The 46026-nt window shown below is 67.3% G+C and carries 32 protein-coding genes and 1 riboswitch; of the genes, 19 read left to right on the top strand and 13 right to left on the bottom strand.

Translation table 11 applies throughout. The features are described from left to right. Positions 1-14 precede the first annotated feature (14 nt). Positions 15-1859 carry a phosphomethylpyrimidine synthase ThiC gene (gene thiC, locus N5C25_RS10505; protein WP_279936909.1) on the bottom strand — a complete coding sequence of 615 codons (1845 nt, stop codon included), beginning with the start codon at positions 1857-1859 and terminating at the stop codon, positions 15-17. Positions 1860-1941: 82 nt separating this feature from the next. After that, a riboswitch (TPP riboswitch) is annotated at positions 1942-2042 on the bottom strand. A gap of 220 nt (positions 2043-2262) precedes the next feature. Here thiC and N5C25_RS10500 point away from each other — a divergent pair. Further along, a complete protein-coding gene (locus N5C25_RS10500; protein ID WP_279936908.1) occupies positions 2263-3840 on the top strand; it encodes a BCCT family transporter in 1578 nt (525 codons plus the stop codon). A gap of 613 nt (positions 3841-4453) precedes the next feature. Here N5C25_RS10500 and ggt read toward each other — a convergent pair. Further along, entirely contained in the window at positions 4454-6172 is a 1719-nt protein-coding gene (ggt, locus tag N5C25_RS10495) for a gamma-glutamyltransferase (protein ID WP_251102316.1), read from the bottom strand. Positions 6173-6831: 659 nt separating this feature from the next. Here ggt and ilvC point away from each other — a divergent pair. The 9 genes from ilvC to leuB all read left to right on the top strand — a co-directional run bounded on the left by ilvC (position 6832) and on the right by leuB (position 16486). Continuing rightward, positions 6832-7806, top strand: a complete 975-nt coding sequence (gene ilvC / locus N5C25_RS10490; protein WP_021202138.1) for a ketol-acid reductoisomerase — start codon at positions 6832-6834, stop codon at positions 7804-7806. A 39-nt stretch (positions 7807-7845) separates the two neighbouring features. After that, complete coding sequence (gene ilvG / locus N5C25_RS10485) at positions 7846-9582, top strand: acetolactate synthase 2 catalytic subunit (protein WP_058983527.1); 1737 nt, start codon at positions 7846-7848, stop codon at positions 9580-9582. Further along, positions 9566-9817, top strand: a complete 252-nt coding sequence (locus tag N5C25_RS10480) for an ACT domain-containing protein (RefSeq protein ID WP_058983529.1) — start codon at positions 9566-9568, stop codon at positions 9815-9817. Before ilvG ends, N5C25_RS10480 begins: the two co-directional genes overlap by 17 nt. A gap of 96 nt (positions 9818-9913) precedes the next feature. After that, positions 9914-11005: a threonine dehydratase gene (locus N5C25_RS10475; RefSeq protein WP_058983532.1), complete on the top strand. Its 1092-nt coding sequence runs from the start codon at positions 9914-9916 to the stop codon at positions 11003-11005. Continuing rightward, positions 11002-12588 carry a 2-isopropylmalate synthase gene (locus tag N5C25_RS10470; RefSeq protein ID WP_021202141.1) on the top strand — a complete coding sequence of 529 codons (1587 nt, stop codon included), beginning with the start codon at positions 11002-11004 and terminating at the stop codon, positions 12586-12588. Before N5C25_RS10475 ends, N5C25_RS10470 begins: the two co-directional genes overlap by 4 nt. Before the next feature lie 10 nt (positions 12589-12598). Further along, entirely contained in the window at positions 12599-13378 is a 780-nt protein-coding gene (locus N5C25_RS10465; RefSeq protein WP_251102317.1) for a class I SAM-dependent methyltransferase, read from the top strand. Between the two features lie 60 nt (positions 13379-13438). Beyond that, entirely contained in the window at positions 13439-14857 is a 1419-nt protein-coding gene (gene leuC, locus N5C25_RS10460; RefSeq protein WP_021202143.1) for a 3-isopropylmalate dehydratase large subunit, read from the top strand. Further along, positions 14857-15435 (top strand): 3-isopropylmalate dehydratase small subunit, encoded by a 579-nt coding sequence (leuD, locus tag N5C25_RS10455; protein WP_251102318.1) that lies wholly within the window; start codon positions 14857-14859, stop codon positions 15433-15435. The genes leuC and leuD overlap by 1 nt, the downstream gene beginning before the upstream one ends. After that, on the top strand, positions 15425-16486 hold the full coding sequence (leuB, locus tag N5C25_RS10450) for a 3-isopropylmalate dehydrogenase (protein ID WP_279936907.1): 1062 nt from the start codon (positions 15425-15427) through the stop codon (positions 16484-16486). Before leuD ends, leuB begins: the two co-directional genes overlap by 11 nt. Before the next feature lie 141 nt (positions 16487-16627). Here the strand turns inward: leuB and N5C25_RS10445 are convergent, their stop codons facing one another. Continuing rightward, a complete protein-coding gene (locus N5C25_RS10445) occupies positions 16628-17401 on the bottom strand; it encodes an SDR family oxidoreductase (protein WP_251102320.1) in 774 nt (257 codons plus the stop codon). Between the two features lie 117 nt (positions 17402-17518). On the opposite strand from N5C25_RS10445, the gene N5C25_RS10440 reads away from it, so the two are divergent. Then, on the top strand, positions 17519-18424 hold the full coding sequence (locus N5C25_RS10440; protein ID WP_251102321.1) for a LysR family transcriptional regulator: 906 nt from the start codon (positions 17519-17521) through the stop codon (positions 18422-18424). Positions 18425-18552: 128 nt separating this feature from the next. On the opposite strand, the gene N5C25_RS10435 is transcribed toward N5C25_RS10440, so the two are convergent. Both N5C25_RS10435 and N5C25_RS10430 read right to left on the bottom strand, forming a co-directional pair. Next, positions 18553-21714, bottom strand: a complete 3162-nt coding sequence (locus tag N5C25_RS10435; protein WP_058983539.1) for an efflux RND transporter permease subunit — start codon at positions 21712-21714, stop codon at positions 18553-18555. 4 nt (positions 21715-21718) lie between these two features. Continuing rightward, entirely contained in the window at positions 21719-22849 is a 1131-nt protein-coding gene (locus tag N5C25_RS10430; protein ID WP_058983542.1) for an efflux RND transporter periplasmic adaptor subunit, read from the bottom strand. Between the two features lie 117 nt (positions 22850-22966). Here N5C25_RS10430 and N5C25_RS10425 point away from each other — a divergent pair, with 117 nt between their 5' ends. The 3 genes from N5C25_RS10425 (at position 22967) to N5C25_RS10415 (ending at position 25805) form a co-directional block, all read left to right on the top strand. Continuing rightward, positions 22967-23647 carry a TetR/AcrR family transcriptional regulator gene (locus N5C25_RS10425; protein WP_019662051.1) on the top strand — a complete coding sequence of 227 codons (681 nt, stop codon included), beginning with the start codon at positions 22967-22969 and terminating at the stop codon, positions 23645-23647. A 135-nt stretch (positions 23648-23782) separates the two neighbouring features. Beyond that, entirely contained in the window at positions 23783-24430 is a 648-nt protein-coding gene (locus tag N5C25_RS10420) for a protein-L-isoaspartate O-methyltransferase (RefSeq protein ID WP_019662052.1), read from the top strand. Positions 24431-24446: 16 nt separating this feature from the next. Next, complete coding sequence (locus tag N5C25_RS10415) at positions 24447-25805, top strand: TolC family outer membrane protein (RefSeq protein ID WP_005419128.1); 1359 nt, start codon at positions 24447-24449, stop codon at positions 25803-25805. A 66-nt stretch (positions 25806-25871) separates the two neighbouring features. Here the strand turns inward: N5C25_RS10415 and N5C25_RS10410 are convergent, their stop codons facing one another. Together N5C25_RS10410 and waaA are read right to left on the bottom strand one after the other, a co-directional pair. Beyond that, positions 25872-27098 carry a hypothetical protein gene (locus N5C25_RS10410; protein ID WP_058983544.1) on the bottom strand — a complete coding sequence of 409 codons (1227 nt, stop codon included), beginning with the start codon at positions 27096-27098 and terminating at the stop codon, positions 25872-25874. Between the two features lie 225 nt (positions 27099-27323). Beyond that, positions 27324-28622 carry a lipid IV(A) 3-deoxy-D-manno-octulosonic acid transferase gene (gene waaA, locus N5C25_RS10405; protein ID WP_155030089.1) on the bottom strand — a complete coding sequence of 433 codons (1299 nt, stop codon included), beginning with the start codon at positions 28620-28622 and terminating at the stop codon, positions 27324-27326. A gap of 60 nt (positions 28623-28682) precedes the next feature. Between waaA and N5C25_RS10400 the strand changes: the two genes are divergently transcribed. Continuing rightward, positions 28683-29600: an LpxL/LpxP family Kdo(2)-lipid IV(A) lauroyl/palmitoleoyl acyltransferase gene (locus N5C25_RS10400; protein ID WP_058983548.1), complete on the top strand. Its 918-nt coding sequence runs from the start codon at positions 28683-28685 to the stop codon at positions 29598-29600. A 42-nt stretch (positions 29601-29642) separates the two neighbouring features. Here the strand turns inward: N5C25_RS10400 and N5C25_RS10395 are convergent, their stop codons facing one another. The 4 genes from N5C25_RS10395 to N5C25_RS10380 all read right to left on the bottom strand — a co-directional run bounded on the left by N5C25_RS10395 (position 29643) and on the right by N5C25_RS10380 (position 32935). Further along, positions 29643-30092, bottom strand: coding sequence for a transposase (locus N5C25_RS10395; protein WP_058983550.1), 450 nt, complete (start codon positions 30090-30092; stop codon positions 29643-29645). Positions 30093-30294: 202 nt separating this feature from the next. Then, positions 30295-31626, bottom strand: coding sequence for an O-antigen ligase family protein (locus tag N5C25_RS10390; RefSeq protein WP_058983552.1), 1332 nt, complete (start codon positions 31624-31626; stop codon positions 30295-30297). Next, positions 31607-32722, bottom strand: a complete 1116-nt coding sequence (locus N5C25_RS10385) for a glycosyltransferase (RefSeq protein ID WP_251102322.1) — start codon at positions 32720-32722, stop codon at positions 31607-31609. The genes N5C25_RS10390 and N5C25_RS10385 overlap by 20 nt, the downstream gene beginning before the upstream one ends. A 15-nt stretch (positions 32723-32737) precedes the next feature. Further along, positions 32738-32935, bottom strand: coding sequence for a zinc-finger domain-containing protein (locus tag N5C25_RS10380; RefSeq protein WP_005410967.1), 198 nt, complete (start codon positions 32933-32935; stop codon positions 32738-32740). A gap of 422 nt (positions 32936-33357) precedes the next feature. Here N5C25_RS10380 and N5C25_RS10375 point away from each other — a divergent pair, with 422 nt between their 5' ends. Both N5C25_RS10375 and N5C25_RS10370 read left to right on the top strand, forming a co-directional pair. Then, positions 33358-36702, top strand: coding sequence for a GH92 family glycosyl hydrolase (locus N5C25_RS10375; protein WP_251102323.1), 3345 nt, complete (start codon positions 33358-33360; stop codon positions 36700-36702). Beyond that, positions 36699-37442, top strand: coding sequence for a basic secretory family protein (locus N5C25_RS10370; protein WP_251102324.1), 744 nt, complete (start codon positions 36699-36701; stop codon positions 37440-37442). The genes N5C25_RS10375 and N5C25_RS10370 overlap by 4 nt, the downstream gene beginning before the upstream one ends. 425 nt (positions 37443-37867) lie before the next feature. Here N5C25_RS10370 and N5C25_RS10365 read toward each other — a convergent pair whose 3' ends face one another. Continuing rightward, positions 37868-40159, bottom strand: coding sequence for an NADP-dependent malic enzyme (locus N5C25_RS10365; RefSeq protein WP_058983560.1), 2292 nt, complete (start codon positions 40157-40159; stop codon positions 37868-37870). A 229-nt stretch (positions 40160-40388) separates the two neighbouring features. Further along, positions 40389-41732, bottom strand: coding sequence for a dicarboxylate/amino acid:cation symporter (locus N5C25_RS10360; RefSeq protein WP_021204354.1), 1344 nt, complete (start codon positions 41730-41732; stop codon positions 40389-40391). 328 nt (positions 41733-42060) lie between these two features. Here N5C25_RS10360 and N5C25_RS10355 point away from each other — a divergent pair, with 328 nt between their 5' ends. After that, positions 42061-43230 carry a porin gene (locus N5C25_RS10355; RefSeq protein WP_111098062.1) on the top strand — a complete coding sequence of 390 codons (1170 nt, stop codon included), beginning with the start codon at positions 42061-42063 and terminating at the stop codon, positions 43228-43230. A 66-nt stretch (positions 43231-43296) separates the two neighbouring features. After that, the gene (locus N5C25_RS10350; protein ID WP_251102326.1) at positions 43297-45939 is read left to right on the top strand and encodes a PAS-domain containing protein; all 2643 of its coding nucleotides are present in this window, start codon (positions 43297-43299) and stop codon (positions 45937-45939) included. The last annotated feature ends 87 nt before the right edge of the window (positions 45940-46026 follow it).

The following is a 46026-nucleotide window of genomic DNA, read 5'->3' as shown; positions in this document are numbered from 1 at the left end:
CTACCCGTTACGCATCACCCCTGGTGATAGACCTCGGCACCGGCCGCGCGGAACTCTTCCGACTTCTCCTTCATGCCGGCCTCGGCGTAGTCGCGCACGTCCTGGGTGATCTTCATCGAACAGAAGTGCGGGCCGCACATCGAGCAGAAGTGTGCCAGCTTGTGCGCATCCTTCGGCAGCGTCTCGTCATGGAACTCCTTGGCCTTCTCCGGATCCAGGCCGAGATGGAACTGGTCTTCCCAGCGGAACTCGAAGCGCGCCTTGCTCAGCGCGTTGTCACGCACCTGCGCGCCCGGATGGCCTTTGGCCAGGTCGGCTGCATGCGCGGCGATGCGATAGGCCATGATGCCGTCGCGCACGTCCTGGCGGTTGGGCAGGCCGAGGTGTTCCTTCGGCGTCACGTAGCAGAGCATGGCGGTACCAAACCAGCCGATCATCGCCGCACCGATCGCGCTGGTGATGTGGTCGTAGCCCGGCGCGATGTCGGTGGTCAGCGGGCCCAGCGTATAGAACGGCGCCTCGCCGCACTCGCGCAGCTGCTTGTCCATGTTCTCCTTGATCAGCTGCATCGGCACATGGCCGGGACCTTCGATCATGGTCTGCACATCATGCTTCCAGGCGATCTTCGTCAGCTCACCCAGCGTTTCCAGCTCACCGAACTGCGCGGCGTCGTTGGCATCGGCGATGCAGCCCGGGCGCAGGCCGTCACCCAGCGAGAAGGTCACGTCGTACGCCTTCATGATCTCGCAGATGTCTTCGAAGTGCGTGTAGAGAAAATTCTCCTTGTGGTGCGCCAGGCACCACTTGGCCATGATCGAGCCACCGCGGCTGACGATGCCGGTAACACGCCTGGCAGTGAGCGGCACGTAGCGCAACAGGACGCCTGCGTGGATGGTGAAGTAGTCCACGCCCTGCTCGGCCTGCTCGATCAGCGTGTCGCGGAAGATCTCCCAGGTAAGCGCCTCGGCACGGCCGTCAACCTTCTCCAGCGCCTGGTAGATCGGCACGGTACCGATCGCCACCGGCGAATTGCGGATGATCCACTCGCGGGTTTCGTGGATGTGCTTGCCGGTGGACAGGTCCATCACCGTGTCACCGCCCCAGCGGATCGCCCACACCAGCTTCTCCACTTCCTCGGCGATGCCGGAAGACACCGCGCTGTTGCCGATGTTGGCGTTGATCTTGGTCAGGAAATTGCGGCCGATGATCATCGGCTCGCTTTCCGGATGGTTGATGTTGTTGGGCAGCACCGCGCGGCCGCGTGCGATCTCGTCGCGCACGAATTCGGGTGTGATCACCTTCTGGATTGAAGCACCGAACGACTCGCCCGGGTGCTGCTGCAGCAGGCCGGCATCGCGGACCGCGTCGAGCCGCTGGTTCTCGCGGATGGCGACGAACTCCATTTCCGGCGTGATGATGCCGCGGCGCGCGTAATGCATCTGGGTGACGTTGGCACCGGCACGTGCACGGCGTGGCAGGCTGCGCGCGGGGAAACGCACCGCGTCAAGCTTCGGGTCATGCTCGCGATCGCGGCCGAACGAAGAACTCAGTGCTTCAAGCTGCTCGGTATCACCGCGCTCTTCCACCCAGCCGCGACGCAGTGCCGGCAAACCGGCGGACAGATCGATGCGCACCTCCGGGTCGGTGTACGGGCCCGACGTGTCGTAAACGGTCACCGGCGCATTCTCTTCGCCGCCGAACAGCGTCGGCGTACGGGTCAGCGCGATCTCGCGCATCGGCACCTGCAGATCCGGGCGTGAACCGGGCACGTGGATCTTGCGCGAGCCGGGAATGGGCCGGGTCACGGATCCGGAGAGTTGCTGGGCCTGTTGCTGCAGGGCGGAGAGCTGTGCGTTCATCGGGCATCGTCCAGGAAGGTCAGGGACGAAGCGGCGGCGCACGGCACCCGCGTACGGACGGTCCTTGGGCGGAGTCCGGGCACGGCTGCATTGCAAAGCTTCCCTACGCCGGTATGAGCCGGATCAGGTTCCAAGGGACTGTCTCAACCGTGGCCACATGGCCCGGTACCCCCGCTTCTTGGTGCGCATTAGAGCATAGACCGCCCGCCTCCGGGACCAGATCGCCATTCGTTAACGGAACCATGACGTCGCGTTCAGTAACGTGCACGCCATCGCGTTGCTGAGATCGATGCGTTCCCCGCCGCCTTCGCGGCCCCTGCCCGGTCCGTGCTGCATGCCGCCGGCCCTTCGCCGCAAGCTCTGCTCGCTCCCCTCAATCCCCCTTGATCGGAGAAGCTCCTTCATGGTGTTTCGCGTTTCCATCGCACTGGTTCTGCTGCTGGTGCTGCTCGCCGGTATCGCCCCCGGCCCCTTCAACACCGTGGTCCAGTCGATGCTGGCGGAAGTCATCCGCAGTGTCGGCTGGCTGTACCTGCTGGTGGTGTTCCTGGCGCTGGTGTTCCTGATGTACCTGGCGTTCGGCCGCTTCGGCAATCTGCGCATCGGCGGCGAGGACGCCGAACCCGAGTTCTCGCGTGCCAGCTGGATGTCGATGCTGTTCGCCGCCGGCATGGGCATCGGCCTGGTGTTCTGGGGTGCGGCCGAGCCCATCTCGCATTTCAGCAAGCCGCCGGAAGGCCTGGCGCCGCAAAGCCTGGATGCGGCGCGCGCATCGATGCGCTATGCGTTCTTCCACTGGGGCCTGCACCCGTGGGCGATCTACGCACTGATCGGCCTGGCGATGGCCTGGTTCCAGTTCAACCGCAACGGACGCGGCCTGGTCAGCGACATGCTGCAGCCGATCATCGGCCGCCACCATCGCGGCTGGATCGGTCGGGTGGTCAACATCGCCGCCGTAGTTGCCACCGCGATCGGTGTCGCCACCACGCTCGGCTTCGGCACCATCCAGATTGCTGCCGGTATCGAACGCGTCTTCAGCGTGCAGGCTACCGTCGCCGTGCAGATGACCATCATTGCCGTCGCCTTCGTGCTGTACATGGCCTCCACCGCCAGTGGCGTGGAGCGAGGTGTGAAGTGGCTCTCCAACTTCAACCTGGCGTTGGCTGCCCTGCTGGCGGCCATCCTGCTGGTGCTGGGGCCGACCGGCTTCATCTTCGATACGTTCACCACCACGCTGGGCTCCTACCTCAACCAGCTGGTGACGATGAGCCTGCGCATGTCACCGTTCTCCGGCAGCACCTGGGTGGCGGACTGGACGATCTTCTACTGGGCCTGGTGGATCTCGTGGGCACCGTTCGTGGGATCGTTCATCGCGCGCATCTCGCGCGGCCGCAGCGTGCGCGAGTTCGTGATCGGCGTCGTGCTCGCACCGACGCTGCTGGGCTTCTTCTGGTTCGCGGTGTTCGGCGGCACTGCGTTGTGGGCACAGATCTTCGGCCATGCCGATCTGGTGCAGGCGCTTGGCAATGGCTACGAGACGGTGTTGTTCACGCTGTTCGACAGCATGCCGCTACCGTTGTTGCTGTCGTGCATCGCGCTGGTGCTGCTGATGATCTTCTTCGTGACCTCGGCCGATTCGGCGGTCCTGGTGCTGGCCAGCATGTCCACCGACGAGGCTGGCGACCCACCGTTGAAGCGCAAGCTGGCCTGGGGCATTGCGGTGGCACTGATCGCAGCGGCGTTGCTGCTGGCCGGAGGCCTGGACGCGCTGCAGGGCATGATCACGATCGCGGCATTGCCATTCGCGCTGCTGATGGTGCTGGTGATGGTGTCGCTGTACCGGGTGCTGGACCAGGAGTACACGCGCGAGCGGCGGCAGGCGCAGCGCCAGCGGCACATGATCGACGCGTGGATTGCACGCGAGATAGCGGCGCAGGAGGAAACCCAGGCGGAGGCGGCGCGCGCGCACGATCAGGATTGAGGGAGGTTTTGCAGCTTGCGGCTGTACCGCTTTTCTCAAGCAACGGCAACAGCAACTTCAAAAGCGGCTCCGGATTTCTGCTGGTTTGGCGGGGAGGGGGCAGATGGCGGGACACGCCGCAAGTACGTCCTTGTAGGCTCGTCCACGGCATCCATGCCGTGGACGGTCCCGCCATCTGCCCCCTCCCCGCCTCCGACAATTTCCCGGTGACGGCAGTAGATCCACGCCATGCGTGGATCAGGTGTGTCGGAAAACAAGAAGGGGTCGGACCCGCAGCGCGCGGCTGTTGCTGTTGCTGTTGCTGTTGCCTTTGCTCTTGATCTTCTTCTTTCTCTTCCTGCGGTGGCGGCCACAGGAAACTGTCCGTGGCCGGGCGGGTGGGTTGGCTGGGGGCGTGAGCCGCATGGGCCCGAGGCATGCCTCGGGCGGGTTGGGCAGGACGCCCAACCCCGGTCTTGCCGTGTACGCAGGACTGCGCACACGAGCAAGCGGCGACCGAGCCTACATGGACGTACTTGCAGCGGCCCCCAGACAATCCACCCGCCCGGCCAAACCAAGCATCACTGAAACCCTCACCACCGCCGAGGGGGCTCAGCCCGGTGGCCGGAAAACCTCAATACCCCGCCGCCTGCCCATCCTTGCGGCTCTCCGAAGCACCGTAGTAAACCCCGGTCTCGGGATCACGCATGATCGCCTGGTACCCGCCATACGGGCCATCGGCGAACACGATGCGATGCCCCTTGCGCATCAACGCGCGCACCGTCTCGTACGGGAAGCCGGTTTCCAGATTCACTTCGCCGCCATCGGTCATCGCCGTGGCCTGACCCGTCGGTTCGGTTGAGCCTTCATGCTGGATGCGCGGTGCATCACCGGCTTCCTGCAGGTTCATGCCGAAGTCCACCAGGTTCATCACGATCTGCGCGTGGCCCTGCGGCTGCATCGCGCCGCCCATCACGCCGAAGCTGGCATACGGCTTGCCGCCCTTGGTGATGAACGCCGGGATGATCGTCTGGAAAGGCCGCTTGCCCGGCGCGTAGCCGTTGGGATGGTTCTTCTGCAGCACGAACATCTCGCCGCGGTCCTGCAGGATGAAACCCAGACCGGGCGGTGCCATGCCGCTGCCCATGCCACGGTAGTTGGACTGGATCAGCGAGACCATCATGCCGTCGGCGTCGGCCACGGTCATGTAGATCGTGTCGCCCTCCTCCAGCTGCTTCGGCGTGCCCGGCTGCACTTCCTTCAACGCCTTTTCCATCGAGATCAGCGCGCGGCGCTGCGCGGCGTATTCCTTGGAAATCAGCTTCTGCACCGGTGCCGGCTGGAACGCCATGTCGGCGTAGAAGCGTGCACGGTCGGCGAAGGCCAGCTTCTTCGCTTCAACGAACAGGTGCACATGCTCCGGTGAACCAAACGGGATCTTCGAGAAGTCGTAGCCTTCCAGCACGTTGAGGATCTGCAGCGCGGCAATGCCCTGGCTGTTCGGCGGCAGTTCCCACACGTCGTAGCCACGGTAGTTGCTGCTGACCGGTTCGACCCATTCGCCATGATGGTCAGCCATGTCCTGATAGCTCAGGTAGCCACCGTTGGCCTTGAAATAGTCGCCGATGGTGCGGGCGATGTCACCCTTGTAGAAGGCGTCGCGTCCGCCATCGGCGATCTTCTGCAGCGTGCTGGCCAGATTCGGGTTCTTCCACATCTCGCCCTTGCGCGGGGCGTGGCCGTTGATCGTGAACTGCTCCTTGAAGCCCGGGTACTGCGACAACTTGGGCACCGAGCGGTCCCAGTAGTAGGCGATCACCTCGGCCACCGGGTGACCCTCGCGGGCGTAGCGGATGGCCGGCGCCAGGTTGTCGGCCATCGGCTTGCGACCGAAGCGGTCGTGCAGCGCGAACCAGCCGTCGACTGCACCCGGCACCGACACCGGCAGTGGACCGGTGGCCGGGATGTCCTTCAGGCCACGGCGCTGGAACTCGGCCAGGGTGAGCGATTTCGGCGAGCGCCCCGAGCCGTTGTAGCCGTAGAGCTTCTGCGTCTTCGGGTCCCAGACGATGGCGAACAGGTCGCCGCCGATGCCGTTGCCGGTGGGCTCCATCAGGCCCAGCGCTGCGTTGGCCGCGATGGCGGCATCCACCGCCGAGCCACCGCCCTTCATCACGTCCAGCGCGATCTGGGTGGCCAGCGGCTGCGAGGTGGCGGCCATCGCATGAGGGGCGATCACCTCCGAACGGGTGGCGAAGGTGTGGCCGGTAATGCGGTCGGCGGCAAAGGACAGCGCGGGCACGGCAGCCAGCACGGCGGCGGCGATCAGGGGACGGGCAAGGCGTCGGGACACGGTCGGGTTCCGATGGACGGGTGGTTCCCCGATCTTCGCCGCTGCGGCCTTCACGCGGTATCGGACAGACGTCATGGACGTTGATCCTGGGGTGGAAGAATCCAACGGATTCCGCGCAAAAACCGCCCAGAAAGGAGTGAATTCGGGTTCATCGAAACACTTTCAGCAGCAACCATCCTTGTGCCGCAAGCGATTGCGCTGGATTCACTGGAAACCGATAAAAAAACCGTCGCGAGGGTTGACACCGCCAAAACGGCTGTGTTTCTCTCGATCACATGTTGCATCACAACACGCCACTGCGAACCCACATTGAAGCCGCCGACACCGGCGCCGCCTCGCTGCGTTCGATTCTTGTGCTCGTACTTATTACCCAGCCACCAGGTGCGGGACGAGCCAGCGTGTAAGCAACAAACACACCGGAACTCATCAAAACCCGCACCCGCCCCGGTGCGGGTTTTTTCATTTCAGGACCTGGTTTCAGACGCAACCACCATGACCAACGCTCAGTGCAAAGCCCGGCCCCAGACCACCACCACGCCTCGTGGTGGCTGTGCCTGTGCGATGCGTAGCGCCTCCTCCACCGATTTCCCCTGACCGGCCGGTACGTCACCTCGACGACCGGCCGTTCTTTTTTCTTCCCACCGCAAGGAACCTCCCCCATGAGCACCAACGACCTGCCCCAGACCAAGATCGCCGTCATCGGCTACGGCAGCCAGGGCCGCGCCCACGCACTGAACCTGCGCGAATCCGGCTTCGACGTGGTGGTAGGCCTGCGTCCGGGCGGCCCGACCGAGGTCAAGGCACAGGCCGATGGCTTCACCGTGAAAGCACCGGCGGATGCGGTGAAGGACGCCGACCTGGTTGCCGTGCTGACCCCGGACATGGTGCAGAAGAAGCTGTACGACGACGTGCTGGCACCGAACATGAAGCAGGGTGCGGTGCTGTTGTTCGCGCACGGCCTGAACGTTCATTTCGACATGATCAAGCCGCGCGACGACCTCGACGTGGTGCTGGTCGCACCGAAGGGCCCGGGCGCGCTGGTCCGTCGTGAATATGAAATCGGCCGCGGCGTGCCGTGCATCTGGGCGGTCTACCAGGACAAAAGCGGCAAGGCCGCCGAGTACGCACTCGCCTATGCAGCCGGCCTGGGTGGCGCCCGCGCCAACCTGATCCAGACCACCTTCAAGGAAGAGACCGAAACTGATCTGTTCGGCGAGCAGGCGGTGCTGTGCGGTGGCGCTTCGGCGCTGGTGCAGGCGGGCTTCGAGACCCTGGTGGAAGCCGGTTACCAGCCGGAAATCGCCTATTACGAAGTGCTGCACGAACTGAAGCTGATCGTGGACCTGTTCTACGAAGGTGGCATCTCGCGCATGCTGGAGTTCATCTCCGAGACCGCGCAGTACGGCGATTACGTCAGCGGCCCGCGTGTGATCGATGCCGGCACCAAGGAACGCATGAAGGAAGTACTGAAGGACATCCAGGACGGCACCTTCACCAAGAACTGGGTGGCCGAGTACGAAGCGGGCCTGCCGAACTACAACAGGTTCAAGCAGGCCGACCTGGAGCACCCGATCGAGAAGGTGGGCAAGGAACTGCGCGCCAAGATGGTCTGGTTGCAAGGACAGGCCGCGTAAACGCGCGGCCCTCCCCCACCCGCTTTGCAAGGTTCCCCCATGAACTCTTCGACACATCGCAGCGCGCCGCCCAACGGCGCGCGCTGGCTGACCCAGGCGCTGGAGGCCGAAGGCGTCCGCACGCTGTTCGGCTATCCAGGTGGCACCATCATGCCGTTCTACGACGCGCTGGTGGATTCGTCGCTGAAGCACATCCTGGTACGCCATGAGCAGGGTGCGGCGCTGGCCGCCAACGGCTTCGCCCGCGCCAGCAACCAGGTCGGCGTCTGCGTGGCCACATCCGGCCCGGGCGCCTCGAACCTGGTCACCGGCATTGCCGATGCGATGCTCGATTCGGTACCGATGGTCTGCATCACCGGCCAGGTCGGCACGCCGCTGCTGGGCACCGACGCCTTCCAGGAACTGGATGTGTTCGGCCTGACGATGCCGATCGTCAAGCACAGCTGGCTGGTGCGCAGCGTCGATGACCTGCCGCGCGTGGTCGCCGATGCGTTCCGCATTGCCCGTGAGGGTCGCCCCGGCCCGGTGCTGATCGACCTGCCCAAGGATGTGCAGTTGGCCGATGCCAGCCATCTGCCGGCGCATGTGCCCAGCAGCGTCGAACCGCCGCCGGCGCCGGCCGAGGCCGCCATCGCCGAGGCCATCGCCGCGCTGGCCGCAGCCGAGAAGCCGGTGGTCTACGCCGGTGGCGGCATCGCGCTGGGCGATGCCGTGCAGGACCTGCGCGACTTCGTCGAGGCCAGTGCCATCCCCACCGTGATGACCCTGCGCGGCCTGGGTGCACTGCCGGCCAGCCATCCGCAGTCGCTGGGCATGCTGGGCATGCACGGCACCCGCGCGGCCAACATGGCGGTGCAGGAAAGCGACCTGCTGCTGGTGCTGGGGGCGCGTTTCGATGACCGTGCCACCGGCAAGCTGGCCGAGTTCGCCCCGTTCGCCCGTGTCGTCCACATCGATGCGGACGCCTACGAGATCTCCAAGCTGCGCAGCGCCGATGTCGCCGTGCCTGGCAACGTCGGTCACGCCATCCGCGCCCTGCGAGCGGCCTTCCCCTCCCCCAAGGCCCACCAGGAGGCGTGGCGCAAGCGCTGTGCGCAGCACCGCGATCGCTTCGCTGCCCGCTACGATGCCCCGGGGCAACACATCTACGCGCCGGCGCTGCTGAAGCGCCTGAGCGAGCTGGCCCCGGCCGATGCGGTGATCGCCTGCGACGTTGGCCAGCACCAGATGTGGGTGGCCCAGCACTGCCGCTTCAACCACCCGCGCAACCACCTGACCAGTGGCGCGCTGGGCACCATGGGCTTCGGCCTGCCGGCGGCGATGGGCGCGCAGTTCGCCTGCCCCGACCGCACCGTGGTGCTGGTGTCCGGCGACGGCAGCTTCATGATGAACGTGCAGGAGCTGGCGACCATCGCCCGCTGCCGCCTGCCGGTGAAGATCGTGCTGCTCGACAACAGTTCGCTGGGCATGGTGCGGCAGTGGCAGGAGCTGTTCTTCGCCGAGCGTTACAGCGAGATCGACCTGTCCGACAACCCGGACTTCGTGGCACTGGCGCAGGTGTTCGGCATCGCCGCCACCCGCATCGACAACCGCGACGACGTGGAAGGCGGCCTGGCCGCGCTGCTGGCCGAACCGGGCCCGGCACTGTTGCACGTGGCCATCGATGCACGCGCCAACGTATGGCCGTTGGTGCCGCCGAACACTGCCAACAGCACGATGCTGGAAAGCAACCCCGCCCATGCCCGCCAGGAGACCCCCAATGCAATACCGGCTTGACCTGGTGCTGCACCCGGCCGAAGGCGCGCTGTTGCGCGTGATCGGCATGGCCGAACGCCGCGGCTTCGCGCCGCGTGCGATCAGCGGTGCGCCGGTGGCCGCCGACGATGGCCGCTGGCACCTGCAGCTGGTCGTCGATGGCCAGCGCCCGGCGGAAACGCTGCGCCGGCAGATCGAGAAGATCTACGACTGCGTGTCCGTGCAGGTCACCGCCGTGGAAGGAGTATCGCCATGAACACCCGTACCGTAGCGACCACGGTGCCGGTACGGAGGCGTCTTCTTCGCCGCCCGTGCCCGCATGCGGCGGTCGCCCGCACCGCGCTGGTGGCCCATGCCGGCCGCTGATGCCAGCCAGGAAAGCGATGTCGACGACGTAAGCGTCGCCGATGTACTGGCGGCGCAGGCCCGGCTGCGGCGCTTCCTGCCGCCTACCCCGCTGCACCATGCCGAGCGCTTCGGCACCTGGCTGAAGCTGGAGAACCTGCAGCGCACCGGGTCCTACAAGGTACGCGGCGCGTTGAACGCGCTGCTGGCCGGCCGCGAGCGCGGTGACACCCGGCCGGTGATCTGCGCCTCGGCCGGCAACCACGCCCAGGGCGTGGCATGGGCCGCCTACCGCCTGGACGTGCCGGCCATCACCGTGATGCCGCATGGCGCACCGGCCACCAAGATCGCCGGCGTCGCCCACTGGGGCGCCACCGTGCGCCAGCATGGCACCAGCTACGACGAGGCCTACGCCTTCGCCGTCGAACTGGCGCAACGCCACGGTTACCGCTTCCTGTCCGCGTTCGACGACGCCGACGTGATCGCCGGCCAGGGCACCGTCGGCATCGAGCTGGCCGCGCACGCGCCGGACGTGGTGATCGTGCCGATCGGTGGCGGCGGGCTGGCTTCCGGCGTTGCACTGGCGCTGAAATCGCAGGGCGTGCGCGTGGTCGGCGCGCAGGTGGAAGGCGTTGATTCGATGGCACGCGCGATCCGCGGCGACGTGCGCGAGATCGCTCCCGTTGCCTCGCTGGCCGACGGCGTGCGGGTCAAGATTCCCGGCTTCCTCACCCGCCGCCTGTGCACCTCGCTGCTGGATGACGTGGTGATCGTGCGCGAGGCCGAGCTGCGCGAAACCCTGGTCCGGCTGGCACTGGAAGAACACATCATCGCCGAGGGCGCCGGCGCGCTGGCGCTGGCCGCCGGCCGCCGCGTGGCCGGCCGCCGCAAGTGCGCGGTGGTATCCGGCGGCAACATCGATGCCGGTGTCCTGGCCGGCCTGCTCACCGACATCCGTCCGCGCCCGCCGCGCAAGCCTCGGCGACGGCGCAGCGAAACACCGCGCTCGCCCAGCAAGGCCAGCGCCCTCGCCTCCCCCGCCTCTTCCCCTTCCCCCCTGCAAGCCGTCGCACCCGCTGTCGAGGAGATTTCCCTGTGACCACCATCGAACGAATTACCACCCCGCGCATCCGCATCTTCGACACCACCCTGCGTGACGGCGAGCAGTCCCCCGGCTGCAGCATGAGCCCGCCGCAGAAGCTGGTGATGGCGCGTGCGCTGGACGAACTGGGCGTGGACATCATCGAGACCGGCTTTCCGGCCAGCTCGCAGTCCGACCGCGAAGCGATGGCCCTGATCGGCCGCGAACTGCGCCGCCCGAGCCTGAGCCTGGCGGTGCTGTCGCGCTGCCTGCAGGCCGATATCGAAACCTCGGCGCGTGCCCTGGAAGCTGCGGCCAACCCGCGCCTGCACGTGTTCCTGTCCACCAGCCCGCTGCACCGCGAGCACAAGCTGCGCATGACCCGCGAGCAGGTGCTGGAATCGGTACGCAAGCATGTATCGCTGGCACGCTCGTACATCGACGATGTCGAATTCTCGGCCGAGGATGCCACCCGCACCGAGCTGGACTACCTGATCGAAGTCTCGCGCGTGGCCATTGCCGCCGGCGCCACCACCATCAACCTGCCCGACACCGTCGGCTTCACCACGCCGGAAGAAATCCGCGCGATGTTCCAGCAGGTCATCGCCGGCGTCGCCGACGTTCCGAACGCCGCCAATGTGATCTTCAGCGCGCACTGCCACAACGACCTGGGCCTGGCCGTGGCCAACTCTCTGGCTGCCATCGAAGGTGGCGCGCGCCAGGTCGAGTGCACCATCAACGGCATCGGCGAGCGCGCCGGCAACTGCTCGCTGGAAGAGATCGCGATGGTGCTGAAGGTGCGCCAGGCCTTCTACGAGCAGGACAGTTCGATCAACACCCCGCGCATCGTCGGCACCTCGCAGCTGCTGCAGCGCCTGGTCGGCATGCCGGTACAGCGCAACAAGGCCATCGTCGGTGCCAATGCCTTTGCCCACGAATCGGGCATCCACCAGCACGGCATGCTGCGCCATCGCGGCACCTACGAAATCATGCGTCCGGAAGACGTGGGCTGGGAGGATTCGCAGATGGTGCTGGGCCGCCACAGCGGTCGCGCCGCCGTCGAAGCGCGCCTGCGCGCGCTGGGTTTCTGGCTGGACGAAGACGAACTGAAGCTGGTATTCGAGCAGTTCAAGGGCCTGTGCGAACAGCAGCGCGTGGTCACCGATGCCGACCTGCAGACGCTGATGCAGGGCGGCTCCAATGCACAGGGCTACCGCTTGGCCTCGATGACCATCAGCGACGTGGGCAGCCGCGCCAACGCGCTGGTCGAACTGTCCGACCCGGACGGCAACCGCGTGGCCGAAACCGCACAGGGCGACGGCCCGGTCGATGCGCTGTTCGGCGCGCTGTCGGCCGCCACCGGCGTGCAGCTGATGCTGGACAGCTACCACGTGCACAGCGTCGGCATCGGCGCGGATGCGCGTGGCGAAGCCAACCTGAGCGTGCGCCACGAGGGCGTGGAGTACGACGGCACCGGCACCAGCAAGGACATCATCGAAGCCTCCGCGCTGGCCTGGCTGGATGTTGCCAATCGCCTGCTGCGCCAGCGCCAGGCCGCCGCCCACAGCAGCACCGACGTTCCCACCCCCGCCACCGCCTGAGGAACCCGCCATGAGCGCCTTCGACACCCCCACCCCGGCCAGCGCCGCTGGCCAGCAGTGGAATGCCCAGGACTATGCGATCGATGCCGGCTTCGTGCCCCTGCTCGGCGGCGCGGTCTCGCGCCTGCTCGACCCGCGCGCCGGTGAGCGCATCCTCGACCTGGGCTGTGGCGATGGCGTGCTCAGCACCGAACTGGCGCTGAGCGGTGCGCGCATCCACGGCGTGGATGCCTCGCCGGAACTGGTGATCGCCGCCCGCGCGCGCGGTGTCGATGCCCAGGTGATGGACGGCCACGCACTGTCGTTCGACAGCGAGTTCGATGCAGTGTTCAGCAACGCGGCACTGCATTGGATGGGCACCCCGGACCGCGTGCTGGAAGGCGTACGCCGCGCGCTGCGCCCCGGTGGCCGCTTCGTCGCCGAGTTCGGCGGCCATGGCAACGTGGCCACGATCATCGCGGCCGTGCAGGCCGCACGCGTGGCGCACGGCCATGGCGCCAGCGCCTTCCAGTGGTACTTCCCGACGGCCGATGCCTACGCCGACCGCCTGCGCCAGCATGGCTTCCAGGTGCAACTGATCGAGTGCACGCCGCGCCCAACGGCATTGCCGACCGGCGTGGCCGGCTGGCTGCGCGTCTTCGCCGCGCCGCTGCTGGACGACCTGCCAGCCGAGGCACGCGCTACGGTGCGCGAGGCCGCGAGCGCGCTGCTGGCCGAGCTGCCGCGCAACGCCGCCGGCCAGCCGCTGGCGGACTATGTGCGGCTGCGCGTGCTCGCCCGCCGTCGCTGACTTGGCCGTTCCGCCTTCTTTACTGATGTTCGCTATTTCGTACTTCTGCCAGGCATACGCATGACTTCCGCTCCCCGCACCCTGTACGACAAACTGTGGGACGCCCACGTGGTGGTTCCCGAATCCGACAGCGCGCCCGCCGTGCTGTACATCGACCTGCACCTGATCCACGAGGTGACCTCGCCGCAGGCGTTCACCGAGCTGCGCGAGCGCGGCCTGTCGCCGCGCCGCCCGGACCGCACCAAGGCGACGATGGACCACTCCACGCCGACCCTGCCGGCCGCCGCCGACGGCACGCTACCCTATGCCAGCGCCGCCTCCGAGGCACAGGTCGCCACGCTGGCACGCAACTGCGCCGAGCACGGCATCGAGCTGTTCGACATGGCTTCTGACAACCGCGGCATCGTCCACGTGATCGCGCCGGAACAGGGCTTCACCCAGCCGGGCATGACCATCGTCTGCGGCGACAGCCACACCTCCACCCACGGGGCCTTCGGTTCGCTGGCCTTCGGCATCGGCACCAGCGAAGTCGGCCATGTGCTGGCCACGCAGTGCCTGCTTCAGCGCAAGGCGAAGACCTTTGCGATCACCGTCGATGGCCCGCTGGCGCCCGGCGTCGGCGCCAAGGACGTGGTGCTGCACATCATCGGCGTGATCGGCGTCAACGGCGGCACCGGCCACGTCATCGAGTTCCGTGGCAGCACCATCGAAGCGATGGACATGGAACAGCGCATGACCCTGTGCAACATGTCGATCGAAGCCGGTGCACGCGCCGGCATGGTCGCGCCCGACCAGGTCACCTTCGACTTCGTCGCCAACACCCCGCGCGGCCCAAAGGGCGCCGATTTCGAGGCTGCGGTGGCGCGCTGGCAGCAGCTGCGCAGTGATGACGGCGCGCGCTTCGACAGCGAAGTACGCATCGACGCCACCGACATCCGCCCGACCCTGACCTGGGGCACGCATCCGGGCACCGCCATCGCGGTGGATGCGCCGATTCCCGCCGCCAACGATGCCGCCGCACAGAAAGGCCTGGACTACATGCACTTCCAGGCCGGCAAGGCACTGGCCGGCACGCCGGTGGACGTGGTGTTCGTCGGTTCGTGCACCAACGGCCGCCTGAGTGACATGCGCGAGGTCGCGCAGGTGCTGCGCGGCCGCCGTGTCGCTGAGCGGGTGCGCATGCTGGTGGTGCCAGGTTCGGAGATCGTCAAGCGCGAGGCCGAGGCCGAGGGCATCCACGAGATCGTGCGCGCTGCCGGGGCCGAGTGGCGCGAGCCGGGCTGTTCGATGTGCATCGCCATGAACGGCGATCTGGTCGCGCCCGGCCAGCTGGCCGTGAGCACCAGCAACCGCAATTTCGAGGGCCGCCAAGGCCCCGGTTCGCGCACCCTGCTGGCTTCGCCGATGAGCGCGGCGTGGGCCGCGGTCAACGGGCACGTGGCCGATACCCGCGAACTGTTCGCACAGGAGGTGGCGTGATGGCCGGTTTCCGTACCCTGACCTCGGCCAGCGTGGTGCTGCGCCAGACCAACATCGACACCGACCAGATCATTCCGGCGCGGTTCCTGTCCACCACCGAGCGTGCCGGCCTGGGCCGCAACGCGTTCAATGACTGGCGCTGGCAGGCCGACGGTTCGCCGGTGGCCGACTTCGCCTTCAACCAGCCGCACAACGCCGGCCGCAGCATCCTGCTGGCGGGCCGCAACTTCGGCTGCGGTTCTTCGCGCGAACATGCGCCGTGGGCGCTGACCGACCTGGGCCTGCGTGCCATCGTCAGCAGCGAGATCGCCGATATCTTCCGCGGCAACGCGCTGAAGAACGGCCTGCTGCCGATCGTGCTGGACGAGGCCGACGTGCAGGCGCTGATGCAGCGCCCGGACGATGAGCTGACCATCGACGTGGCTGCGCGCGAACTGCGCACGCCCGATGGCCGCGTCTATTCCTTCCCGCTGGATGGCTTCTCGCAGACCTGCCTGCTGGAAGGCGTCGACCAGTTGGGGTATCTGTTGAGCCGTGTCCCTGAAATCGAACGTTACGAGAGTGAGCATGCACGCTGAAATTGTTGTCCTGCCCGGTGATGGCATCGGCCCGGAAGTGGCCGCCGCGGCAGTGGCCGTCCTGAAGGCCGTCGCCGAGCGCTTCAACCACACCTTCACCTTCAGCGAGCACGACATCGGTGGCGTTGCCATCGACCGCCACGGTGAACCGCTGCCGGCGTCGACCCTGGAAGCCTGCCAGGCCGCCAAGGCGGTGCTGCTGGGCGCGGTCGGCGGCCCGAAGTGGTCCGACCCGAACGCCAAGGTGCGTCCGGAACAGGGCCTGCTGGCAATCCGCAAGGCACTGGGCCTGTATGCCAACCTGCGCCCGGTGCGTACCCATGAAGCCGCGCTGCACGCCTCGCCGATCAAGGCCGAGCTGCTGCAGGGCGTGGACTTCGTGGTGGTACGCGAACTGACCGGTGGCATCTACTTCGGCGACAAGACCCGCGACGCCGACAGCGCCAGCGACCTGTGCCGCTACACGGTGGCCGAGATCGAACGCGTGCTGCGCAGTGCCTTCCGCCTGGCCCAGCAGCGGCGTGGCAAGGTCACCTCGGTGGACAAGGCCAACGTGCTGGAGACCTCGCGCCTGTGGCGTGACGTGGCCGCGCGCATCGGCCGCGAGGAGTTCCCGGACGTTGCGCTGGAGCACCAGCTGGTCGATTCGATGGCCATGCACCTGCTGGCCAAGCCGCGCGAGTATGACGTGATCGTGACCGAGAACATGTTCGGCGACATCCTCACCGATGAAGCCTCGATGCTGGCCGGTTCGCTGGGCCTGCTGCCGTCGGCCTCGCTGGGCGAGCCGGGTGCGGTGGGCATCTACGAGCCCATCCATGGTTCGGCCCCGGACATCGCTGGCAAGGGCATCGCCAATCCGTACGCAACGATCTTCAGCGCGGCGATGCTGCTGCGCCATTCGCTGGGCCTGGAAGCCGAGGCTGCGGCGGTGGAAGCTGCAGTGCACGCCGTGCTGGACGATGGCGTGTTCACCGCCGATCTGGCCGCCAAGGGCCAGGCGGTGAGTACCGCCGCGGCCACGGATGCGGTGCTGGCCGAACTCAACTGATCCGATGGCGCCACTCCATGCGTGGCGCCTCTCCCTTTGGTCATTGTGCGCAGCCACCCATGGGGTGGCTCTACTGTAGATCCACGCCATGCGTGGATCGTTCGAATGTCGCGCTGCAGATCCACGCCGGGCGTGGCTGCATTATTTGGTGGTGTACCCACCATTGACCAGGATGGTCTGCCCCGTCATCCACCAGCCATCGGTGACCAGGAAGCGGATCCACGGCACGATATCGGCGATGTCGGTCAGCCCGGTGCGGGTGAACGCCGAGAGCGCGGCCGCGGTCTTGTGGTACGCCTGCGCATCGGCACTCTCGGCCGGGTAGAAGAACGGCGTGTCCATCGGGCCGGGCCCGATCGCAGTCACCGAGATGCCGCGCTCACCGAACTCCTTCGACGCCGCGCGGGTGAAGTGCTCGACTGGCGCCTTGGTACCGGCGTAGCTGGAATAGAACGGCGTGTAGGCACCCAGCAATGAGGTGACCAGGGTGCAGATGCGACCACCGTCGTTGACGTGGCGGCCGGCTTCCTTGAGGAAGAAGAACGCCGCCTTGGCGTTGACCGCGCTCATCTCGTCGTACTCCGCTTCGCTGGTGTCCAGCAGCGGTTTCTTCAATACCTTGCCGACCGTATTGATGGCGATGTCGGGACGGCCGACTGCGGCCACGGCATCGGCGAACAAGCGCTCCATCGCTGCCGCCGAGGTCAGGTCGCCCTGCAGGGCCACCGCCTTGCTGCCGGCGGCCTGCACTGCGGCTACAGTCGCTTCTGCATCGGCCTGGGTAGCGGCACTGTTGTAGTGGATGACGATGGCTTTGGCGCCCTGTGCGGCGAAGTCGCGGGCGATCAGGCCGCCCAGGTTCTTGGCGCCACCGGCGATCAGCACGGTCTTGCCCTTGAGGGAATGCTCGGTCATGGCTTCGGTCTCGGGAGGGGGCTACCCGGGGTGGCAACCCTGCCCTGACGACGATATCGTGCAGAAAAAGCGGATAAAGCCCGCCACATTAACTTAACTTTCCAGAGCCAGCGAACAATGGACCGGATCGATCGCTTCCGCATCTTCACCCGGGTCGTGGAGTGCGCCAGCTTCACCCGCGCCGCCGACCAGCTCGGCCTGCCCCGCTCGACCGTTTCGGCGGCGGTGGCCGAGCTCGAACAGCGGCTTGGCACCCGCCTGCTGCAGCGCTCGACCCGCCGGGTGTCCACCACCCATGATGGCGACGTGTTCCATGCCCGCTGCCTGCGCCTGATCGCCGAGGTCGAGGACGCCGAATCGCTGTTCCGTCAAGACGATGCGCAACCGGTCGGTCTGCTGAAGATCGACGTGCCCAGCCGCATCGGCCGCCGCATCATCGCACCGGCGCTGCCCGAATTCTTCGCGCAGTATCCGCAGGTGGAAGTGGACCTGGGCATGACCGACCGCGCGGTAAACCTGATCGAGGACGCTTGCGATGCGGTGCTGCGGGTCGGTCAACTGGGCGATTCCAGCCTGGTGGCGCGCACGCTGGGCCAGCTCGACTTCGTCAACGTCGCCGCGCCCGCTTACCTGCGCGAACACGGCATGCCGCAGCATCCTGCGGACCTGCCGCAGCACCGCGCGGTGAACTACGCGTCGCCGACCACGGCACGGGTGGAACCGTGGGAGTGGCAGGACGGCGGCCAACTGCGCACGCTGCCGATGCCCGGCTGGGTGCGTGTGAACAGCGCCGAGGCATCGATTGCGTGCTGTGTGGCGGGGTTGGGGTTGCTGCAGATTCCGCGCTACGACGTGCAGGCCGAACTGCAATCCGGCGCGTTGGTGGAGGTGATGCCACAGCACGTGGCGCAGCCCTTGCCGGTGACGCTGTTGCAACCGCATCGGCAACACCGGGCGCAGCGTGTTCAGGTGTTCATCGAATGGCTGCTGCCGGTCTTGAGGGCCGGCCTGCAGCTGCAGTAGATCCACGCCATGCGTGGATGGATACATCTGTGCCAACCAAGGTTGGCACCCACCTGGGAAGGGACCAACCGGCATGGGTGGGGTCAGACCCTTTTCCCGGAGGAAAAGGGATCCGACCCCGGTCGGCGTTACGCCCCGGATTCATCGGGCTTCACCCGGAACCACGCCGCGTACAACGCCGGCAGGAACACCAGAGTCAGCACCGTACCGACGATCAGGCCACCCATGATCGAGATCGCCATCGAGCCGTAGAACGCGCTGCGCGACAGCGGAATCATCGCCAGCACCGCCGCCAGCGCGGTCAGCACGATCGGGCGGAAGCGGCGCACCGTGGCATCGATGATCGAATGCCAGCGGTCATGCCCGGCATCGATGTCCTGCTGGATCTGGTCGATCAGGATCACCGAGTTGCGCATGATCATGCCGGCCAGTGCGATCGTGCCCAGCAGCGCGACGAAGCCGAACGGCGCCCGGAACAGCAGCAGGAACAGGGTCGCGCCGATGATGCCCAGCGGCGCGGTCACCAGCACCATCGCTGCACGCGAGAAGCTGCGCAGCTGCAGCATCAGCAGCGTGGCCACCACCACCAGGAACAGCGGCATGCCGGCCTTGATCGAGTTCTGGCCACGTGCCGAATCCTCCACGGTACCGCCGGTTTCCAGCAGGTAACCACTGGGCAGCTCGGCACGGATGCCATCCAGTGTGGGCAGGATCTGATGCACCACGTCCAGCGCCTGCATGCCATCACTGATGTCGGCGCGCACGGTCACCGTCGGCAACCGGTTGCGGTGCCAGATGATGCCGTCCTCGAAGCCGTACTCCATCGTCGCCACCTGCGACAGCGTGATGCTGCCACCGTTGGCGGTGGGCATCGACAGGCTGGACAGCAGCTCCAGCTGGTTGCGCTCATCGGCCGGCCCGCGCAGCAGCATCTCGATCTGACGATTGCCTTCGCGATACACGCTCACCGACTGCCCGGCCAACGAACTGGACAGGAACTGGCTGACCTGGGCGCTGCTAACGCCCAGCGCGCGGGCGCGCTCCTGGTCGACCACCAGGCGCACCACCTTGCTCGGCTCGCTCCAGTCCAGGTTGACGTTCATCACGTGCGGGTTCTCCCGCACCTTGGCCTCGACCTGGCGCGCGATCGCCTGCACCTTCTCGATGTGCTCGCCGGAGATGCGCATCTGCACCGGATAGCCGACCGGCGGTCCGTTCTCCAGGCGGGTCACGCGCATCTGCACGTCCGGGAACTTCGGGATCACCTCGTGCAGCAGCCAGTCGCGGGTGCTCTCGCGCGCCTTGATGTCCTTGGCCAACACCACGAACTGGGCGAAGTTGGTCGCCGGCAGCTGCTGGTCCAGCGGCAGATAGAAGCGCGGCGAACCGGTGCCCACATAGGACACGTAGTTGGCAATGCCCTCGCGGCGGGACAGCAGCTTTTCCAGCTTCTCGGCCTGGGCCTGGGTCGAGCGCAGCGAGGCGCCCTCGGCCAGCTCGATGTCCACCATCAGCTCCGGCCGGGTCGAGTCCGGGAAGAACTGCTGGGGCACGAAGCGGAACATCATCAGCGAGAACACGAACAGGGCGATGGTCGCGGCGATCACCCACCAGCGATGGCGCAGGCAGGTATCGAGGAAACGGCGGAAACTGCGATAGAACGGGCGCTGGTACGGATCATGGTCGTGCCCATGCTGCGGCGGCGCAATCAGGTTGGCCAGCGCCGGGTAGCGGTCGGCCCACTGCTGGCGCTTGGCATGCCAGCGCGCGGGCAGGCTGCCCGGCTTGGGCGGCTGCGGATTGAACAGGTCCGGCAGCATCTTGTCACCCAGGTAGGGAATGAACAGTACCGCCGCGATCCACGACACCACCAGCGCGATGGTCACCACCTGGAACAGCGAACGCGTATATTCACCGGTGCTCGATGCCGCCGTGGCGATCGGCAGGAAGCCAGCCGCGGTGATCAGCGTACCGGTCAGCATCGGGAACGCAGTCGATTCCCAGGCGAAACTGGCCGCGCGCAGGCGGTCGTAGCCCTGCTCCATCTTGGTGGCCATCATCTCCACCGCGATGATCGCATCGTCCACCAGCAGGCCCAGCGCCAGCACCAGCGCGCCCAGCGAGATCTTGTGCAGGCCGATGTCGAAGTAGTGCATGACGAAGAAGGTCATCGCCAGCACCAGCGGAATGGTGACGCCCACCACCAGGCCGGTGCGCAGGCCCAGCGAGAAGAAGCTGACCAGCAGCACGATCACCACCGCCTCGGTCAGCACCTGCACGAACTCGCCGACTGACTCTTCCACCGACTGCGGCTGGTCGGACACCTTGCGCAGCTGCATGCCGGCCGGCAGGGTCTTCTGCAGCCGTTGGAACTCGGCATCGAGGTTGGCGCCGAGCTTGAGGATGTCACCGCCATCCTTCATCGCCACCGCCAGGCCGATCGCCTCTTCGCCCATGAAGCGCATCTTCGGCGACGCCGGATCGGCGAAGCCGCGCTTGACCTCGGCGATGTCGCCCAAGTGCACGGTGCGGTCGCCAGCACGGATCGGGAACTGGCGGATTGCTTCGATGTCGTTGAACTGGCCGGTCACGCGCAGCTGCACGCGATCGGTGGCGGTCTCGAAGAAGCTGGTGCCGGTGACCGCATTCTGGTCGGCCAGCGCCTGCTGTACCTGCTGCATCGACACACCCAGCGTGGCCAGGCGGGTGTTGGACAGCTCGATCCAGACCTTCTCGTCCTGCAGGCCGACCAGGTCGATCTTGCCGACGTCGGGCACGCGCTGCAGTTCCAGCTGGATGCGGTCGGCGTAGTCGCGCATCACCGCGTAGTCGAAGCCCTTGCCGGTCAAGGCGTAGATGTTGCCGTAGGTATCGCCGAACTCATCGTTGAAGAACGGGCCGACGATCTCGCGCGGCAGCGTCGGACGGATGTCACCCACGCGCTTGCGCACCTGGTACCACAGGTCCGGGATCTGCCTGGAACGCAGGCTGTCGCGCGCCATGAAGATGACCTGCGATTCGCCCGGGCGCGAGTACGAGCGGATGAACTCGTACTCACCGGTGTTCATCAGCGCCTTCTCGATCGGCTCGGTCACCTGGCGCGAGACCTGTTCGGCGGTGGCGCCCGGCCACAGCGTGCGCACCACCATGGCCTTGAACGTGAATGGCGGATCCTCGGACTGGCCCAGATGCTTGTACGACCACGCGCCGATCAGCGCGAACGCCAGCATCGCGAACAGCACCAGCGGGCGATTGGACAACGCCCACTCGGAAAGATTGAAGCGGCGCACCGGCTTACTCCCTGGCCTTGGCGGAAGCGGCCGGCGTGGCCGGCTTCAGCACCGGCCGGTTCTGCCGGTCCACGGCGATCACCGGCTGGCCGGCGCGCAGCAGGTGGCCGCCTGCGGCGACCACCCAGTCACCGGCCCCCACGCCGGACAGCACCGGCACCGTCTCGCTGCCGTAGGCACCGGTGGTGACCGCGGCGGCCTTCAACGTGCTGTTGGCCGGATCGACCACCCACACGCTGGCAGCACCATTGGCACCGCGCTGCAGCGCGCCCAGCGGCAGCTGCAGGGTGCCGTGGCGGCCGGCGCTGCTGTAGACGCGCGCGCTCTGGCCCAGCTCGACATCGGCCAGCGCATCGGCGGCCAGGCTGACCCGCGTCGCGTAGGTGCGTGCCTGCGGATCGGCGGCGGCGGCAATCTCGCGGATCGTGCCCGGCAGGCGCTGCCCCGGGCGGTTCCACAGTTCCACCTCGACCGGCTGGCCGACCGCGTAGTCGCGGATGGTGGCTTCGGGCAGGTCGATCAGCACTTCGCGGCCACCGTCGGCGGCCAGGTTGAAGATGGTCTGTCCGGCGGACACCACCTGCCCAGCCTCGGCCTCGCGGCTGGCGATCACGCCGTCAGCCGGTGCGCGCAGCTGCGCGTAGTCGGCCTGGTTGCGCAGCACATCGAGGTTGGCGCGGGCGGCGTTGGCCTGACCCTGCGCCGCTTTGAAGGCGGCGGACTGCTGGTCCAGCTGCGAACGGCTGACCAGCTGCTGGTCGGCCAGCACCTGGTAGCGCTTGAGGTCGTCGCGGGCACGCACCAGGTCGGCTTCAGCTGCGGCCAGCTGCGCCTGCGAAGCGCGGGCCTGCAATGCGAAGTCGGCTGCATCCAGCTCGGCCAGCACGTCGCCCTTCTTTACCCGCTGCCCGGCATCGACATGGCGCTTGACCAGGTTGCCGCCGACGCGGAACGACAGCGGGCTTTCCTGGCGGGCACGCACCGTGCCCGGGAACGCCGCCGGCGCCTGTCCGGCCTGTTCGCCGGGGTGAACCACCAGTACCGGCACGGCCGCCTGCGGCGCCTGTTCCTGCCCCGAACAGGCTGCCAGCGCAGCCACCCACACCATACCGCCCATCCAGCGCACGATCTTCATCGGTCAACGTCCTGAAAACGCAGGGTTGCAACAAGGGGGAGCCGCGACTGCCGGCCCAATTTAATAAACCGGCCGGTATAGTATAAATATCGAACCGCTTGGTCTAGTATTGTTGCGATGAGTTCTTCCACTTCCCGCAAGCCGTCGGCCAAGCCTGCTGCCAAGGCCGCCGGACCCGGGCGCCCCAAGGATCTGGGCAAGCGCGCGGCGATCCTTGAAGCAGCCAAGGTACTGTTCATCGAACAGGGGTATACCGGCGTGAGCATGGACACCATCGCCGCCCAGGCCGGCGTCTCGAAGCTGACCGTGTACAGCCACTTCGGCGACAAGGAGACCCTGTTCTCCGAGGCCGTGCAGTCAAAGTGCATTGAAATGCTGCCCGATGCCCTGTTCGTGGCCGACACGGACGGCCCGCTGCGCGACCAGCTGATCGGCATCGGTCTGGCCTTCTTCGAACTGATCACCTCCGACGCGGCGATCTCGATCCAGCGCATGATGATGGCGCCGGAGACCGACGAACGCCTGCGCGAGCTGTTCTGGAAGGCAGGACCGGAACGTACCTGCGAGGCCCTGGCTGACTTCCTGCGGGCACGCGCCGAGCGCGGCGAGCTGGAAATCACCGACTATTCGCTGGCTGGCGAGCAGTTCCTGACCCTGGTCAAGGGCGAAGTGCACATGCATATGATGTGCGGCATGCCGCTGTCACCGGTGGAGTGCGACCCTCTTGCCCACGTGACCGCCAGCATCGACTTCTTCCTGCGCGCCTACGCGCCGCGAGGGGCCGGAACGGCTGAATAACCAAAACTGAACGAACCGGAGGTCGCGATGACTTCCGGCACTGCGACCCCGGCCCCCGGCAGCTGATGCTCTGGGCGCGCCGCCGGCCTCCGGCACCGGTAAAATGGCCGGCCCACTGCGCTGGATTTGAACCTCATGACGATTGATTACGCCCACGCCCGCGAACTGATGGTGGAACAGCAGATCCGTCCCTGGGACGTGCTGGACATCAAGGTGCTCGACGTCCTGGCCCGCCTGCCGCGCGAGGCTTTTGTCGCCGATGCACACCGGGCACTGGCCTACGCCGATGTCGAACTGCCGATCGGTCACGGCCAGAAGATGATGAAGCCGGTCATCGAGGGCCGTACCCTGCAGGCGCTGGACCTGCAGCCGGGTGACGAAGTGCTGGAAATCGGCACCGGCAGCGGCTTCCTGGCCGCCTGCATCGGCGCGCTGGCGCGCGATGTGCTGAGCCTGGAAATCGACCCGGAGCTGGCCGCCGCCGCGCGTGCCCGCCTGGACGCTTCCGGCCTGGGCAGCAACGTCCGCGTGGAAGTGGCCGATGCCCTGTCCTGGCAGACCGAACGCCGCTTTGACGTGATCTGTGTCACTGGTGCGGTCGACGTGGTGCCGTCACAGTTCGCCTCGTGGCTGCGTCCGGGTGGCCGCCTGTTCGTGATCCACGGCCGCTCGCCGGCGATGGAGGCCCTGCTGGTCAAGGCCGACGGCAGCTCCGAGTCCCTGTTCGAGACCGATATCGATTACCTGCGTGGTGCCGCCCCGGCCCCCCAGTTCCACCTCTGAGTCCAAGGAAGCCGCAATGATCCGCCGATCCCTCGCTGTTGCGCTGGCCACTGCCCTGCTGCCGTTGTCCGCCCATGCCGCCGACCTGCTGCAGGTCTACGAAATGGCCCGCAACGGCGATCCGCAGCTGTCGGCCGCCGAATCGACCCGGCTGTACGACAAGGAAGGCGCCGTGCAGGCGCGTGCCGCCCTGCTGCCGCAGATCAACGGCCAGGCCGCGCTGAACCGCACGCGCAGCGAGCCGAACGCCGACGCCAACTCCGGCTCGTTCACCAACAAGCGCCGCACCTACACGATCGACGGCAGCCAGACGCTGTTCAACTGGACCCAGATCAACAACCTGCGCTCGCAGCGTGAGCTGAGCAAGGCGGCGGACTTCACCCTCGAATCGGCCAACGACAACCTGATCGTGCGCACCTCGGCGGCCTACTTCAACGTGCTGGTGGCGATCGAATCGCTGAACGCCGCGCAGACCAACGAAGCGGCCGCGAAGAAGCAGTTCGACTTCGCCGACAAGCGCCTGGAAGTGGGCCTGGCGCCGATCACCGACGTGCACGAAGCACGCGCCCAGTACGACCAGGCGCGTGCCAACACCATCATTGCGCAGAACACCCTGGCCGATAACTACCAGGCCCTGACCGAACTGACCGGCCAGCCGGTGACCAACCTGCGTGGCCTGCCGGCGGACTTCCGCCCGGAAGTGCCGGCCAACCGCGGCAACATCGATGAGCTGGTGCAGCAGGCCACCACCCAGAATCCGGCGCTGAAGGCGCAGGAGCTGAAGGTCAGTGCGGCCGAAGCTGGCGTGCAGGCTGCCCGCGGTGGCCATTACCCGACCCTGTCGCTGGGCGGCAGCTGGGGCAAGAGCGCGACCTGGGGCGACAGCACCGGCGCCGGCTCGTTGTCGCCGGACGCACGCACCAACAGCATCGGCCTGACCCTGAGCGTGCCGATCTTCTCCGGTGGTGCCACCCAGTCCGGCGTGCGCCAGGCGCTGGCCCAGCGTGACATCGCCCAGGACGGCTACGAGCAGCAGAAGCGTGCCCTGGACCGCAATACCCGCAATGCCTACCAGACCCTGGTGCAGGGCATCAGCGAAGTGGAAGCCCGCCGCTTGGCGGTGGTCTCGGCGCAGAGCGCGTACGACGCTTCGCAGGTCGGCCTGGAGGTCGGCACCCGTACCGTGCTGGATGTGATCCAGAACCAGCGCATCCTGTTCTCGGCGCAGCTGGACTACGCCCAGGCCCGTTACACCTTCCTGCAGAACCGCCTGCTGCTGAGCCAGTCGCTGGGTGCACTGGACGTGGCCGAGCTGCAGGACGTGAACCGCCTGCTGACCCAGGACGCGGGCAATCCGGCAACGACGACGCACTGAGCCGTCGCCTGCCGGCAACGAAAAGCCACCCGCGAGGGTGGCTTTTTTGTGCGCGATGCACGGCCATCAGCCGGGCCAGGCCCGCAGCCACCCGATGGCGGCCAGCATGCACAGTCCGGCGGCCACAGGCGCCAGCAGCGCAAGGCCACGTGCCAACGGTGACTGCCCGCGCAGTACGGCCAGGCACAGGGCGGCCATCACCACCAGCACGACCGGGCCGGGCAGCACCGGCAGGATGCCCGCGGGCACGCCGAAAGCCAGCACCGCCGCTGACAGAATCAACGCGACCGGCACCGCCCGCACATGCATGCCGATTGCTTCGTCATGCCGTGCCGGCCACAGCTGCATCGCCAAGCACAGGCCCACCCGCAGCAGCACCAGCAGCAGCGCGGCCAATCCGGCCGCGCCGGCCAGCGGCAGCAACGGCATCAGCCACTGCAGCTGCGGGTGCGGTTGCAGGGCTACCGCCAGCGGTCGCGTGCTGTCCAATGCAGGGAACTCGACCAGCCCGGCCTGCAATGCAGCGACCACGATCAGCAACAGCATGGCCAGCAGCAGCATGCCCGCCAGCAGCCGCGACTGGCGCGCCTTCACCTGCCCGCCCAAGCCGGGAAATCCAACCGCCAGGCCCACGCTGGCGAACGCACCCAGCAGCGGCACGCTCGCCGCCAATACACCACCAAGCCCAAAGCGATAGGGAGCCGTCGCCTCCGGCAGCCAGGGAATCCAGTGCGCGTAGTGCATGTAACGGGCTGCCAGTGCCACCAGCAGCAGGCCGGTCCCGATCTTCATCGTCAACAGCGCACACGCCACCAGAACCATTCGTCGCCACGGCAGCAACCCGACCACACCAATCAGAAGCACCGCCAGGCTGGCCATCAGCGGACCCGGCACCGCGTAGTCGGCCTCGACGCCACAATAGGCCAGCAGTGCACGCAGATGACGGGCCAGCGATTGCGCCACGCCACCCATGGTCGCCACCAGTTCCAACAACAGCGCGCCGCCGAGCACACCGGCGGATGCCCGGCCCCAGCACGCACGCAACACTCCCTGCAGGCCATCGACAGCCGGCAGCTGCTGGTTGAGGGCGTGCAGGCAATACAGCAGTGGCATCGTACCCAGTGCGGCCAGCAACAGGCTCAGCACGATGGCCGGCCCAGCCTCGGCCGCCGTGTGCTGGCCGATCAGCGCGACCACATTGCCCCCCAGCAGCAGCGTCAGCGCCACCACTGCAAGATGCTCCATGCCGGGCCGGGCATCACCGATGCCCTCCGGCCTGCTGCCCCCATCCATCGCAAGCTCCCTTGATATCCGTCCAAGCGCGGTCGACAGCAGGCTGGCAGCCTGCGCCGAAGGGCGATATCAGAATCCTTGCCGTGCGCGCCGCGATGTGACCGCAGACACGCCCAGCGACGCGCACCCGGTTCTGTCGCGACAGAACTCCGCCCGCTAAGCAGAATTGATGCAGTCGATCACGTCAGTCGACGGACTGGGCGCAGGCCTGTGCGGCCGGTGGACTCAGCCGCGCGGCGGCGGCAGATGTGGCGCGACCAGGGCCAGCGTGCGCTGCAAAGCGCCACGGCCATTGCTGATCAACGTGCAGCCTGCCCGCGCCATGTCCTCGCGCGCCTGCGGGTCCTGGAGCAGGTGCTGCAGCAGGTCACCCACCGCTTGCACGTCATCGCCGATCAGCAAGGCACCGGCCTCACGCATGCGGCGGGAGATCTCGGCGAAGTTGTGCAGGTGGGGGCCGGTCACAGCCGCAGTACCCATTGCCGCCGGTTCCAGCAGGTTGTGGCCACCGATCGGCTGCAGGCTGCCGCCGACGAAGGCAACCTGCGCGCAGGCATAGAACGGCATCAGCTCGCCCAGGGTGTCGATGACGAATACATCCGTGCCGGCCTCGGGCCATTGCTTCGCACGACGGGTCGCCACGCTCCAGCCCTGCTCGCGCGCCAGCGCCTCCACCTTCGGGAAGCGCTCGGGGTGCCGCGGCGCCCACAGCAACAACAGGTCGGGGTGCTGCTGGCGCAGGCGCCGATGCAGGTCGATCACCGCCTGCTCCTCGCCATCATGGGTACTGGCCGCGATCCACACCGGGCGCCCGGCGGGCACGCAGGCGTGGAACTGCTCGACGAAGCGCTGCACATCCGGCGTGGCGATATCGAACTTGAGGTTGCCCAGGGCCTGCACCTGTTCCCGCGCCGCCCCCAGCTGCACGAAGCGCGCGGCGTCGTCCTGCGACTGCGCGGCCACGCAGGTGACCGTGCGCAGCGCACGGCGGATCAGCGCCGCCAGCACCCGGTAACCGCGCAGCGAACGCGCAGACAGGCGGGCGTTGAGGATATAGACCGGGATATGGCGGTCGCGGCAGCCGAACAGCATGTTCGGCCACAGCTCGGTTTCCAGGATCAGCGCCAGGCTGGGCTGGAAGTGGCCGAGGAAGCGGTTGACGCTGCCCGGCACGTCGTACGGCAGATAGACGTGGTCCAGCGCGTCCCCCCACAGCGCACGCACGCGCTCCGAACCGGTCGGGGTGATGGTGGTGATGACCCAGCGGATGTCCGGACGCTGTTGGCGCAGGGCATTCACCAGCGGCGCGGCGGCATTGACCTCGCCCACCGAGACCGCATGCAGCCAGACCCGCGGCTGGCCGGTCGGCTGCGGATACGAGGCATAGCGCTCGTCCCAGCGCCGGAAGTATTCACGGACCCGGAAACCGCGCCAGACCAGGTGGTACACGGTGATCGGCAGCAGGATGTAGAGCACGGCCGAGTACAGGCCGCGCAGGATCCATTCGGCAGGGTCTTTGCGCATGCGGCAAGGATACGGGAGCCCCCCGGGAAAGACACGCTGCCGGGTTGGTAGAATGGCGCCATGTCCGATGCCACCACCGCCGTCCGTCCGTCGCTGCGCGATCCCCGCAACTGGCCGATGTTCGCCGCCATGCTCGGCGCCTTCGCCATCGCCCGCCTGCCGTGGATGCTGCAGCGTGCGCTCGGTCGTGGCGTGGGCTGGATCAGCTGGCGCCTGCTCGGCAGCCGCCGTCGCGCCGCCGAAGTCAACCTGCGGCTGTGTTTCCCGGAAAAGGACGAAGCCTGGCGCCAGCGCCTGGTGCGCGACAGCTTCGACGCACTGGGTGTGGGCGTGTTCGAGTGCATCCGCGCGTGGTGGGGCAGCATCGACCGCATCCGCCCACAGGTGCAGATCGAAGGCCTGGAACATCTGCGGCGGATGCAGGCCGAAGGCCGCGGCGTACTGCTGGTGTCCGGCCATTTCATGACCCTGGAGATGTGCGGCCGCCTGCTGTGCGACTACGTCGATCTTTCAGGCATGTACCGCAAGCACAAGAACCCGGTGTACGAGTGGGCGGTGAAGTTCGGCCGCCTGCGCTATGCCAAGGCGATGTTCGCCAACGAGGACATCCGCGCGACCGTGCGCCACCTGAAGAAGGGCGGCTTTCTCTGGTATGCGCCGGACCAGGACATGCGTGGCAAGGACACCGTGTTCGTCCCGTTCTTCGGCCATACCGCGTCCACTATTACGGCCACCCACCAGCTGGCGCGCATGACCGGCTGCGCGGTGATTCCGTACTTCCACCGCCGCGAGGGCGGAAAGTACTTCCTGAAGATCGGCGCGCCGCTGGAGAACTTTCCCAGCGAGGATGTGGAAGCCGATACCACGCGGGTCAACCAGGCCATCGAAGCGATGGTGCGCGAGGCACCCGACCAGTACCTGTGGATCCACCGCCGTTTCAAGCGCCAGCCGGGTGGGCGGAGCGATTTTTACAAGTAGAGCCACGCCATGCGTGGATGCTCTTCGATTCCGTTCCGTGATTCACAACGGCCAGCGGCACCAGGCGTACGGGTATTCCCCCACCACGCACGCCAGGCCCGCACGGACTGGATTGGCCAGGATGTACATTGCCTTCTCGTGAAGCGATTCGTCGGTCCGCACTGCATGGTCGTGATAGCCGTGCTGCCACAGCGCGCCCTGCCGCTCCAGCCGCCGGTTCAGCAACCTGCTGCTGCGTGACTTCAGAAGGGACATGCACCCGGCCAGGGTTCCACTGCGCAGTTCCATCAGCCAGTGCAGATGGTCAGGCATCACCACCCAGGCGAGACTGTGGCTGAAGCCCCTACGCTCGACGAGGCGCAGGGTGTCGATCAGGATCGCCATGTTCGCCGCATCGGCGAATAACGGTTCACGGCCAAGGGTTGCCGTGGTCAATGAGTAGACGTTGCCGGTTCGGGAATACCGACCGTAGCGGAGTCTGGGGCTGGCCATGGCCCAGCGTGCGATACACACGGAGGCACGGGTAGTGGAGGTTGGCGCGCATTTGCGTCGGGAAAGCCCCATCCACGCATGGCGTGGATCTACTATGGCGACATGCGCCCGATGATCGTCCCATGCACGCCATGGCGTGGATCCACCGCGGCGACATTCGTTCGGTACGTGCAGTAGAGCCACGCCATGCGTGGATGGACGATCACAGCAGCGGTGGCGCGTCGTCCGATTCCCGCGCCAGCAGGCTGCCGGCGAACAAGGCAGCGAGCAGCACGGTCAGGCCGCCCCAGAACGCGGAATAGAACGCCAGATGCGTGTTGAGCGGAAACACGGTGACCGCCAGCGCCAGCATCGCAGGGCGGGCCCGGTCACGCGCGGCCGCCGGTGCATAGCGCCAGGCCCGCCAGGCCTGGGCCACGGCTGCCAGCCACAGCAGCAGGCCGATCACCCCGGTTTCTGCCAGGATTTCCAGCACGATCTGATGCGCGTGCAGGGCGGGAGCATCCCCCCATACCGCCAGCCCCTCTTCGGCCACGCAGGCGGGATAGGCATCGCGGAAACCGCGTGCGCCGACGCCGTTGAACGGGTGTTCTTCGATCATGCAGACGGCGGCTTCCCAGATACGCGCGCGCCCCGACAGTGCCTCGTCGACACCGCGTTCGCTTCCATCCCACGCCATCGCGGTACGCGCAAGGCGTTCGCGCAGCTGCGGCACGCCCGCGGTGAGCACGCCGGCGCCCAGCACGCCGAGCAGCGCCAGCAGCAGCATCCGCTTCACACCGAACTGGCGCACGCCGCTGTAGGCCAGCACCAGCGCGAAGGTGATCCACGACGCGCGCGAGCCGGCCAGCAGCAGCACGCAGCCCAGCGCCGCCGCGGCCAGTACCCAACCCGGATTGCCAAAGCGACGCGCCAGCGGCAACAACAGGAACGGTGAGAGACTGGCCAGGACCTGGCCGAACTTCAGGTTGCACGGCCCGAGTGCGCCACTGAGGCGATCGACCACGGCCGCCTCAGTGGCCGGGCACAACGCGTGACCACTTACCGCAAGCTTCAGCTGCTCAAGCGACCAGAACCACGGGCTGGTTCCGGCCAGCGCCTGCACCAGCGCATCCAGCGTCCATGCGCCGGTGATCAGCGCCAGGCCGCCGAAGGTCAGCCGCCTGCGTTCCGGCGTGGCCACCGCGATCGCCACCAGCCACATGAAGGGCAGGTAGCGCAGGCCGGCAGCCGCCTTCGTCCACGACGCTGCCGGATCGATTGCATCAAACGCCGAGAACGCCTGCGGCAGCCAATAGCCGAGGAACAGGATGGAGGTCAGCGCCCACGCTGCCGTGCTCAACAGATGCGGGCGGCGCTGCAGGCGGCGCATGACCATGCGCACGGCGGCGTAGACCGCGCCAAGGCCCAGCACGGTCTCCGCGATGCCCGGCAATGGCCACAGCGCTACGTACGTCAGCACCCACCACGGCGCCCAGCGCCCGGCGCGGTCGTCGCGCACGGTGACGGCGGAGTCAGCCAGCGAGGTCGGCATAGAGGCGGAGGGTATCGCGCTGCATGGCCTGCAGCGTAAACGGGATGCGGGTCGGCAAGGACGGCGGCTGCGCCAGCAGGGCCAGCGCACGTTCACCCAACGCGCGTGCATCGCCCAGCGGCACCGCGCCAGCGGGCTGCAGCTGCCGAAGCAGTTCGCCGACGCCACCATGATCCCAGCCCAGCACCGGACGGCCGACCGACAGCGCCTCGACCACGGTGCGGCCAAACGATTCCGGTTTGTCCGACAGCTGCAGCACCAGATCGCTGGCCGCATAGGCCTGGGCGATGCGCGCGGTCGGCGTGCTGATCTGCACGGCGTCGGTCACGCCCAAGGCAGCGGCCTGCCGGCGCAGGTCGGCCACGTAGACTTCGCGGCCCGGTTCATCGGTGCCCAGCATCCACAGCTGTGCCGGCACACCAGCTGCACGTACATCGGCGAGCAATTGCAGCGCATGGGCATGTCCCTTCAGCCGGGTGCCCCGCCCCGGCAGCAGCAGCAGCGGGCCCCCAACCTGCGCCAGCCACGGGTAGTCGGCTGCCAGCGCCAGTCGTGGCCGGCGGTCGGCGCGGGCCACGCGCGGAAACTGTGTGACATCGACGCCGCGCGGAATCACCTGCAGCTTCGCTTCGGGAACCGTCGGATAGTGCCGCTGCACGTAGTCGCGCACGGTGTTGGACACGCAGATCACGCGTTCGCCACTGGTCATCACCGCGCTGTAGCGGCTGGGCGAGTTCAACCCGTGCACGGTGGTCACCCAATGCGGGCGCTGTGCGGCGGGCATGGCGCGGATCGCGTACAGGCCCAGCCAGGCCGGCAGCCGCGAACGGGCATGCACGATGTCCGCACCAACTTCGGCAAACAGCCGGCGCAGGGTCGGCAGATGGCGCAGGGTCAGCAGCGACTTGCGGCCGATATCCAGGGTGAGGTGCTCGGCACCGCTGTCCAGCAGCGGCTGCACCAGGCGGCCGCCGGCAGACACCACCAGCGCGCGATGGCCGGCGGCAACCAGGGCCGCAGCGATTTCCAGGGTCGAGCGCTCGACACCACCGGAGTGCAGCGCCGGCAGCAACTGCACCACGGTCAATCGGCGCATCGAAGGGGCCGCCGTTTAGTCGGCCAGCACGAACACGGACCCGCAGTACGGGCACTGCGCTTCGCCGTTGGGCTCGTCCTCGATCGGCAGGTACACGCGCGGATGCGAGTTCCACAGCGCCATTTCCGGGGTCGGGCAGCTCAACGGCAGATCGCTGCGATGCACGGTGTAGCGCTTCTCGGCGTTGGCGGGCGCGGTGGCGGTATGGCTCATGGCGGATGTCGATGAACGGGTTGCGAGGCCTGTGATTCTAGCATCCGGGCCGCCCTGACATTGCGCAACAACAGGTCTTTGCCCGCCGCAGGGCGTCTCCTTGCGCGGTTGCGCGGCAGATCCAAGGCCTCGCACTGGCGGAAATCCTTCAATCGATCCAGCGGGTTCACGCCGGAAACCCGCCGACTGCGAAATTTGCCGCATTTGGATCGAACTAAATGGCACTTGTCAGGCTGCTGCGGCTGTTGCAGGATCGGGCCAGGCCGTGAATCGGCCCACCCCAATCAGACCCGATCGCATGGCCCGCCCCCACCGGACCGGCATCGCCTCTTCCACTGCCCTCCCGGCGGGCGGAGCGATGCTGTCCGTGGTGTCCGCCGATGCGGGTTCTGCCTGCCGCCTGCCTCTCGGGAGACCCTTGCATGACCCTGTCTGATCCACGCCGCGCCCTGCTTCCGCTCACTCTGGCCCTGGCCTGCGTGACCACTGCGATGCCGGCGCTGGCGCAGGGGCTGCAGACCTCGTTCGAACCGGGCGAACCTGTCCCGGCGCAGGCCACCGGTGCGCTTCAGGTCACGATCGGCAATGGACCGGCCGCGCCCTACGCCGCCAAGCGCAATGCCGGCTACAGCGGCCTGCATGCGCTGCGCTACAGCAGCCAAGGCGGCAGCGCGAGGCGCGAACTGTTCAAGGCCGACCTGCCCATCGAGGCCGATACCACGCTGTCGTGGCTGGTGCTGCCGGAAATCGTCGGCAAGGACACCGTCGCCTCGACCTATGTATCGCTGGACCTGCTGCTGGACGATGGCAGCCGCGTTTCGGCTGGCACGGCGCGCGACCAGCATGGCGTGGCCCTTGGCGCCCATGCGCAGGGCGAGTCGAAGACGCTGTACCCACAGCAGTGGGCGCGCAAGGCGGTGCGACTGGGCGACGTGCCCGCGCTGAAAGGCCGCCGCGTGGTGGCGATCGAGCTGGAGGTGGCCAGTGCCGAAGGTGCACCGGTCTCCGGCTGGATCGACGACGTATGCCTGGATGCGCAGCCGCGCCAGCAGCCGCAGCGCGTCTCGGACTGGGTGCTGACCACACGCGGCACCCAGGCCAACGGAACGTTCTCGCGCGGCAACAACTTCCCGGCCACGGCGGTGCCGCACGGGTTCAACTTCTGGACCCCGGTGACCGATGCCGGCGCACTGAACTGGCTGTACCGCTGGAACGAACAGAACGATGCGCAGAACCGCCCGCAGCTGCAGGCGCTGGCACTGAGCCACCAGCCCAGCCCGTGGATGGGCGACCGCCAGACCTTCCAGGTGATGCCTTCGGCCAGCCGTGGCGCGCCGGACGCCGACCGCCGCAAACGCGCGCTGTCGTTCGACCGCCGCCACGAAAGCGCCCGCCCGTACCGTTACGACGTGCGCTTTGACAATGGCATCGCTGCCGCCATCGCGCCGACCGATCATGCCGCACTGTTCCGATTCGACTTCCCCGAGGGCGGCGACGCCAACCTGCTGTTCGACAATGTCGATGCGCGCGGTGGCCTGACCCTGGACGCCGCCACGCAGACGCTGTCCGGCTACACCGATACGCGCAGCGGCCTGTCCAACGGTGCCAGCCGCATGTACGTGGTGGCCAGCTTCGACAAGCCGTGGCGCAGCAGCGGCCGCCTCGACACCGGCCGCCCGACCGGCTACATCAAGTTCGACGCCGGCAGCGACCGGCGGGTGACGATGCGCATCGCCACCTCGCTGATCTCGGTCGAGCAGGCGCGGCACAACCTGGCACTGGAAATCAGCGCTGCCGATACGCTGGAGAGCGTGGCCAGCCGTGCGCAGGATGCATGGGACGCGCGCCTGGCCCGTTTCGACATCGGCAACGCCAGCGACGACCAGAAGACCACGCTGTACTCCAGCCTGTACCGGCTGTACCTGTACCCCAACTCCGGCCATGAAAACGTGGGCAGCGCGGCCCTACCCGACTGGCGCTACGCCAACCAGGCCAGCGCCAGCGATGACAACACCGGTGGCAGCGCGACCCGCAGCTATGCGGCCGTGCGCGACGGCAAGGTCTTCGTCAACAACGGCTTCTGGGATACCTTCCGCACCACCTGGCCGGCCTATGCGCTGTTTACGCCCGACGATGCCGGCCAGCTGGTGCAAGGCTTCATCGAGCAGTACCGCGCCGGCGGCTGGATCGCGCGGTGGTCGTCGCCGGGCTACGCCGACCTGATGGTCGGCACCAGCTCGGACGTGGCCTTCGCCGATGCCTGGCTGAAGGGCATCGGCGGCTTCGATCCGGCCGAGGCTTACGCCGCCGCGCTGAAGAACGCGACCGTGGTCCCGCCCGACCGTCATGTCGGCCGCAAGGGCATGGACCGTTCGACCTTCCGTGGCTACGCCAGCGCGGACGTGCACGAAGGCATGTCATGGACGATGGAAGGCGCGCTCAATGACTTCGGCATCGCCAACATGGCCGATGCACTGGCCAAGCGCGCCACCACGCCGGCTGCACGCGAGCGCTACAGCACCGAGGCCGAGTACTTCCGCTATCGCGCCGCCAGCTACGCGACCATGTTCGACCCGGCCGCCGGCTTCTTCCAGGGCCGCAAGGCCGATGGCCGCTGGCGCGTGGACAGCAAGGACTACGACCCGCGCGTGTGGGGCCACGACTACACCGAATCCAATGGCTGGACCTTCGCTTTCACCGCCGCCCACGATGGCGAGGGCTTGGCGGCGCTGTACGGTGGCCGCGAGAAGCTGGCGGCGAAGCTGGATACCTTCTTCGCCACACCGGAAACCGCCGACCCGGCACTGGCCGGTTCCTATGGCGGCACCATCCATGAGATGACCGAAGCACGCGACGTGCGCATGGGCATGTATGCGCACAGCAACCAGCCGGCGCACCACATCCCGTGGATGTACCTGTACGCCGGGCAGCCGTGGAAGACCCAGCAGCATGTGCGCGAGATCCTGTCGCGGCTGTACGTCGGCAGCGAGATCGGCCAGGGCTACCCGGGCGATGAGGACAACGGCGAGACCTCGGCATGGTACGTGCTGGCGTCGCTGGGCCTGTACCCGCTGCGCATGGGCGCCCCGGAGTACGTGATCGGCTCGCCGGCATTCGAACATGCGCGCGTGCAACTGCAGGGTGGTGTCGTGCTGACCGTGAACGCGGCCAACAACTCGCGTGAGAACGTCTACGTGCAGTCGCTGAAGATCAACGGCAAGCCGTGGACGAAGACCTGGGTGCCGCACGAGCTGATCGCCAAGGGCGCGACGCTCGACTTCGTGATGGGCCCCCGTCCCTCGCGCTGGGGCAGTGGCGTGGATGACGTGCCGCGCTCGTTGACCGCACGCGGCCAGCGCCCGCAGCTGCTGCACGACCTGCTCGGCAGCGGCGCGAAGGCGACGTTGGCCGATGGCCGCGCCCTGCCCGCGCTGGTCGATGACGATGCCGGCACGACGGTGGGCCTGGGCGGCGGTGCAACCATCGCGCTGGCCGGCCTGGCCGAGGGCACCCCGACGATGTACACGCTGACCAGCGGTGACAGCCGTATCCAGGGCGGTGAGTGGACACTGGAGGCGCGCAACGGCAGCGGCAGCTGGGCCGTGCTCGACCAGCGCAGCGGCGAAGACTTCGAATCCGCCCGCCAGACCCGTCCATTCCGCATTGCAAAACCCGGTCGCTACAGCGAATACCGCCTGCGCCTGGCGGCACCGGGACGACTGCCGCTGGCGGAGATCGAACTGCTGGCGGCCGGCACCGTACAATGAGCGGCATGCGCTTCCGTTTTCTGCCCTTGGCCCTTGTTGCCCTGTCCTTCTCCAGTTTCGGCCAGACCCAGGCGTTCGATACGCAGCTGACCCGCGACGGCGTGACGCTGAACTACCAGGACGCCCGTGGCGCCTTGGCCGCGCCGCAGCGCAAGCGGGTGATCGATACGTTCTTCTTCGCCTACCTGCGCGAACGTGCGGACTTCCACCCGGCCGCGCCGGCGATGGTGCGCATCGTGATCGACCCGGCCTACACCGGCATCGCCTTTGTCGGTGACAAGGACCAGGCCGCAACGATCACCATCAACCCGGGTTGGCTTGCGCAGCACCCCAACGACATCGACCTGGTCACCCATGAGGCCATGCACATCGTGCAGGGCTATCCGGGCTATGGCGACGCACGGGTGCCGGGTTGGCTGGTGGAGGGCATCGCCGACTACGCACGCGACCGCTACGGCATGGACAATGCCGCTGCGGGCTGGGCACTGCCGGGCAAGGTCGAGAAGGGGCAGAACTTCGACAGCGGCTACCGGGTCACCGGTGCGTTCCTGAAATGGGCCGAGGCCGAGCATCCGGGCCTGGTGCTGGCACTGGACAAGGCCCTGCGCGACGGCCGCTATGCACCGGCGCTGTGGCAGAAGCACACCGGCAAGGCACTGCCGGCGCTGTGGACGCAGTATGCCAAGCCGCGTTCGGATGCACCGCCGCCGGCACCAGCGCGCCGCGGCAAGCGGCGCTGAGCTCCAACGCACTTTACGTTCGCCGGGCATTGCCCGGCGCTACCGCATCGCGGCCTCAGCGCGACTGCACGAAGCCGGCGTACAGCGCGAACAACTGCTGGAAGTACCGCCGCGTCACTCGATTGCGCATGACACCCTCGCCAGTGAGAAAGTTGGTCGGGCCCAGGGTGGGAAGGCCGGTCCGGTCCCTTCCCACGGCCGGGCCGCGTGGGCGTATTGGGCCGCAGCGGCGTTGCAGGGAAATGACCGGGCGGCGTAGCGCGTGTGGCACAGACCGGGGTAGAGCCGGCCGCTGGCCGGCTGCCGTCGCGTGCCTGGACATCATTGCGGTTGCCGGCCAGCGGCCGGCACTACCCGTGTCCGCTTTGCGCAAACAGAAACGCGCCCCGTAGGGCGCGTTTCTGCGATCGAACCGGAAAGAAGGCTTATGCCTTCTTTTCCGCTTCCAGCTGCTTCCTGATCTGCGCATCGACCGCCGCAATGGCGGTCATGTTCAGGATCCGGCGCGAGGTCGCGCTGGTGGTCAGGATGTGCACCGGCTTGTTCACGCCCATCAGGATCGGGCCGATCGCCACGCCGTCGGTGAACACGCGCACCAGGTTGTAGGCGATGTTGGCCGCTTCCAGGTTCGGCAGCACGAACAGATTGGCACGGCCCTGCAGGGTCGAGCCCGGCAGCAGCTTCTGGCGCAGCGCTTCATCCCATGCGGTGTCGCCCTGCATTTCGCCATCCACGTTCAGGCGCGGGTTGCGCTTGAGCAGCAGCTCGCGCACCTGGCGCATCTTCAGCGCATCCTTCGAATCGTGGCTGCCGAAGTTGGAGTGCGACAGCAGCGCCACCTTCGGCTCGATGCCGAACAGCTTCATGCGGTAGGCCGCCTGCAGGGTCGCTTCGCACAGCTGCTCGGCGGTCGGGTCTTCCTGCACGTGGGTGTCGACGAAGAAGAACACGCCCTGCTGGTTGATCACGCCGGTCATCGCCGAGGTCGAGGTGACCTTCGGCTCCAGCGGCAGCACGCTGCGCACGTAGCCCAGCTTCTTGTGGAAGCGGCCGACGATGCCGGTCAGCATCGCATCGGCTTCGCCACGGGCCACCATCACCGCTGCGATCAGGGTCGGGCGCGAACGCATCAGGTTCTTCGCCGCGGCCACGGTCACGCCACGGCGGCCGGTCAGGCCGTGGTAGTACTGCCAGTACTCGTTGAAGCGCGGGTCGTCGTTGATGTTGGTGACTTCAACGTTCTCGCCGATCTTCAGGCGCAGGCCGAGGCGCTCGATGCGCGACTCGATCACTTCCGGGCGGCCGATCAGGATCGGATGCGCCAAGCCGTCATCGACCACGTTCTGCACCGCCTGCAGCACCACTTCCTCTTCGCCCTCGGCGTACACCACGCGCTGCTTGTCGCTGCGCGCACGGTCGTACACCGGCTTCATCATCAGGCTGGTGCGGTAGACGAACTGGGCCAGCTTGTCGCGGTAGGCGCCCATGTCCTCGATCGGTCGCGAAGCCACGCCCGAGTCCATCGCGGCCTGGGCCACGGCCGCCGACAGCTCCACCAGCAGGCGGCGGTCAAACGGACGCGGGATCAGGTATTCACGGCCGAAGCTCGGGGTCTCGCCGCCATAGGCCGAGCCCATGTCGGTGGCCGCGCGGCGCGCCAGCGCGGCGATGGCACGCACGCAGGCGATCTTCATTTCCTCGTTGATCGCAGTCGCGCCCACGTCCAACGCACCACGGAACAGGTACGGGAAGCACAGCACGTTGTTGACTTGGTTCGGGTAGTCCGAGCGGCCGGTGCCGATGATCGCGTCCGGACGGGCGGCGCGCGCCACCTCCGGCATGATTTCCGGAGTCGGGTTGGCCAGCGCGAAGATCACCGGATCCGGGGCCATGGTCTTGACCATCTCGGCGGTCAGGATGCCCGGTGCCGACAGCCCCAGGAAGATGTCCGCGCCGTCGACGATCTCGGCCAGGGTGCGCTTGTCGGTATCGCGCGCATAGCGCTGCTTTTCCGGGTCCAGGTCGGTACGGCCGGTGTGGATCACACCCTCGCGGTCGAAGGCCAGGATGTTTTCCGGCTTCAGGCCCAGCTGCACCAGCATGTTCACGCAGGAAATGCCGGCGGCGCCCATGCCCGTGGTCGCCAGCTTCACGTCCTCGATCTTCTTGCCGGTGATCGCCATGGCGTTGAGCACCGCTGCGCCGACGATGATCGCCGTGCCATGCTGGTCGTCATGGAACACCGGGATCTTCATGCGCTCGCGCAGCTTGCGCTCGACCACGAAGCACTCCGGCGCCTTGATGTCTTCCAGGTTGATGCCGCCGAAGGTCGGCTCCAGCGAGGCGATGATGTCGACCAGCTTGTCCGGGTCGGTCTCGTCCACTTCGATGTCGAACACATCGATGCCGGCGAACTTCTGGAACAGCACGCCCTTGCCTTCCATCACCGGCTTGCCGGCCAGCGCGCCGATGTTGCCCAGGCCCAGCACCGCGGTGCCGTTGGAGATCACCGCCACCAGGTTGCCGCGGGCGGTCAGCTCGCTGGCCTGCTGCGGGTCGGCCTTGATCGCTTCACAGGCATACGCCACGCCCGGCGAATACGCCAGCGACAGGTCGCGCTGGGTCAGCATGGGCTTGGTAGCGGAAACCTTGATCTTTCCCGGGGGGGACATCCGGTGGTAATCGAGGGCGGCCTGTTTGAAATCTTCGTTGGACATCGATGTGGGTTACATGAATGGGCAGAAGGGACAGGGGATCATACCCCCGTTGGAGCGTCTGGACCTGTCGCTATCCTGTCGCAGCCATGCTGCGACCGCACAATTCCGTGCCGTATGCGGCGGGGCCCCAGACCAGCATCGGCGTTGCCCATGACAGTCATGGGACGCCTTGAAACGCCGCGGGGCCGTACCACTGTCGTGGCCGGCCCCGCGGTACCACACACCTGGATCAGCCCTTGGCCGGCAGCGCCTCGGGCAGCGCATCGACCGGCGGCGGCAGTTCGCTCTCGCGGCCGTCCAGCGCCAGCTGCAGGCGGTTGCGGTCCAGCGCGCCTTCCCAGCGCGAGACCACCACGGTGGCCACCGCATTGCCGATGAAATTGGTCAGCGAGCGGCATTCGCTCATGAAGCGGTCCACGCCCAGGATCAGCGCCATGCCGGCCACCGGCACCTCCGGCACCACGGCCAGGGTGGCGGCCAGGGTGATGAAACCGGCGCCGGTGACACCGGCCGCGCCCTTGGAGCTGAGCATCGCGACCAGCAGCAGGGCGATCTGGTGGCCCAGGGTCAGTTCGGTGTTGGTGGCCTGGGCGATGAACAGTGCCGCCAGGGTCATGTAGATGTTGGTGCCGTCCAGGTTGAACGAGTAGCCGGTCGGGACCACCAGGCCCACCACCGACTTGCTGCAGCCGGCGCGTTCCATCTTCTCCATCAGCGACGGCAGCGCCGACTCCGACGAAGAGGTGCCCAGCACCAGCAGCAGCTCGGCCTTCAGGTAGCGCGCCAGCTTGAACACCGAGAAGCCACACAGTCGGCAGACCAGGCCCAGGATCACCGCCACGAACAGGAACGCGGTGAGGTAGAACGAGCCCACCAGCCAGGCCAGGTTGATCAGTGAGCCGACGCCATACTTGCCGATGGTGAAGGCGATCGCGCCGAAGGCACCGATCGGGGCGGCCTTCATCAGGATGTGCACCAGCTTGAACACCGGGGCGACCAGCGCCTCCAGGAAGTTCACGATCGGCCTGCCTTTCTCGCCCACCGAGGCCAGCGCGATGCCGAACAGCACCGCGATGAACAACACCTGCAGGATGTTGCCATCGACGAAGGCGCTCACCAGCGTCTTCGGGATGATGTCCATCAGGAAGCCGACCAGGGTCAGGTCATGCGACTTTTCGACGTAGCTGTGCACCGCGGTCTGGTCCAGCTCGGCCGGGTTGATGTTCATGCCGGCGCCGGGCTGCACCACGTGCGCCACGATCATGCCGACGATCAGCGCCAGCGTGGAGAAGAACAGGAAGTACGCCATCGCCTTGGCAAACACCCGGCCCACCGTGCGCAGGTGGGTCATGCCGGCGATGCCGGTGACGATGGTCAGGAAGATCACCGGTGCGATGATCATCTTCACCAGGTTGATGAAGGCATCGCCGAGCGGCTTCATCTTCTCGCCCACCAACGGTTCGTAGTGGCCGAGGATGGCGCCCAGGACGATCGCCACGATCACCTGGAAGTACAGCTGGCGATAGATCGGCAACGGCTTTGCAGGCGCCGGGGCTGCGGTCGGGATGTGCATGGCGGACTCCGGAAGGGGCGTTTTCAGGCACGTACGGCCCCGGGACTGCACGGGAACCGCTACCGTGGAAACTGATCGCCCTGTGCTGCACGCGCAGGAGGTGCGACCAATGGACGCCTTTGTACGCGCTGGGCACGTCGGCGCAGATAACCTATTGGTACTAGCCCCCCGGTTCAGGTGGCGCAGGTGCCTACACTGGCGCCACACCGCCCAGACACGGGAAGGCCGGTGGCCCGGGCTGAACGGCCGGGCGCGTCCTTGCGAAAGTTTCGGCCCCTGCGGCCGTTGTTGTCCTGTCCACACGCAATCCGAGAGAGCCGCACCCAACATGCGCCCGAATCCCACCTTGCTGGCCCTGTCGCTGGCCGCCCTTCCCGCCTTCGCCTCGGCCGCCGATTTCGACAACTGGCCGACCAAGTACGCCTTCGGCGACGGCACCGAACTGGCCGCTACCGCCAACATCGCCTACGACTACAACGATTTCTCCTCGGGCAGTGGCCTGGAGGATGACGACGCGGTGCGTCGCAAGGAGTTCGGTGCGACGCTGAAGAAGAAGGGCGTTTACGACGCGATGGTCTACTACGACTTCCAGTCCGATACTTGGCTGGACGTGTTCGTGCGCTTTGAAAGCAAGGCCTTCTTCGGCCGCGACATCGGCCGCTTCCGCTTCGGCTACATGAAGACCCCGGTCGGCCTGGACGCGAACACCTCTTCGCGCGCCGGCAGCTTCCTGGAAACCGCGCTGCCCGTGCAGGCCTTCTACGCCGGCCGCCGCACCGGCGTGGAATGGGTGCTGGAGCGCCCGCAGTACCTGCTGCAGGCCGGCGCCTATGGCGGCAAGGACCTGCAGGGTGACAACCCCGGCACCACCCAGGCCGTGCGTGCGGTGTGGACCCCGGTGAAGGCGCCGGGTGACGTGATTCACCTGGGCCTGGCCTATTCGCAGGAGAATCCGCGCGGCTACAGCGATGGCCGTGACGTGCACCACGAGGCCAGCGCGCGCCTGCGTGCACGCCCGGAAGCCGGCCTGACCGACATCCGCTATGTCGATTCCGGCGCGCTGGTCACCGCCGACCAGATCCGCCGCACCGGCCTGGAAGGCATCTGGATCCGCGGTCCGTTCTCGCTGCAGGCCGAAGCCCTGCGTGCCACGGTCACCCGCCATGACGGCAAGCCCGACTACACCGGCAGCGGCCAGTACGCGATGGCCAGCTGGGTGCTGACCGGCGAGTCGCGCCCGTACAACGCAGGTGCCGTGGCCAACATCAAGCCGGCGCACGACTACGGCGCGGTGGAACTGGTGGCCCGTTACAGCCGCTTGGACCTCGACGATGGCAGCATCCTTGGTGGCCGCCAGCACGACCTGACCCTGGGCGCGAACTGGTACCTGACCAGCCACTTCAAGTTCCAGGCCAACTATGTGAAGGTCGACGCCAGCCGTCGCGGTGTGCACAGCACGCCGGAGATCTTCGAACTGCGCGCGCAGATGCACTTCTGACCCCTTCCATGTCAGACCCCGGCGGGCGTGCACGTCACGCCCGCCGGCCCTGCGTAGACTGCCGCCATGTACCGGCTCAGCCGCCACCGGATGCTGTTGCTGACCCTCCTGGTGATGGTCGGTGGCACCGTGCTGTGTGCGGTCGCCGCCGGCCACTACGCCTGGCGGCGCGCCCTCGGCGAGGAAAGCAGCCAGGTGCAACGCCAGCTGCAGCTGTACGGCCAGGGCCTGCAGCAGCGCATCGACCGCTTCGGCACGTTGCCGCAGGTACTGGCGCTGGATCCGGACCTGCTGCACGCCCTGCGTGTGCCACCCTCGCCCACCGAACAGCAGCGGCTGAACCTCAAGCTGCAACGCGCCAATGAAGTCACCCGTGCCTCGACCCTGACCCTGGTCGGCCATGACGGCGTGGCAGTGGCGGCCAGCAACTGGGACCAGCCGACCAGCAACGTCGGCGAGAACTACAGCTACCGCCCCTACTACCGGCAGGCACTGGCGCAGGGCCGCGGCCGCTTCTACGGCATCGGCATGACTACAGGCGTGCCCGGCTACTACCTGTCGCAGGCCATCGAGGAAGACGGCAAGCGGCTCGGCGTGGTGGTGATCAAGGTCGAGCTGTCGGCGCTGGAGCAGGAATGGTTGAGCAGCCCCGATGTGGTGCTGGCCAGCGACGACCACGACGTGGTGTTCCTGGCCAACCGTGACAGCTGGCGCTACCGCCTGCTGCGTCCGCTGGGCGCCGATGAGCGCCGCGAGATGCTGGACGCCCGCCAGTACGCCGACCGCGCGTTGCAGCCATTGCGCGCGCGTACCGAAGACGTGCTTGCCGATGGTGGCCGCATGGTGCGCCTGCTGGATCCGGCACTGCCGCAGCCGATGCTGTGGCAAAGCCTGCCGCTGCCCGCCGAAGGCTGGAACCTGCACCTGCTGCACGACGCCGGTGCCGCCACCGCCGCCGGTCGCGCAGCCGCCCTTACCGGCGGTGCCGGGTGGCTGGCGTTGGGCTTCCTGGTGCTGTTCGTGCAGCAGCGCCGGCGCCTGGCCAAGCATCGCCTGCGCAGCCGCCGCGAGCTGGAGACACTGCTCAAGCAACATGCCCAGGAACTGCGCACCGCGCAGGACGGCCTGCTGCAGGCCGCCACCGAGGCCGACAGCGGCCTCAGCCGCAGCCTCGAGCACCTGCCGCAGGGCGTGGTGGTGATCGACCGCGAACTGCGCCTGGTCGCGTGGAACTCGCGCTACCTGGAACTGTTCCGTTTCCCACAGGACCTGGTTCGCGTCGGCCGGCCGATCGAGGAACTGTTCCGCTTCAACGCACGCCGTGGCCTGCTCGGTCCGGGCCCCGTCGATGAAGCAATCGAGCGTCGCCTGAACCACCTGCGCAGCGGCCGCCCGCACATGCGCGAGAGCGAGAAGGACGACGGCACGGTGCTGGAGATCCGTGGCAATCCGCTGCCTGACGGCGGCTTCGTCACCAGCTATGCCGACATCACCAGCTACAAGAACGCCGCGCGCGAACTGCGCTCCCTGGCCGATGCGCTGGAGCACCGCATCGCCGAGCGCACCCATGATCTGGAAGAAGCACGCCGCGAAGCCGAGCAGGCCAACCGCTACAAGACCCGTTTCGTTGCCTCGGCCGTGCACGACCTGCTGCAACCCCTCAACGCGGCGCGCATGTTCGTCTCGGTGCTGCGCGGCAAGCTGAGTGACCCGGCGCAGCAACAGACCAGCGACCACATCGATGCTGCATTGGCCGCGCAGGATGCGATCCTCAACAGCCTGCTGGACATCGCGCGCCTGGAATCGGGCAGCCTGCCCACGCGCGTACAGGCGTTCCGGCTCGGGCCTTTGCTGCAGACGCTGGCACGCGAGTTAGGCATCGCCGCGCAGTCACGTGGGCTGGTGGTCGACTGGGTCGATACCGCTGCGGTGGTGGTCAGCGATGAAGCGCTGCTGCGCCGCATCCTGCAGAACTTCCTGTCCAACGCACTGCGCTACAGCGAACGTGGCCGCGTGCTGCTCGGCTGCCGCCGCCGCGAAGGCCTGCTGTGGATCGAAGTTCACGACCAGGGCCCCGGCATTCCCGATGCGCTGCAGGGCGAGATCTTCGAGGAGTTCCGCCGCCTGCACGACGGCCAGCAGCGCGGCGCCGGCCTTGGCCTGGCGATCGTCGACCGCATCGGTCGGCTGCTCGGCCACCCGATCCGCCTGCGCTCGCAGCTGGGCCAGGGCAGCGTGTTCGCGGTGGGCGTGCCGTTCGGCGAAGCCAGCGCGATTCCCGCTACTGCTCCTGTGCCGGTGCTGATGCAGGAACCGGCCGCGGACAACCCGCTTCGCGGTCGCCGGGTGTGGGTGATCGACGACGATCCGCACGTCTGCGCCGCCAGCCGCGCGCTGCTGGAGCGCTGGGGCTGCGAGGTGGCACTGGCCGATGGCCCACAGGCGGCGCTGCAGCTGGCCAGTACCGTAACGGTACCGGAGCTGGTGCTGCTGGATGTGCGCATGGGCGATCACCACGGGCCGGTGCTGTACGAGACATTGGCCGAACTGTGGCAGGCCCGTCCGCCGGTGGTGCTGGTCACTGCCGAGCGCGATGCGGGATTGCGTGAGATGGCCGCCGAACGCGGCTGGGGAATGATGGCCAAGCCAGTGAAGCCGTCGGCGCTGCGGGCGCTGATGAGTCAGTTGTTGATCCGGCATCGCGGGTAGTTTCCAGCCAACGGCGCAGCCCTCGTGGGTGGTGTCTGGTTGGTCGTGGAAAGCAAAAGCCGTGGGTGGGCCGGTCGGGTTGGGTGC

The organism is Stenotrophomonas sp. GD03958 (genome assembly GCF_029839005.1).
Taxonomy (GTDB): Bacteria; Pseudomonadota; Gammaproteobacteria; order Xanthomonadales; family Xanthomonadaceae; genus Stenotrophomonas; species Stenotrophomonas hibiscicola.
Note: the sequence above shows the minus strand (reverse complement) of the source record. Positions and strands in the feature narration are given on the sequence as shown.

What these genes read in the sequence shown, in the direction of transcription:
- N5C25_RS10480 (WP_058983529.1), top strand. Translation starts at nt 9,566, where the DNA reads ATGCAATACCGGCTTGACCTGGTGCTGCACCCGGCCGAAGGCGCGCTG.
- N5C25_RS10360 (WP_021204354.1), bottom strand. Translation starts at nt 41,732, where the DNA reads ATGCACATCCCGACCGCAGCCCCGGCGCCTGCAAAGCCGTTGCCGATC.
- N5C25_RS10415 (WP_005419128.1), top strand. Translation starts at nt 24,447, where the DNA reads ATGATCCGCCGATCCCTCGCTGTTGCGCTGGCCACTGCCCTGCTGCCG.
- N5C25_RS10410 (WP_058983544.1), bottom strand. Translation starts at nt 27,098, where the DNA reads ATGGATGGGGGCAGCAGGCCGGAGGGCATCGGTGATGCCCGGCCCGGC.
- ilvC (WP_021202138.1), top strand. Translation starts at nt 6,832, where the DNA reads ATGAGCACCAACGACCTGCCCCAGACCAAGATCGCCGTCATCGGCTAC.
- N5C25_RS10395 (WP_058983550.1), bottom strand. Translation starts at nt 30,092, where the DNA reads ATGGCCAGCCCCAGACTCCGCTACGGTCGGTATTCCCGAACCGGCAAC.
- N5C25_RS10430 (WP_058983542.1), bottom strand. Translation starts at nt 22,849, where the DNA reads ATGAAGATCGTGCGCTGGATGGGCGGTATGGTGTGGGTGGCTGCGCTG.
- N5C25_RS10350 (WP_251102326.1), top strand. Translation starts at nt 43,297, where the DNA reads ATGTACCGGCTCAGCCGCCACCGGATGCTGTTGCTGACCCTCCTGGTG.
- N5C25_RS10355 (WP_111098062.1), top strand. Translation starts at nt 42,061, where the DNA reads ATGCGCCCGAATCCCACCTTGCTGGCCCTGTCGCTGGCCGCCCTTCCC.
- N5C25_RS10420 (WP_019662052.1), top strand. Translation starts at nt 23,783, where the DNA reads ATGACGATTGATTACGCCCACGCCCGCGAACTGATGGTGGAACAGCAG.
- N5C25_RS10370 (WP_251102324.1), top strand. Translation starts at nt 36,699, where the DNA reads ATGAGCGGCATGCGCTTCCGTTTTCTGCCCTTGGCCCTTGTTGCCCTG.
- thiC (WP_279936909.1), bottom strand. Translation starts at nt 1,859, where the DNA reads ATGAACGCACAGCTCTCCGCCCTGCAGCAACAGGCCCAGCAACTCTCC.
- ilvG (WP_058983527.1), top strand. Translation starts at nt 7,846, where the DNA reads ATGAACTCTTCGACACATCGCAGCGCGCCGCCCAACGGCGCGCGCTGG.
- N5C25_RS10475 (WP_058983532.1), top strand. Translation starts at nt 9,914, where the DNA reads ATGCCGGCCGCTGATGCCAGCCAGGAAAGCGATGTCGACGACGTAAGC.
- N5C25_RS10380 (WP_005410967.1), bottom strand. Translation starts at nt 32,935, where the DNA reads ATGAGCCATACCGCCACCGCGCCCGCCAACGCCGAGAAGCGCTACACC.
- leuD (WP_251102318.1), top strand. Translation starts at nt 14,857, where the DNA reads ATGGCCGGTTTCCGTACCCTGACCTCGGCCAGCGTGGTGCTGCGCCAG.
- N5C25_RS10390 (WP_058983552.1), bottom strand. Translation starts at nt 31,626, where the DNA reads ATGCCGACCTCGCTGGCTGACTCCGCCGTCACCGTGCGCGACGACCGC.
- waaA (WP_155030089.1), bottom strand. Translation starts at nt 28,622, where the DNA reads ATGCGCAAAGACCCTGCCGAATGGATCCTGCGCGGCCTGTACTCGGCC.
- N5C25_RS10400 (WP_058983548.1), top strand. Translation starts at nt 28,683, where the DNA reads ATGTCCGATGCCACCACCGCCGTCCGTCCGTCGCTGCGCGATCCCCGC.
- N5C25_RS10365 (WP_058983560.1), bottom strand. Translation starts at nt 40,159, where the DNA reads ATGTCCAACGAAGATTTCAAACAGGCCGCCCTCGATTACCACCGGATG.
- N5C25_RS10425 (WP_019662051.1), top strand. Translation starts at nt 22,967, where the DNA reads ATGAGTTCTTCCACTTCCCGCAAGCCGTCGGCCAAGCCTGCTGCCAAG.
- leuB (WP_279936907.1), top strand. Translation starts at nt 15,425, where the DNA reads ATGCACGCTGAAATTGTTGTCCTGCCCGGTGATGGCATCGGCCCGGAA.
- N5C25_RS10500 (WP_279936908.1), top strand. Translation starts at nt 2,263, where the DNA reads ATGGTGTTTCGCGTTTCCATCGCACTGGTTCTGCTGCTGGTGCTGCTC.
- N5C25_RS10385 (WP_251102322.1), bottom strand. Translation starts at nt 32,722, where the DNA reads ATGCGCCGATTGACCGTGGTGCAGTTGCTGCCGGCGCTGCACTCCGGT.
- N5C25_RS10440 (WP_251102321.1), top strand. Translation starts at nt 17,519, where the DNA reads ATGGACCGGATCGATCGCTTCCGCATCTTCACCCGGGTCGTGGAGTGC.
- N5C25_RS10465 (WP_251102317.1), top strand. Translation starts at nt 12,599, where the DNA reads ATGAGCGCCTTCGACACCCCCACCCCGGCCAGCGCCGCTGGCCAGCAG.
- N5C25_RS10445 (WP_251102320.1), bottom strand. Translation starts at nt 17,401, where the DNA reads ATGACCGAGCATTCCCTCAAGGGCAAGACCGTGCTGATCGCCGGTGGC.
- N5C25_RS10375 (WP_251102323.1), top strand. Translation starts at nt 33,358, where the DNA reads ATGACCCTGTCTGATCCACGCCGCGCCCTGCTTCCGCTCACTCTGGCC.
- leuC (WP_021202143.1), top strand. Translation starts at nt 13,439, where the DNA reads ATGACTTCCGCTCCCCGCACCCTGTACGACAAACTGTGGGACGCCCAC.